Genomic DNA, 57,671 nt, shown 5'->3' on the forward strand with positions numbered 1-57,671 from the left:
TTTCTTAAAGAATGGATAATACCAGCATTAATTGCTATAATTTTAGGAGTTTTAATAAATAAGTTTATTTTTTTCAATGTAAATGTTCCAACTAAATCTATGTATCCCACTATTACACCAGGAGATAGAATATTTTCATTGAGAACTTATAAACCATCATCTATTAAAAGAGGAGATATTTTAGTATTTCATTCTGATGAGCTAAATAAAGACTTGATTAAAAGAGTAGTAGGTCTTCCAGGAGAGAATGTAGAAATTCAATCAGATGGAAGTGTATATATAAATGGTGAGCTTCTAGAGGAGAATTATGTAAGTAGTTTTAGTGATACTACAGGTTCTTTTAATGTACCAGAAGGATGTTATTTATTTTTGGGAGATAATAGAGGAAATTCTATTGATGCACGATTATGGGAAAATCCATATATATCTTTTGAAGACATACAGGGAGAAGGAAAATTTATTATATTTCCTTTTGATAGGTTTGGTAAATTAAAATAGTGTATAAGTAGTAAAATTTTAAAGAAGTATTGAAGTGGTGAAATTTATTTCATCACTTTTATTATTTAAATTTATGCTAAATAAAATAATAATCAAACTATATTTAGGGAAAGATAAATTCATATCCATAAAATATATTTAAAGGTATAAGGTAATTTAACAATAACTAAAATCGGCAATAAAACAAAGCGGTAAGTAGTGGAATAAGAGGAAAAGTAAATATTAAAAATAAGTCTAAAAGTGCGTAATCAATGTGACTGATATATCTTACAAAGGAGGAATTATAAATGAAAGATAATAAAAAATTATCACATACTGCCTATGGTGGTATAAAAGGTGATGATTACATGCCTTTTATATCGACTACAACGGCAATGCCTGAGTCAAGTGTTTATTCTCTTCTAATGGGTGCAGTATTTACAATGATATTTGCGGCTGCAAACACTTATTTAGGATTAAAGGTTGGTCTTACAATTTCAGCAGGTATACCTGGAGCAATACTTGCTACAGGAATTTTAAAAGGGTTGTTTAAAAGAAACAATATATTAGAGGCTAATATGGTTGCTTCAATTGCAGCAGTTGGAGAATCTATAGCAGGTGGAATTATATTTATACTACCAGCAATTATTTTATGGGGAATTACCTTAAGGATTTCTACAATAGTTATTGTTACTCTTCTAGGAGGGCTAGTAGGTATATTTTTTGTTACACCGCTAAGAAAATTTTTAATAGTTGAGGAGCATGGGAATTTAGTATATCCAGAGTCTATGGCTGCAGCTGAAGTTTTAGTTAATGGAAGTGAAGGTGGTAGTGGATTTAAAATGGTTTTAATGGGCCTTGGAATTGGTGGAGGTTATAAATTAGCTTCTGGGGGATTTGCTCTTTGGCGTGAAAGACCAGAATGGGTTATACCTGCATATCAAAATTCCGTATTTGGAATAGATACATTAGCTTCACTTCTAGGTGTTGGGTTTATTGTAGGTACAAAAGCATCGGCATTTATGTTTGGAGGATCTCTTGTAGCTTGGCTTGGATTAATACCACTTATTAAGTATATAGGTAGTACAGTTCCAGAACCTTTATTTCCTTCAACTATGTTAATCTCTGAGATGGGAGCTTCAGATATATGGAGTAAGTATATTAGATATATAGGAGCGGGAGCGGTTGCTGCAGGAGTATTTATTTCTTTAGGAAAATCTGCACCAACCATTATTAGATCTTTTAAAGAAGCCATGTCAGGTATAGGTAAAAAGGAAAGTGGTGTAACTACTAGAATAAATGAAGATCCGCCAATTGTTTGGGTGATAGCTTCAGCAATACTGGTATTTGTTCTTGCATGGTTATTGCCACAAATTAGAGTAGGGATAATAGGTTCGCTAATGGCAGTAGTATTTTCATTTTTCTTTGCAGTAGTTTCTGCAAGAATGGTTGGTATAATTGGTGCATCAAATAATCCTGTATCGGGTATGACTATTGCTACTTTACTATTTGTTACGGCCATATTAAAGATAACTGGTAATATAGGGGAAGGTGGAATGATTACAGCCGTTATGGTAGGTGGTATAGTATGTGTAGCCATAGCCGTTGCTGGTGGTACAGCTCAAAGTTTAAAGACTACATTTATAATTGGTGGTTCTCCAAAGAAAGTACAAATTGGAATGTATTTAGGATTAATATTTGGTGCTGTAGTTTCTGGATATGTATTATTAATGCTTCATAATACATATGGAATTGGCTCAGAAGCAGTGCCAGCACCACAAGCTACTCTTATGTCAATGGTTATAGAAGGTGTTATGACTGGTGAATTACCTTGGGTACTAGTGTTTGTGGGAGTATCTATAGCTATATTTGCAGAAATATCTGGTCTTCCAGTACTACCGGTTGCTCTTGGTTTATACTTACCAATACATTTAAATGCAGGTATATTATCAGGTGGTATAATTAGAATATTTGTTGAGAAGAAATTTAAGAAAAATGAATCCCTTATGAAAGAAAAAGTAGAGAGAGGTATTCTTATATCTTCTGGATTAGTTGCTGGAGACGCATTAATGGGTATAGTAGTCGCAGGGTTTGCTACTTTAGGACTTAATGTGGCCTTTGGACTTAATTTTGAAGGAATAACCCAAAACTCTATATTGTCAACAGGTATATTTATAATTCTTGGAGTAATTATTTATCTTATTTCTTGTAGTGGAGATAATGAAAGAACTTAAAGGTAAGTGATGATTATTGATAATATTTCTTATAATATTAAAAAATATGGATATAATTATTAATATTATTAAAGTTAAGAGCCGTTTAGGCTCTTAACTAATTTGTAGGTGATTTGTATGAAAGGTAAAAAAACACAAAATAAAGAAGAAAAGAATTTTCTTTTATATATTCCTCAAATCGAACATGATAACTATAAAATTAATGAAAATAATATAGTTACTTTATACTTTGAACATAACAAACCTATAGAAAAGTTTGCAAGATGGTTAGTGAAAAAAAATAACCTTAGTGATATAGTTTTTGATGATAAATCTTCATTAGCATGGACTTTAATAGATGGTAAAAGAAGTATATATGATATTGCACTTGAAATGGCAAGGAGATTAGGTGATACGGAAGAAGTAGCTATAGAGAGGCTTGTAATGTACATAAGATATATTGCTAGAAAAAGATGGATAAAGTTCATAGGAATAAAAAATAACCAGGGTTGATATTAGGAAATATGTAGACGTTGAGAGTAATATCTACTATTTAAATAAATAAATTGAACAAAAACAATCTACTATATAGCTTGACTACTTTAGGCTTTGGTGTATAATTATGACTTGACTAGATAGAAATTTTTACGAAAATGTAAAAAATCTATCATATTTTAAGCATATTTTATATGAATATAATCCGAATAGATTAATAATATTAAAAATATAAATTTATAAGTAGTAGGGGTATAAAAATGATTATTGCAGATGTTAAAGTTGGTAGAATTACAATGCCATTAAAAAAACCATTCGTAACTAAAAACGGAGTTTATAATTATTCTAACGAAGTAGTTGTAAAGATTTTTACAGAAAATGGAGATGTGGGAATAGGGAGTGCAGCTCCAGCACCAAGAGTGACGGGGGAGACAGAAAGTTCAATTGTAGGTGCTATTAAACATATTACTACTTTTATTAAGGGAATGGATCTTACTTGTCTTCAATGTATTTTTAAAGTTATGGATGAATGTATTAAAGGAAATAATAGTGCAAAAGCAGCTGTAGAAATTGCTATATATGATCTTTGGAGTAAAGGAGTAAATACTCCATTATATAAGTTATTAGGAGGCTTTAATTCAACGGTACTTACAGATATAACTATACAAGATGATGATAAGATGGAAAATATGATAAATGCAGCCTATGAAGCTACTAGAGATGGCTATACTAATATAAAGATAAAGCTTGGAAATAATGTAGAATCAGACTTTGAAAAAGTGAAATTTATTAGACGTGCTATTAGAAAAGGAATAAAAGTAAGAGTTGATGGTAATCAAGGCTGGTCACCTAAAGATGCAATAAAGATAATTAAGAAGATAGAGCAATTAGACTTAGATATAGAGTTTGTAGAACAACCAGTTAAAGGTTGGGATATCGAAGGATTGAAGTTTATTAAAGATAATGTGGACACTATGATTTTAGCTGACGAATCAGTGTTTGGATCCCCAGAGGCTTTTAAGGTAATTCAGAATAGAGCTTGTGACTTAATCAATATAAAACTGATGAAATGTGGAGGAATACAAAATGCCATAAGAATTTATAATATGGCAGATACTATGGGTATAAGGTGTATGGTCGGTTGTATGTTAGAGAGCAAAATTGGGATCACAGCAGCAGCAAGCTTTGCAGCTTCAAGAGGAAATATGATAACGGCAGATTTAGATACAATGTTATACTTTGCAGAGGATCCTATAGTTGGAGGAGCAATCTTTGAAGGAAATAGAATCACTTTATCCGATGAACCTGGTCTTGGCATTACTGATATAATAGGTTGGGAAGAAATAGTATAAGTAAACTTTATCTATATATATATTATATTAATTTTGCATAGATGAAAGGGTTTAAGATTAAAATATAGAAATTATAATAAGTTACTATGAAAATTCATTATAAGAATCTAATATCTAATAAAGGAAGTGGTTTTATGTCAAATGATCTTAAAGATCAATTAAAGAAACAGTTAGAGGTTGCAATAGAAGAAGAAAGATTAGAACATGTTATAAAAATAATAAATGATGAAATTCTTAAGTGTATAGAGAAAAGAAAGCATATAACCAATGCCATATTAGAATACAGAAAAAATGCTTTAGAGGAATTTAAAGATGATGATGATAAGATAATAGAGTATTTTGACCATGAAAACTACGTAAAAGAAGAAAATTTTAAAAGCACTGATAGNNTCTCCTTATTTTGGTAAGGTTACTTTTAGAGAAGAAGATTATGGAATAGAAGATATATACATTGGAAGGTTTGGAGTAACTTTAGAGGAAACCTTTGAACCACTAATTATAGATTGGAGAGCTCCAATTTCAGCACTTTTTTATAATAATACAGGAAATATTGGACAGTATAATTCACCTGAAGGAGAAGTTACGGCTTCTATTTTAGGAAGGGTTCAATATATCATAAAGAGAGGTAAATTAGAAGGATTATTTAATTCTAATATCGATATAAAAGACGATATTCTTCAAATGGTATTAAGCAAAAATTCTTCAGATAAGCTTAAAGACATAGTTATGACTATACAACAAGAACAAAATGAGATTATAAGACAAGATAAGAATATGATACTAGTTGTAGATGGTGTAGCTGGAAGTGGTAAAACTACTATTGCACTTCATAGAGTTGCTTATTTAATTTATAATTACAGAAATCTTTTAGAAAATAAGGTTCTAATATTAGGACCTAATAGAATATTTATAGATTATATTTCAAATGTTCTTCCAACTTTAGGAGAGACAGGAGTGTTCCAAACTACATTTTTAGATTTAGCTTTAGATTTAGTAGATGTAGATGATGTTATAGATATTAAAGATGTTATGGAAAGAATTCTTAATAAAGATAAAGGTTTTGAGAAAAAAATTATTTATAAGAGATCCTTAAAGTTTATGGAGGATCTAGATAAACTTGTTATTAAACTAGAAGAAGATAGTTATTTTAGCGATGGAGTTTTCTTTAGAGATAAAGTTATAGCAACTAAAGAAGAGATAAAAGCCATGTTTACAAAAGACTTTACTTCACTACCATTATTTAGAAGAAGTAAAAAAATTAAAAGAATTTTATTCTCTAGAATTAAGGATGTGAGAGATGAAGAATTTAGATTTATTGAAATGAAGTATAAAGAGAAAAAGAAAGAGTTTACCCCTGAAGAATTAATACTTCATATAAATGATTTAGAATTCAAAAGAAAGTTAGAAATAAGAGAATTAGTAAGAGATGTAATAGAAATAAAAGCTACATTAAGTTATTTAGATGGAAAAAATATAGAAAAGATATATGAAGAATTTAATGGGGATAAAGAATATACAGAAGAAGACTTGGTTGCTATATTATACTTAAAAGCTAAACTTATGGGCTTAAGGCTTAATAGAGAAATTAAACATTTAGTAATCGACGAGGCTCAAGATTATTCACCACTACAATTTATAGTGTTAAAAGAACTTGTAAATACTAAATCTATTACTATAGTTGGAGATAGTAATCAGCAATTAATACCTATTGGAAATAATTCTTCTTTAAGTAGTATTAAAGATATATTTAGTGAGGATTCAGTTGAAATGTTTAAGTTAAATAAAAGTTATCGTTCAACTAAAGAAATCATGGAATATAGTAATAGGTATATAGATGATATTTCCATAGTACCTATGGTTAGAACTGGAGATTCTGTTAATGAGATACTAGTAAAGGATGAGAAAGAGATAAAAGAAAATATTATAGAGCTAGTATCTAGCTTAAAGAAAAAAAATATTGAAAATATAGCTATTATAACTAAAAATTTATCTCAATCTAAGTATGTATATGATTTGTTAAAAGAAGATATTTCATTAAAGCTTATAGATAAAGAAAATCTTCATATTGCTGAGGGAACTATGATTATGCCTAGCTATTATGCAAAAGGCTTAGAGTTTGATGGAGCTATTATAATTGAAGAGGACATACAAGAAAGATACAAGGACAATATAATGTATATAATGTGTACAAGAGCACTTCATAATTTAATGGTTATTAAGAAATAAAAAATAAAAATAAAAATAAAAAGTAATAGCACCCTGTGATGCTATTACTTTTTATTTATAATATATTATAAGCTTTCTTCATATCCTTGAATTTTATTTAATACTTCGTCATATATTTGGTCGGCCTTATTAAAATCCATATTAGGAACATAGAATTCCTCTAATTCATCATGTAAATCTTTAGCTGTTTTTATACAATCAAGACCTTTTTGAAGTAAGATGTAAAAAATGGAAGAAATATCGTCTATATCATCTTGTTTTTTTTCAATATAATTTGCATCTAATAGACTATCCATATCATACTCCTCGCCATGAAATTCTATTTTGGTAATTTCATTTGATGTTACTAGAGCAACCTTTAATTCAGGAATTAATAAATGTTCAATTTTTTCAGGATTTAGTGGAGTGTGTAGAATCTCTACATCTAGACCTCTTCGAATAGCTTCATCTGCAATATATTCAAGAACACGAGTTTTGCCAGTTCCAGGAGAGCCTTTAAGTATATAAACACTGGACATGTCTTTTATTATATTATGAATATAAGTTATAACTCCCTCTGGAGTAAATCCTGTTGCAAATAAGTGGCGTTTTTTACCCAGTGATGAGAAAGTATTAGGAAGAATTCTATTCTTCAAATTTTCTTTTAAAATATTAAGTTCATAAAGATTTAAAGCTTCATTATTAAAGGTATACCAATCATCATAAATAGATTTAGCAGCAGCAAAAAATCTGTAAGCTCTTCTAAAGGAATTTCCAATTTCTTTATTTACAGCTAAAATGTTAAATTTTATGCTCTTAAAATTCTCTTCTTTTAAACATATTCCCATATTTACTATATCATCTACTGCACCAGGAGTAATAGGATCTATCATATGGGGAGATGTACCATCAAGTATAGCTACTTTTAATTCTTTAATTAGAACTCCATCTAAAGAATCACTATCAGAGGAACAATGATGAAATTCTACATCATATCCTCTATCAATGTAGTGTTTTCCAATTTTTTTCATAAGGGAAGATTTTCCTGTACCAGGACCGCCCTTTAAGCAAATAATTCTAGTTGCATCCTTTTGGGAAATAATATAATTAAAGTGAGAGTAAAAGCCTTTTCCGGTATTGCCACCTAAAAAATAGTGAGTGGATATTCCAGTCATAATTAATCCTCCAATGATTTCTACACTATCATAATATTATATAAGTTAAAAATGGTTAATGAAAATTCAAATTAATTAGATAAAAGATGCATCTACGGTAATTATTGCGTTGTGATTTGGAGAAACTTTCTTAATTTCCTCATTTATTTGTTTTTGTAATTTAAGTTCTGATTCTTTAGTTATTATAAAGTCATTCTTAACTACTACATCAAATATTAGGTTTTTATAGTCACCTTCACCTACTACTCTAAAATCATGAAAAGAAGATATATGAGGAATTTTATTTAAAACTTCTTCCAATTCTCTTTTTGCACTAAGAATCTCCTCATCCTTTGTAGTTACTGGATCCATATGAATTAGTAGATATATACCCAGTTCAGAAGAAATTTCTTTTTCAGCTCTATCTATAACCTCATGAGCAGCAACAACAGAAATATCAAGAGGAACTTCAGCGTGAATAGAAGCAATTATTCTTCCAGGGCCATAATTATGAACTAGCAAGTCATGAACACCATCTATATGTTCATAGGATAATAACATTTTTTGAATATCTTCTACTAAATCTTCATCAGGAGCAACTCCAAGTAATGGATTTAAAGTATCTTTAATTAGGTTATATCCTGCATAAAGAATTACAAAGGAAACAACTAAACCAATATATCCGTCTATAGGAAGTGATGTGAATTTTGAGATTAATAGTGATATAACTACAGTAGAAGAAGATATTACATCACTTATTGAGTCTACAGAAGAAGCTTTAAGAGCGGAAGAATTTATTTTATTACCTATACCTCTATAGAACCTACTTAACCATATTTTAAATGATATAGATATGATTAAAAGAATAAATGGAAGCAGTGAAAATTCTACAGAAACAGGGTTTTTAATTCTCTCAAAAGAGTTTTTTATGAATTCAAAGCCAACTAATATTACTAAAAATGCAACTATAAGACCAGAAATGTACTCAATTCTTCCATGTCCAAAGGGATGTTCTTTATCTGCTGGTTTATTTGAAAGTTTAAAGCCAAAGATAGTTACTAATGAAGCTCCAACATCGGAGAGATTATTAAAAGCATCAGCAATTACAGCAATACTATTAACTAAAAGTCCAGCAGTGATTTTAATTAAAAATAAAACTATATTTACTAAAATACCAACAACTCCACCAAGATATCCATATCGTTCTCTGACCTTTTTATTTTTTATATCTTCACTATTTTTAATAAATTTTGTTATAAGTTTTTGAGAAATCAATTATTACACCTCTTTATCAATATATTTTTTCTCATAACTATAGTATAACACGAGAACATGTTATAAATTAGGTAAAATTACGAAATTCATAGGAAATGTAGTAAAAGTTTGGTATACTATTACTAATATTTCGTTTTAAGGAGGGGATTAATTATGTCAAAAGAATTGAAGTTCGCTAAAGAACTTATAGATTTTTTGTATGAAAGCCCTACTGCTTTTCATGCAGTGAAAAATGTTAAAGATTCTCTTGAAGGTTGTGATTTTAAGGAATTAAAGGAAGAGGATAAATGGATATTAGAAAAAGGTAGTAAATATTATACTACTAAAAATGGTTCTGCTTTAATTGCATTTACTGTAGGTAATGGTGAGGTTGAGAACCATGGATTTAAAATTATAGGTGCTCATACAGATTCACCTACATTTAGAATAAAGCCAAATAGTGAAATTATATCAGAAAATAATTATATTAAATTAAATACTGAGGTTTATGGTGGTTTAATAAGAAGTACATGGATGGATAGACCACTATCTGTAGCAGGAAGAGTTGCTTTAAAAGGTGAAAATTTACTTAATCCAGAGTTAAGGTTAGTAAACATAAAGAAACCAATATTAATAATACCTAGCTTAGCAATTCATATGAATAGGGAAGCCAATTCTGGAGGAGAATTAAATCCACAAAAAGATACACTTCCACTACTTGCAATGGTAACTGAAGAATTAGAAAAGGATAATGCATTAATAAACATATTAGCTGAGGAATTGAAGGTAAATAAAGAGGATATTATAGATTTTGATTTATTCCTTTATGAATTTGAAAAGGGATGTATTGTTGGATTAAAAGATGAATTTATATCTTCAGGTAGATTAGATGATCTTCAAATGGTTCATGCTGGAATTGAGGCACTAAAAGAAGCTCCAATAACTGAGGGCATAAATGTAATGGTATGTTTTGATAATGAAGAAGTTGGAAGCTCTACAAAACAAGGAGCCGATTCTGATATGTTAGCAAATATTTTAGAAAGAATTGCTCTTTGTCTTGGAAAAGGGAGAGAAGAGTTCTTTAGAGCACTTAGCAGATCCTTTATTATTTCGGCAGATAATGCTCACGCAGTTCATCCTAATAGTCCAGAAAAGGCAGACCCGACTAATAGACCAATTGTAAATAAAGGTCCTGTTATAAAGATAAATGCAAATTGTGCATATACCAGTGATTCAGATTCTTCTGCTGTATATGAATCTATTTGTAAAAAAGCAGAGGTACCAGTACAAAAGTTTGTAAATCGTTCAGATTTAAGAGGTGGTTCAACCATAGGACCAATTTCTTCAACACATTTAAATATACGTTCTGTAGATATTGGAAATCCAACCCTTGCTATGCATTCTATAAGAGAGTTTGCAGGAGTTAAGGATCATAGTTATGTAACAAAATCCTTTATAGAGTTTTACAAAATATAATATAATTATAGGAGCTCCTTCTAACAAAGGAATAATTATTGAAAATAGTGATGGGAAGAAGTAAAATTTAATGTACAACCAGGTAGTTATAGAGGATTAACTAAAGGTAGTTCACAATAGCATATATAAAGAAGCCATTTAAGATAAGTAAGATATAAAGTTACTTTTCTTAGATGGCTTTTATTTAGATATAAGAGAAAGCTAATCCATAGGATAGAAATATATTTACTATTATAGATTTAAGTTAATTTGGTAATAATAATAGTTGAGCATCATTGAAAGGGGATAGCACCATGGAGCACATATTTATTTTAGTAAATTTAATACTTATACTAAGTATAGTTCTTCTTATGTACGTAATCAAAAATAGAAATAAGAGAAGAGCTTATATTAAGATTAGTGACAATAGTTTTTTAGCAGAAAATAAAGAAAAATTGGAAGATGCTATTGATGATATAGCCAGAGACCATAGAGAAATTGAAAAAATAAGTAGAAATGATTTAATTTCCAATTTAGATAAGCATTTTAATAATATATTGGGGTGCCATAATTTATTTAAAGTCGATGAGAATAGAGAGTATTTCAAGATAAAAGGAACACAATGGATATTAGATAATATCTATGTTATTGAAAAAGAGTATAAATTTATAAAAAAACATTTATCAAAGAAATATTTAAAATCACTACCTATACTAAAAAGTGGAGCATTAAAAGGATATCCTAGAATTTATGCTGTATCAAGAGAAATATTGGGAATTTATAGAGATAAGCTAACTAGGGATAATATTAATAAGTTTTTAAAAAGATATCAAGAAACAACCATATTAACCATGGGAGAATTATGGGCTTTACCTATAATGCTTAAAATAGCCTATTTAGAGATAATAGGAAAAAGCTCAGTATTGATAGTGGGTAAAGCTAATGATAGACATAGAGGTGAAAGATTAGCTGATAGGATTATTAAGTATTATAATGAAGAAAATATGAAGAGAGCTATGGATTTCATATCAGAGAACAATATTAAATTTACAGAATACTTTGCGGATGCATTAATAAGAGTTTTAAGAGATAATGGAGTAAATTACGATGAATTAAATTTATGGATAGAAGATAAATTAAGCGAAAATGAAATTACTTTAGATAAGATTATTATAGATTCTAATAAAAGTGATGGTGTCTATTCTACAGCCATTAGTAGTAGCATTAATGGCTTAAGAAATTTAGATAATATAAATTGGGAAGAAGTATTTAATGTTAGCAATAAAGTAGAAGAAATATTAAGTAAAGATCCTGCTATGGTTTATAGTACTATGGATTTTTATTCCAAGGACTATTATAGACATGTTTTAGAAAAAATAGCTAGACAAAATAAAATTTCTGAGACATTTGTTGCTAGAAAAGTACTACAGTGTGCAGAAGAAAATAATGATAAAGAATTTGAAAATCATGTGGGATATTATCTAATTGATAGTGGTAGAGAAAAGCTAAATCATATTTTGAATATTGATTTTAAAGGATTTGAAAAGTTAAAAAATATAATAAAGGGAAGAGCTGTTGGTATTTATATAGGAACTATTGTTATTCTTACAGCCACACTAGCCGGAGGATTTATAACTTGGAGCTATATAAATGATACAAATATATCAATATCTAAATATATTTTATCTGGAATAGTTACTATTATACCTCTCAGTGAGGTTGTGGTATCCATATTAAATTGGAGTATTACTAATTTAAGTACACCTAATGTATTACCTAAAATTAATATATCTGATAGAATTCCTAAAGAAGGAATCACCTGTGTAGTAGTTCCTACTCTAATAGAAAGTATAGAGAAAGCTAAAAGTTTAATGAGAAATTTAGAAACTTATTATTTAGGAAATAATGATGAAAATTTATATTTTGCTATCTTGGGAGATTTTATAGATAGTAATAGAGAAAAAGAAGCAGAAGATGAAGTGATATCTAAATTTTGTTTAGAAGAAATTAATAAGTTAAATATAAAGTATAAGGAATATAATGGTCATTTTTTCTTTTTATGTAGACATAGAAGGTTTAATGAAAAGGAGAATAAGTGGCTAGGATGGGAGAGAAAAAGAGGAAAACTAGAAGAGTTTAATAAGTTTATAAGAGGAGATAAAAATACCACTTATAGTGTTTTAAGTGAAGGTGTGGAAAAACTTTTTAAAGTAAAGTATGTTATAACTTTAGATGGAGATACCATACTTCCAAGAGAATCAGCAAAGATTTTAATTGGAGCAATGCTTCACCCGTTAAATAGAGCTTATACAAAGGAAGATGGGACTGTTTGGAGAGGTTATGGAGTAATACAACCTAAAATTGGGATAGATTTAGAAAGTGCTAATAAAACTTATTTTTCTAAAGTATTCTCAGGAGAAGCAGGTATTGATATATATACATTTGCAATATCTGATGTATATCAAGACTTATTTGGAGAGGGTATTTTTACTGGTAAGGCCATATATGATGTGGATGTATTTACAAAGGTAATTCAGGGAGCAATTGAAGAAAATCAAGTTCTAAGTCATGATTTATTAGAAGGATGTTTAGCAAGAACGGCTTTGCTTACAGATGTGGAGTTAGTGGATGGATATCCTTCTAACTTTATTGCAAGTTGTAAAAGACTTCATAGATGGGTAAGAGGTGATTGGCAGCTATTACCATACATATTAAAGAAAAATAAATTAAATAGATTATCTAAGTGGAAGATGATAGATAATTTAAGAAGAAGCTTAATGTCTCCTTCTATGTTAATTTTATTGCTTTGCTCTTTAGCAGGGATCCTTCCTGATGGTATAGATAAGTGGTATATGTCAGCTTTCATTGCTTTAATAACACCTATTCTATTTAATATGTCAGAAAATATAGTTTCCCCTATAAATGGAATAAGTCTAAGTGGAAAAGTTAAGAATCTCCAAATGGCTTTAAAGCAAGTATTTTTTATATATGCTTTTCTTCCTTTTAAAGCATATTTAATGGTAGATGCCATTATAAGAACACTATACAGATTAATAATAAGTAAAAAAAACTTATTACAATGGCAAACGGCTGAGGAAGCAGAAAGGTCTTCAGGAAAAGACTTTATAAGTTATTTTAAATACATGTGGCAAGAGATAGTAATAGCTTTAGGTATTATGGTGGTAGCATGGAGAAGTGGATTAGATACCTTTTATGTAATGATACCAAGTTGTATTATATGGGTTATTAGTCCAATAATAGCATATATTATAGGTCAGAATATTAATGATGAAACAGTAAAATTAAGTGAAGACGATAATAAGGTTTTAAAAAGGTTAACTAGAAGGATTTGGGCATATTTTGAAGACTTTGTCACTGAGGATACTAACTATCTTGGTGGAGATAATTATCAGGAAGAACCATATAGAGGATTAGCTATGAGAACTTCTCCTACCAATATAGGTATGACTTTAATTTCTAACATTGTTGCTATAGATATGGGATACATTGGGACAGTTAAAGGTATAGAAAACTTGGGTAAAACCATAGATACATTGAAAAGACTAGAAACTTGTAAAGGGCATTTTTATAATTGGTATGATGTGGAGACACTTAGTCCACTATTACCTAAATATGTATCTACAGTAGATAGTGGAAATCTAGTATCTTATTTATACACCATAGAAGAAGCGCTAAAGGAATTAAGAAACACACCTTATTTTAATAATAGAGTTGAGGGTATAGAGGAAACTGTTTATCTTGCCATGGAAGAGCTAGAAGATGAAAGAAAAAAATATATGTATCTTAATGTTATTGAAAGAATAAAAAGAGAAAGAAAAGATATATTAACTTTTTATAATATATTAAATAACTTTGAAGATATTGTACAGGAAGGTATAGAAAATATAGATAGTACTTATTGGAATAAAAAACTATTAGATAATATAAAAGACTATTTAAGTGAAATTAACTTTTTATTTCCATTCATAGATGATATAAATCTATTACCCAGAAGCAAGTATGAAAATATAATTAGAATTATTAGTAGTGATAGTTTAGGGCATATATATGATATTATAAAAGGGTTTAATTTTATATCTAATAATTTAAATGAATTTCAATTAGAAAGAATAAATAAGAATATAGATTTATGTAAAGAAAGAGTAGGTACACTATTAAAACAATTTACAAAAATTGAAGCTGAACTAAATAGAATTATAGATAATACAGATTTTAAATTTTTGTATAATGATGAAAGAAAGTTATTTCATATAGGCTATGATGTAGACAATGAATCATTAAGTAGTAATTACTATGACTTATTGGCATCAGAAGCTAGAACAACAAGTTTTATTGCAGTGGCTAAGGGAATAGTTCCAACATCTCATTGGTTTGCTTTAAATAGATCCTTAACTTTAATGTATGGTAGAAAAGGATTGGCTAGCTGGAGTGGAACCATGTTTGAATACTTTATGCCAAGAATTTTAATGAAAAATTATAGGGATTCTATGTTAGATGAAACCTATAGGTCTGTAATGGAAGGTCAAATAAGATATGGGGATAAGAGGAAGGTTCCTTTTGGTATTTCAGAAAGTGCCTATTATAAATTTGATGTAGATTTAAACTATCAATACAAAGCCTTCGGTGTACCTAAAATTGGTATAAAAAGAGGATTAGAAGAAGAGTTAGTAGTATCACCATATTCTACTATTATGGGGCTTATGGAAAATATACCTAAGTCTATGGCAAATATAAGAAGTCTCTTAAAACTTGAATGTTATGGAAGATATGGATTTTATGAAGCTATAGATTATACAGATAAAAGGATAAAAAGTAAAAAGTTTGAATTAGTAAAATGCTATATGATACATCATCTAGGAATGAGTTTATTGGCTTTAGATAATGTGATGAATAATAATATTATTCAAAGAAGATTTCATAGAATTCCCATGATCAGAGCTGTGGAAATATTGCTTCAAGAGAAAATAAGTAAGAATGTGGTCTATGATAGAAAAGAAGATAATTCACAAGAAGTGAAAGAAATGCAAAGGCAATATTCCATCCATAGAACATTTAAATTTGGAGAAAGTAAGTATCCCCAAACCATACTTCTTGGGAATAAAAATTATAACATCTTATTAAACACGGCTGGTGGTGGCTATTCTAAGTTTAAAAATGTAATGGTATATAGATGGAAAGAAGATTTGATTCGTAGTAGTTGGGGAAAGTTTTTTTATATTAAAGACACTAATTCTAATGAATATACATCTTCTACTTATGAACCTTGTAAAGAGCAAGGAGATAAATACGAAGTTAATTTCTATTTGTATAAGGCAGAATTCATAAAATACTGGAGAGATCTAGAAATAAATACCATAGTTCAAGTAATTCCTGAAGATAATTGTGAAATTAGAACTATTGATATAAAAAATAATAGTAGTGAAGAAAAAATCATAGAAGTTATTAGCTATAGTGAAGTAGTTTTACAAGGGTACAGTGGAGATATAGCACATCCTACTTTTGGGAATTTATTTATTACTACAGAATATATCGATGAATTAAGTGGAATACTTGCAAAACGCAGACCTCGTAGCGAAAAAGACAGGGACATATATACTCTTGAAAGTACACTAGGTGAAGAAGAATTTAAAACAGAGTATGATACGGCAAGGCTAAGTTTTATAGGAAGAAATCATTCAAAAGAAAATCCTATAGCTTTAGAAGAAAATGAATCTTTAAAAAATAATGTAGGGAATGTATTAGATCCTATAATTGCAATTAAGAGAATAATAAAAATTCCTCAAGGTGTAAGAAAATCTATAAAATATATAACAATTACAGGAAACTCTAAGGAGGATGTATTAAATAAGTCAAGAAGTTATCAAGATATTAATATTCTAGAGGAAAGTGTCCTAAGATCTGCTTTAAGTATGGAAGAAAGTCTTATTAATAAAGGAATAAAACCAACACAAGGGATTATTTATGAGCGGTTTGCAAGTAGTATATTATTTAATAACTTTAGTTATACAAAGAGAATAAATAACCTAATTAATCTAAGTAGAAGTCAAAGAAATCTCTGGGCCTATGGAATTTCAGGAGATTTACCTATTGTATTGTTAACTATTAACAAGGAAAAGGAAAGTGATATCTTAAGACAGCTTATAAATTGCCATGGATATTTAGAAGAAAAGGGATTAAAGTTTGATATTGTAGTCATTAATGAAGAGGAAGTAAGCTATGAAAAGCCTTTAGATAATGCACTAAAAAGAATAATATTGAATAGCTCGCTAAATGGGCGAGAAAATACTTCAGGTGGCATATTTATAATTAATAATGAAAAAATATCTAAGGAAGATTTAAATTTGCTTTATTCCATTGCAGCAATAATCGTAGACGGATCAGAAGGGCCTTTATTAAAACAAATTGAAAAAGCCATGGGAAATGAAGATTACCAATATAACTCAAGAAAGTATATATGGGAAATGGGTAAACTAAAAGAAGCTAATTTAAGTTATAGTGATAGTAATATACCTAAAATAGAAATTCAAGAGTTAAGCTTTTTTAATGGATATGGAGGTTTTAATAATGAGGGAGAATATACAATTATACTAAAGAACGGAAAGTCTACACCAGCGCCTTGGATAAATGTTATAGCCAATAATAATAGATTTGGATTTAATATAAGTGAGTCTGGTAGTAGCTATACTTGGTATAAAAATAGTAGAGAATTTAAAATTACTCCGTGGAATAATGATTTCATTGAAGATACCCCTAGTGAAGTTTTATACCTAGAAGAAGGGGATAAACTTTGGTCAATAACTCCTGAACCAATAAGAGATAAAGGAGAGTATGTAATAACTCATGGATTTGGATATTCTAAATTTACTCATTGTACCAATGGAATACTGGGGGAAATTACTGTATTTCCTTCAAAGGAGAGAAGTGCAAAACTTATTAAGGTTAGGTTAAATAATTTAGTAGATAAGGATAGAAATATAGGAATTACTTATATCGCAAGATTGTGTCTAGGAGATTTAAGAGAAAACAATTATAAGAAGATTTACACTGTAATAGATAAAGAGAACAAATACATCTATGGAATCAATCCTTATAGTAGTGATTTTTCATCTAGTCATGTTTATTTAAAAATAAGTGGAGGGAAAAATGAAAGTTTTAGTGGAGATGAAAGAGATTTTATTGTAAGTAAAGAATATATGGATTTTTTATCTGAACATAAAACTATAAGCTTATCAGGAAGGTGTAGTTCAGGATTAGAACCAGTTCTTAGTGAGAAAGTTTACTTAAGCTTAGGAGCTAATGAAGAAAAATCACTGGTAATTATCTTAGGAGCAGAAGACAGTATTGAAGAAATTCAAAATTCCCTTGAAGAGTTTTCAGATATAACTAGAGTTGAGAAAGAGTTAGAAAAGGTAAAAGGTTATTGGGAAAGGCTTTTAACTAAGATAAAGATAAAAACAGAGGATAAAGCTTTAGATTTCATGATTAATGGTTGGCTTCCTTATGAGACTATCAGTTGTAGATTATTTTCAAGAACAGCATTTTATCAATGTGGAGGAGCTTATGGATTTAGAGATCAATTACAAGACTCCATTCCAATGATTTATATACAGCCTGAAATTGCTAGAAATCAAATTATTTATAGTGCTACTAGGCAATTTGAAGAAGGGGATGTGCAACATTGGTGGCATCCAGTTGTAAATAGTGGAATAAGAACTAGATTTAGTGATGATTTATTATGGTTACCTTATGTTACTTGTATATATGTTAAAACAACTGGAGATTATAAGATTTTAGATGAAGAGATTGGATATTTAAAGGATGAGCCTTTAAGAGAAGGAGAAGATGAAAGATATAATGTATCATCAAAATCAGATTTAAAAGAGTCATTATACAATCACTGTATAAGAGCTATAAACAAAAGCTTAAAGTTTGGTTCACATAATATTCCTCTAATTGGAAGTGGAGATTGGAATGACGGAATGAGCACTGTAGGAAATAAGGGTAAGGGAGAGAGCATCTGGCTTGGATGGTTCCTATATGCTATATTAAAAGATTTCAAGGATCTATGCATATATAGAAGGGATCAGGATAATTATGAAAAATATATTAAGACTATGAATTTTATAAAAGAAAATTTAGAGATTCATGGATGGGATGGTAGCTGGTATAAACGTGCTTACTTTGATGATGGTACACCATTAGGATCTCATGAAAATCAGGAATGTAAAATAGATGCCCTTTCACAATGTTGGGCTGTAATATCAGAAGCAGGAGATAAGGAAAGAGCTAATATAGCTATGAGTTCTTTAGAAAAATATTTAGTAAAGCCTAAAGAAAAGATTATATTACTATTGAGCCCACCTTTTAATAAATCAGATTTAAAACCAGGATATATAAAAGGATATGTACCTGGAGTAAGGGAAAATGGAGGACAATATACCCATGGAGTTGCGTGGGTAGCTTTAGCTCTTGCAAAACTAGGAAGAGGAGAAGAAGCTTACAACATATATTCCATGCTAAATCCTATAAATCACAGTTTAAATATAGAGGAAGCAAATATATTTAAGACAGAGCCTTATGTTATGGCTGCAGATATATATTCGGTGAAACCTCATGAAGGAAGAGGAGGATGGAGTTGGTATACTGGAAGCTCAGGTTGGATGTATACTATAGCATTAGAACACATATTGGGCTTTAGATTAATAGAGGGAAAAGGTTTTAAAATTAAACCATGTGTACCTAAAGACTTTAAAGAATACTATATAGACTATGTATATGGAAATGCTGTATATCATATCAAAGTAATTAGAAGTGGTAATTCTACCATAACTTTAGATGGAAATGTTATAGAAGGAGATATAATACCTGTTACCTCTAATGGAGAACATGAAGTAAAAGTAAATATTTAATAAAAAATATAGGAATTGCTTTCATGGCAATTCCTATATTTTTACTATTTAGTTGGAGTGTTTTTATTTATTGATGCTAAGGGTTGATCTTCAAAACCTAGAAGATCCGATTCCTCGTTATAGGTATAATCAAATTCTGCATTAGAGATGTTGTTTGCCACAATTGGATCTACAACATGATTTGGAAGCAGTACATAGTCTTCAAGAGAATGTGCTTTTACAGGTTTGGTACTAGCATCTAAAAAGTCTCTTTCATTAGGACCATAAGGTTTTGCACCATTAGACTTAATAGAATTGTTTTTTGAATCCATATAAAATACCTCCTTAAAGTAAGTGGTGATATATTTTTAAATTATATTAAAATACTGAAATGTATTTAATATGTTTAGTTTGCTTCAATACAGTAAATAAATACTAGAAATTTATGGACTTTTATATAACTCTAATTTAAATAAAAATAATCATATGGTAAGGTTAAAAATAGATAAACTAAAAAAATAGAATAATAATTTCTAATATTGACATAATATAATATTAGAATTATAATAACTTTAATGTAATATTAAAAAACCTTATTATTAATTGATCGGTGAGGCGAAGTAAGTAGTATTAAAAACAGATTTTCAGAGAGTGGTAGATGGTGAGATTATCGCAATTATGCTTGATATGAATGGGTCGCTGAGATGTTGGGTGAATTTAAAGTAGTCTAGCACGGATGCTCACGTTATAGAGCTAGGATATGTTTGTATCTGAAAGAGGTGAGATTTTATTATCTCAAGATAGGTGGTACCGCGTGATTTATGCCCTATGGATTTATTCCATAGGGTTTTTATTTACAATTAAATAGAATAATTTTATGGATTGAAAGGAGAAAAAACATGGAAGATAAGAAAAAAGTTATGTTAAGTGGAATTAAGCCTTCTGGCGATTTAACACTAGGAAATTATTTAGGAGCTATAAAAAATTGGGTAAAACTACAAAATGAATATGAATGTTATTTTTTTATTGCAGATTTGCATGCAATTACAGTAAGACAGATACCAGCTGAACTTAGAAAGAGAACTTTAGAAGTACTAGCAATTTATATTGCTGCAGGAATAGATACAGAGAAGAATACACTATTCGTACAATCTCATGTCCCAGCTCATTCTGAAGCTGCATGGCTTTTAACTTGCCATAGCTATATGGGAGAACTAAGTAGAATGACTCAGTATAAGGATAAATCTAAAAATAGTGGAGAAAGTATAGGGGCAGGATTATTTAGTTATCCAGTTATAATGGCTGCTGATGTATTGTTATATCAAACAGATGTAGTTCCAGTTGGAATAGATCAAGTACAGCATTTAGAATTAGCCAGAGATATAGCTGACAGATTTAATAAATTATACAGTCCAACTTTTAAAATACCTGAACCATACGTAGGCAAGGCTGGAGCAAAAATAATGGACCTTCAAAATCCAGAAAAGAAGATGTCTAAGTCGGAAGAAAACCCTAATGGATATATCTTAATATTAGATCCACCAGAAGTCATAAGAAAAAAAATATCCAGAGCTGTAACTGATAGTGTAGGAAAAGTTAAATTCTGTGATGAGCAACCAGGAGTTAAAAATTTAATGACAATTTTAAGCACCATTGAAGGCATATCTATGGAAGAAATAGAAGAAAGATATAAGGGGCAAGGTTATGCCCAATTTAAATTAGATGTAGCAGAGGCTGTAGTTAAGGAACTTGAACCAGTTCAAAGGAAAGTTAAAGAGCTTTTAGATAATAAAGGGAAACTAGAAGAAATCTTCAAAGCTGGAGCAGAAAAGGCAAATTATGTAGCTTCTAAGACTTTAAGAAAGATGCAAAAGAAAATAGGATTAGTTCAGTATTAATACTAAAGGTACTTTATATAAACTACTATTTATTAGTTTATATAAAGTACCTTTTAATCTTTTTTAAAAATTAATATCTACTACCACATCAGTATTTATGGTTAAGATAGTAGGAACTTGATTATGTATATCCTTTGCAGAATCTTAAGAAGTATATAGGAACATCCTCTTTTTCAAAGGAAGAAAAGATTCCATTATCACATATGGTTAAAATGAAATAAAGGAAAAATATATAAATTGTAATAATTTCTTAATGAAATTGTAAGGTTTTTAAATTATAATATAATTATAGTATAATTTTTTAATATAGTATACTTATTAAAAAATTTAATTTATAATGAATTAATACATTATTATTATAATAATTGGGGTGATTAAGTGGATAGAAAAATCTATGTTGTATTGACACAGACAGGAACTTTTTTTTCAAGAGCTATAAAGCTATATACTAGATATAATTATAATCATACATCTATAGCGTTAGATAAAGAATTAAAGCAATTATATAGCTTTGGAAGAAGAAAAATATATTTTCCACTTCATGCTGGTTTTGTTAGAGAACAAATTGATGGAGGAATATTTAAGCTATATAAAAGGACATCCTGTAGAGTTTATGAATTAAGTGTTACAGAAGATGAATACAACGAAGTTAAAGAAATTATAGATCGATTTGAAAGTGAACATGATAGATATAAATATAATTTTTTAGGCATTTTAGCTATAATGTTACACATACCTTATCAAAGAAGATATCATTTTTTATGCTCACAATTTGTGGCTTACGTACTAAAAGAAGGTAAAATCATAAACTTTGATAAAGATGTTTCTTTAGTGAAACCAGAGGATTTCGATGGAATAGAAAAGGGACAAGTAGTTTATAGTGGCTTATTAAGCCATTATGCATACTAAAATTATAATTATATATTTGTGGAATTATATTTATTATTTTAATATTTATTACAATGGCAGTAAGATGAAAATATCTTACTGCTTTATTTTAGTAGAATTTAATTGAAAATGTTAAATTTAGTATGATATTTAAACTAAAATTTTAGTATTAATTTTAAATGTGATATACATAAAAACATTAATAATATTTGTGTTTATATTAATTAATATGGTATTATATAAAATGTGCTAAAAAGAGATACTATATAAATTGAAGATAATTTTAAATTTAAATAAAGGAGTTAAGGTAATGAGTGATTATATAAAGGAGATAGAGAAAAGAAGAACCTTTGCTATAATTTCCCACCCAGATGCAGGTAAAACTACGCTTACTGAAAAATTACTTTTATATGGGGGAGCAATAAGACTAGCAGGATCTGTTAAGGCAAGAAAGACATCTAAGCATGCTGTTTCTGACTGGATGGAAATTGAGAAGAAGAGAGGAATTTCCGTTACATCTTCAGTAATGCAGTTTGGATATGAAGGATATTGTATAAATATATTAGATACCCCAGGACACCAGGACTTTAGTGAAGATACATATAGAACACTTATGGCTGCAGATAGTGCAGTAATGGTTATTGATGGAGCAAAAGGGGTAGAGGATCAAACCAGAAAGCTATTTCATGTTTGTAGTATGAGAGATATTCCAATATTTACTTTTGTAAATAAGATGGATAGAGAAACAAGAGACCCTTTTGAACTTATGGAAGAGATAGAAAATGAATTGGGTATAAAATCATATCCAATAAACTGGCCTATAGGTACAGGTATGCACTTTAAAGGTGTTTATGATAGAAATAATAAACAAATTCAAATTTTTAAAGCTGGAGATCATGGGCAGTTAGAAGTAAGTGAGACTGTTATAGATTTAGAAGATGAATCACAAGCTAGAGAGGCTATAACCGATAGTCTATATGAAAAGTTACTTGAGGACATAGAATTATTAGATATAGCTGGAGATGCCTTTGATGAAGAAAAGGTGAGAGTTGGAGAACTTACCCCTGTATTTTTCGGTAGTGCTTTAACTAATTTTGGTGTAGAACCATTTTTAGAGAACTTCTTAAAGTTAACTACAACCCCATTAGGAAGAAATTCTGATATAGGAAAGATAGAGGCAACAGATGATAACTTTTCTGCTTTTGTGTTTAAAATTCAAGCTAATATGAATAAGGCTCATAGAGATAGAATAGCTTTTATGAGAATATGTTCAGGTCAATTTGAAAAAGGTATGGAAGTTTATCATGTTCAAGGTGGAAATAAAATAAAGCTAGCACAACCTCAACAATTTTTAGCTCAAGATAGAGAAATTGTTGATAATGCTTATGCTGGAGATATTATAGGAGTATTTGATCCAGGTATATTTAGTATAGGTGATACCCTTTGTTCACCAAGCAAGAAGTTTAAATTTGAAGGAATTCCAACCTTCGCACCAGAACACTTTGCAAGGGTTAGAACTGTAGATACTATGAAGAGAAAACAGTTTATAAAGGGTGTAACACAGATAGCCCAAGAGGGAGCAATTCAAGTATTTAAAGAACTTCACATTGGAACAGAACAAATTATAGTAGGAGTTGTAGGAGTTCTTCAATTTGAAGTTTTAGAATTTAGATTAAAAAATGAATATAATGTAGATATAAAAATGGATATGCTTCCATATAGAAATATTAGATGGATTGAAGCTTTAGAAGGTAAAGTTGATGATTTAAGTTTAACAAGTGATTCTAAAGTTGTTAAGGATATTAAAGATAGAGACTTACTTATATTCCAAAATGATTGGGGTATTAGTTGGGCACTAGATCACAATAAGGGCTTAGTTTTATCTAATATTAGTAAAGGTGAATAATAGAAAAATTCCTCAAATTTTTTTGAGGAATTTTTTATTTATCTATTAAATTTATTTTTTACAGTTAGGTATTCTTCTATGTAGTCCATGGCAATAGTTAGAAGAGCTACTGCAATTATCAAATTAATTAAATTTCCTCCCATAACAAAAAATAAACCAATTAAAACTACCAATAGTAAAAAGCTACCAAACCAACGAAGATACATCATATATGTCAATCCTTTCTACATCCAAGTAAAGTAATAAGTTAGATCTTTTGACTATTTTCTCAAAAATATATAGGATTATAAGATCTGAAAGTCAAAGGTAAAATTATTTTGTGTAAAATATTTAATATTATTCTTTTATATTAAAAAATAAGGTTGAAATTCTTTAGATTTAATGTATAATTTAATTGTATGGATACTGAATTTGTTGTATGGGTACAATATTGCATAATCATAAAGGGGGACTTTAAATGAAAGAAAAGGCATCAATAAAAGCATCGAGAAATAGTTTTAGAATCATTGAAATAGTTCAAATAGGACTTATGGCAGCGTTAACATATATCGCAACTGCAGTTATAGCTATACCAGTGGGAGACAATGCAGTTTTACATATAGGTGATGCAGTACTATTTTTATGTGCCATCTTACTAGGAAAAAAAAGAGGAGCTGTGGCTGCTGCTATAGGTATGACATTTTTTGATTTGTTTTCTCCATACTATATATGGGCACCATTTACCTTTATTATAAAAGGAGTCATGGCATATATAGCAGGAGCTATAGTCTATAGAGGTGATTATCAAGGAGATAAATTTTGGAATAACTTATTTGCATTCATTGTAGCAGGAATAGTTATGATTTTGGGATATTTTCTTGCTGGAGGGTGCTTAAATTACTTTGTATATGGAATACCAACTATTGGACAAGGATTTATAGTGGCTTTAAAGGATATACCAGCTAATATACTTCAAGTAGCAGGGGGAATTGCTATAGCATTGCCACTTTCCATACCGTTAAAAAAATATTTAGCTAAATATTTATAATAGATAGAGCATCACTAAAGGTGGTGCTTTATTTTTTTTATTTTGGGGTAAACTAAATTAAATTAAAAAAATAATCTATTGACAATATATAAATCAAGTACTATTATGTAGATATACCCCCTAAGGGGGGAGGGGAGGTAAAAAATGAGTGAAGAAAGAAAAAAAGCTTTACAATTATTAAAAACAGCAAGGGGTCAGATAGATGGGATTATCAAAATGATAGAAGATGGGCGGTATTGTATCGATATTTCTAATCAAATCTTAGCATCACAAGCTTTATTAAAGAAATCAAACTTAGAAATTCTAAAAGGACACTTAAATCATTGTGTTAAGGATGCAGCAATAAATAATAATATGGATGAAAAGATTGTGGAAATAAGNNAAATCATTTAAAATAGAAGGTATGACTTGTTCTGCTTGTGCAAATAGAGTAGAGAGAGCAATTAGTAAGTTAGAGGGGGTTGAAAAAGCAAATGTAAATTTTGCTACAGAAACTTTAACTGTAGATTTTAATAAGGAAAATTTAAATTCTCAAAAGATAGAGGAAGCTGTAGTTAAAGCCGGGTATGGCGTAAAGAAAAATGGAAAAACCTACAATTTTAAAGTAGAAGGCATGACTTGTTCTGCCTGTGCAAATAGAGTAGAAAGAGTAACTAAAAAATTAGATGGAGTAGAAAATGCTACGGTAAATTTTGCCACAGAGAAGCTTACTATTAAAGTGAATGAAGATGAGATATCCTATGGTGATATAAAAGCAGCGGTAGATAAAGCAGGTTATAAGTTAATTAAAGAGGAAGTAAAAGATAAGGAAAAACAAGGAGAGAAAAAAAGTGAAGCTAGTAAATTACTTACAAGGTTCATATCTTCTCTAGTTTTTACAGTTCCACTACTAATTATAACAATGGGTCACATGGTAGGGATGCATCTTCCATCTATAATAGACCCTATGACAAATCCTTTAAACTTTGCATTAATTCAGTTGATACTAACATTACCAGTAATGATAGCTGGATATAAGTTTTATAAGGTAGGACTTAAAAATTTAGTTAAACTAAGTCCTAATATGGACTCATTAATATCCATAGGAACTTTGGCTGCTTTTATATATGGTATATTTGCTATATATAAAATAATGCAAGGAGATCATGAGTATGCAATGCATCTATATTTTGAATCTGCTGCGGTAATACTAACCTTAATAACCTTAGGTAAATATTTAGAAGCAGTATCTAAAGGTAAAACCTCTCAAGCTATAAAGGCTTTAATGGAGTTAGCTCCTAAAACAGCAACTATAATTAGAGATAACAAAGAAATTGTAGTACCTGTAGAAGAGGTTATAGTTGGTGATATAGTACTAGTTAAACCAGGTGAAAAGTTGCCAGTAGATGGAGAAGTTATAGAAGGAAATACATCTATAGATGAATCAATGCTTACAGGAGAGAGCATACCCGTTGAAAAATCTATGGGAAGTAGTGTAATAGGGGCTAGTATTAATAAAACAGGATTTATTAAGTATAAGGCCACTAGAGTTGGTAGAGATACTGCTCTTGCGCAAATAGTTAAGCTAGTAGAAGATGCTCAAGGTTCAAAAGCGCCTATTGCTAAACTAGCAGATGTTATATCAGCCTACTTTGTACCTGTAGTTATAGGTCTTGCTATAATTGCTTCAGTGGGTTGGTTGATTGCTGGTGAAACACCTATATTTTCTCTTACTATATTTATTGCAGTACTGGTTATTGCCTGCCCATGTGCTTTAGGTCTTGCTACTCCAACTGCCATTATGGTGGGAACAGGAAAGGGTGCTGAAAATGGTGTTTTAATTAAGGGTGGAGAACCATTAGAGACTACTTATAAATTAAAAACCATAATATTTGATAAAACAGGAACTATAACAGAGGGAAAACCCAAGGTTACAGATATTATAACTAATGGTGAATCAGAGGAAAAAATTCTTATTTTAGCAGCTAGTGCTGAGAAGGGATCAGAGCATCCACTTGGTGAAGCTATTGTTAAAGATGCAGAGGAAAAAGGTTTGAGCCTTAAAGCAATTGATAAATTTAATGCTATTCCAGGACACGGTATAGAAGTAGAAATAGATAAAAAATCTATTCTTCTAGGAAATAAAAAACTTATGATGGAAAAAAACATTAATATTTCAAGTTTAGATGAAACTTCTGATAGATTAGCTTCAGAGGGAAAAACACCAATGTATATAGCTATAGATGGAAATGCTGCTGGAATTATAGCTGTAGCAGATACTGTTAAAGCAAGTAGTAAAAATGCTATAGAAAGTCTGCATAAAATGGGTATAAAAGTAGCAATGATAACTGGAGATAATAAGAGAACGGCAGATGCAATTGCAAAACAAGTTGGTATAGATATAGTATTATCAGAAGTTTTACCAGAGGATAAAGCAAATGAAGTGAAAAAGCTTCAAGTTGATGGAAATAGAGTAGGCATGGTTGGTGATGGTATTAATGATGCTCCAGCCCTTGCACAGGCTGATATAGGAATAGCAATAGGATCGGGAACAGATGTAGCTATTGAATCAGCAGATATAGTTCTTATGAGAAGTGACTTAATGGATGTAATATCAGCAATAAAGCTAAGCAAAGCAACTATTAAAAATATAAAGGAAAATTTATTCTGGGCCTTTGGTTATAACGTATTAGGAATACCAGTAGCCATGGGAGTATTACACATTTTTGGTGGGCCATTATTAAATCCTATGATAGCTGCAGGAGCTATGAGTCTAAGTTCAGTATCAGTATTATTAAATGCATTGAGACTTAGAAGATTTAAAGCTTAATATTCCTATTTATATAGGAAACTATATAAATAGTTAACTATTTGTTCTGTTTATCAGGGTTTAAAGGCATTTGATAATTTTAATGATAATATTAAATTATCATACTAATATATATTTTAGGAGGAGAAAGTAATGAAAAAGAAAATATTAATTGAAGGAATGAGCTGTAAAAACTGTGTAGCTCACGTAAAAAATGCTCTAGAAGAGTTAGCTGGAGTTTCAGAAGTAGAAGTTAATTTAGAGGGAAAATATGCTTTAGTAGAAGCTACTGAAAGTAATGATGTTTTAAAAGCTACTATAGAAGAAGAAGGATATGATGTAGTAGGCATAGAATAAAATTACTATAAAGTATATAACAGAAAAATAATAAACGTCTTAAAGTTTACTGGATTTTTATGAAAGTAAACTTTAAGGCATTTTTATTACTTATGGTTTTAAGAAGGTATATTTAAGAATAATCTATTATGTATATAAAATAATAATAATGTACTAATTATTCACATATAATTAAAATAACAGAAATATATAAGTTGACAGGAACTGTTGATTAAATATTCTGAATATTATATAATATAACTATTAAAGTTAATGTATTTTATTAAAAAGTTTGGGGGCGTTTAAAATGATTCAAGTATTTTGTAAAGAAAAAGGCTCTGGGAAAACAAAAGCATTAATGAATTTAGCTAATTCAAAGGTAAGTAGCTCAAAAGGAAATCTAGTGTATATCGATGATGACACAAGAGGACTCCTATGTATTCATAAGAACATAAGGTTTATATGTTCTAAAGACTTTAATATTCATAATTATAAAGACTTTTACGGTTTTATATGTGGCATAATATCTAAGGACTATGATGTGGAAAGTATATTTATAGACGGTATTTTGAGTGACATATGCAATGATGCGGATGATTTTAGTTCAATACTAAATAAATTAGAATATTTATCAGAAAAATTTAAAGTTGACTTTTATGCCAACGTTAGTTGTGAAGAAAATAATATACCAGATACTATTAAAAAATATGTTGTTTAGAGAAAATTAGTATTTACTCTTGAAAAATGATAATAATAATAGTAATATGTATTTAAAATAGAATATAGTAAGAGACGATGAAGAAAAGAAGTAATTAAATGAATTTTAAAGAGAGCTGATGGGTGGTGTAAATCAGTAAAGGATTTTAATGAAATACATTTTAGAGTCTTAGGTCGAAGTAGTAGTAGGCTGTTACGGTTTCCTAACGTTATTAAGGAAGAGAATGATTTAAATTCTTTTAAAGATTTTAAATTATAAATTTGGGTGGTACCACGGAAATTTTCGTCCCTAGTATTTTTATACTAGGGACTTTTTTAGTTTCTTAATTATATTTGTTAAAATTGAAATTATAGCCGAAGATTAAAGTAAAAAACTATAAGATGTTGGAGGAAATTATGGAAAATTACAATGTATATGACGTTTTAAAGGAACGTGGATTTTTAAAACAATTAACACATGAAGAAGAAATGAAAGAAATATTTGCAAAGGAAAAGGTAGCTTTTTATATAGGATTTGATCCCACAGCAGATAGTCTTCATATAGGACACTTTATTGCTATGATGTTTATGTCTCATATGCAAAAGGCAGGGCATAGACCCATAGCTTTAGTTGGTGGTGGTACTGCAATGATAGGTGATCCATCAGGTAGAACAGATATGAGNNAAAATGCTAACTAAAGAGGAAATTGATCACAATATATCTTGTATAAAGGGTCAACTTTCAAGGCTAATAGACTTTAGTGATGATAAAGCAATCTTAGAAAATAATGCAGACTGGCTTTTAGATTTAAATTATGTGGATTTTATAAGAGATATAGGTTCACACTTCTCAGTTAATAGAATGCTTACTGCTGAGTGCTTTAAACAAAGATTAGAAAAAGGATTGTCATTCCTAGAGTTTAACTACATGTTAATGCAAGGATATGATTTCTACGTATTGAATAAAAAATATGATTGCACAATGGAATTAGGTGGAGATGACCAGTGGTCAAATATATTAGCTGGAATGGAACTTATCAGAAGAAAAGAAGGTAAATCAGCTTATGGTATGACATGTTCACTACTTACAAATAGTGAAGGAAATAAGATGGGTAAAACAGCCAATGGAGCAGTATGGCTTGATCCTAATAAAACATCACCATTTGAATTCTACCAGTACTGGAGAAATATTGATGATGCAGATGTGGAGAAGTGTCTATGCCTACTAACATTTGTTCCAATGGATGAAGTAAGAAGACTTTCAGCTTTAGAAGGAGCAGAAATTAATGAAGCTAAAAAGGTTCTTGCTTATGAGGTTACAAAACTAATCCATGGAGAAGAAGAAGCAGAGGGAGCTAAAAAGGCTGCAGAAGCTCTATTTAGTGGTGGAGTAGACATGAGCAATGTACCTACAGTAGAAATTGCTGAAGATATGAAATCTGCTTTAATTCTTGATATAATAGCACAAACAGGTATTGTTCCATCTAAGAAAGAAGGAAGAAGACTTATAGAGCAAGGTGGACTTACTATAAATGATATAAAAATAGAAGATGTTAATGAAACATTTAATGAAAGCTACCTAGAAAAGGATGGATATGCCTTAATAAAAAGAGGAAAGAAAAAATTTTATAAATTAGTGATAGCTTAGTAAAAAAATTTATGAGTATGCCTAATGGTATACTCATTGTTTTTGTAATATACTTCACTAAAATGAAAATGATACGATTAGTTTAATAGGGGGTGAAGTCTATGTCAAATGTATGGAAAATTAATATGGTACAAAACTATACAACAAGAGATGATTTTAACAAGCTCACCTTTAAAAAAGGAGATTCATTTTCTGCTAGAATTTTAAGGTTAGAGGGAAGTACAACTGATGTTATAATAAAGTTACTTGATGGAAGAGTATTTCCGGCAAGGGTAGATGGAGAAATACTTCAAGAAAATTTAGATGATTATATGTTTAAATTTCAACTAGATGGATTTGAAGGAGGAAAATTCCTTCTTAGTATATTAGAATCAAATGTTATAGATAGCCTTGGGAACAATGGTGACTCAGCTATTAAAGATCCATTAATGGAAGAACTCCTTAAGAATTTAGATTTTCCAGTAGGCAAAGAGGATGTGCCTATATTAAAATCTATGCTTAAGAACAATATTCCAATTACAGAAGAAAATCTTTTAGAAATTAAGGGACTTAAGGAATTTATAGATCAAAGCAATAATTCTCCTAAGGATTTAAATAAATTTATTGATAAATTTATAGAAGCTAAAGGAATACAAAATAATAGTTCTGAAGCTAAACAAATAAAAGAAACTTTAGGTAGAGTTTTAAATGAAATTAAGAATTTAAAGATAGATGATGTATTTGTTATGAAAGCTCTAGATATAAAGCTAAATGAACATAATATCAAAGCTTTTTCAAAGGTTATCTCTAATGAATACAGTATTTTACCAGAGATAAAGGAAACTACCAATGTTATTAAAGAGCAGATTATTGGCAATATTAATAAAGATACACAGGGAGAAGTTATTGTTAATAGAAATTCAACTTTCAATGAAGGCGATAAATTAATGTATTCTAAAAAAGATAGTTCTCAACCTATGGTATCAATAAATGAAAGCTTAGAAAGTAAAGAAGTTATATTATCATCAGAAAAGATGATAAACAAAGAAGGAAAGCATTCTAATGATATTATAAATGAAAGAACAATAGGAATAGTCAATGATGAAGATGATCTACTGGTGAAAGTGGCATCTCACGGCAAGGACGAAGTAGATAGCACTAATAAACTCTTTAAGCAGCTTAAATCAGATGTCATGGTAGATAGAAGTATAACCAGCACTATGGTAAAGGATGAATTAAGAGAAAAGATATCCTTTATAAAAAATGATTTATTGGAATTAATTAAGTTATCCCAGAAAGAAACTAGTACTTTTAATAATGTGATTCAAAACTTAGAAACCAAGTTTCAAGAGTTTAAAATGTTTAATACAATAAATAATAATTATTATTTTCTCAATGTTCCACTGGATATGAAAGATAAGGAATATGATTGTAAGCTAATTATTAAGGATGAAAGAAGTAAAGGAAAAAAGTTAGATACTGAAAATATTAAAATAGCGGCTAGTGTAGCCACTGTAAATATGGAAAAAGTAGATGCTTATTTAACTGTTAATAAAAATTCGGCCACTATTGAAATAGAAAGTGAAGCCACATATGTAAAGACATTAGAAAGATTTAAGGGGAAGTTAATTAACGACTTAATGGATAGTAAGTATATGTTTAATATTTTTATAAAAGAGAAAAAACATGATTTTTCTTTTTCAAATTGCAGAAGTTTCTTTGAAGATGATGATTTCACTACAATTAATACTAGAGTTTAGCTAGGAGTGTGCTTATATGGAAGATAGAAAGAGAAAAAAAGCAGCGGCTTTAAAATATGAATATGGGCAGAATGCTCCAAAGGTTACAGCAGCAGGTATGGGTAATGTAGCTGATAAAATTCTTGAAGAAGCAGAAAAAAGTGATGTACCTATTGTATATAATGATGAATTAGCAGATATGCTTACTAAAGTGGATATAGATAGTGAGATTCCTTATGAGCTTTATGATGTAGTGGCAAAGGTTATAGCCTATGTTATGGAGATAGATAATAAGTACAAATAAATTTAAATAAAAAGATTATGAAATAGATAGTAGGTGGTTAAGTGGCATTATATGCAATTTCAGATCTTCATCTAGCCTCCACAGGAGAAAAGCCTATGGATATATTTGGGGAAAAGTGGAGCAATCATGATGAAAAAATAAAAGAAAATTGGAATAGAATTGTGAAGGATGAAGATACAGTATTAGTAGCAGGGGATATTTCATGGTCTATGAATATGGAAAATGGCAAGGCTGATTTAGAATTTATAAATAATCTTCCGGGGAGAAAAATATTTGTTAGGGGAAACCATGACTATTGGTGGACTGGAATTACTAAGCTTAATTCTATGTTTCAGAGAATGGAGTTTATCCAAAATAATTTTTTCGTATATGAGGATTATGCTATATGTGGAAGTAGGGGATGGATTTTAAAGAATAATCCCAAATTTAATTCTCACGATAAAAAAATCTATGATAGAGAACTTATAAGATTAAGATTTTCCATAGATGCAGCCATAAAAAGTGGTTTTAAAAAAATAATATGTATGATTCATTATCCACCTATATTTCCTAATATGCAGGAAAATGAATTTTTAGAAATGTTTAAGGAATATAAAGTGGATAAGGTAATCTATGGACATCTTCATGGTGGAGGACTTTTAAATGTTTTTGAAGGAGAAAAAGATGGGGTTGAGTATATTTTAACATCCTGTGATTATATAGATTTTGCTCCTATTAAGATTTTAGATTAATAAAAAATTCAATAAAAGTCATATAAAATACCATAAAAAATACCATTATATGATATAATTAAATACGGATTAATAGAATTGGTTAGTAAAGGAATGACATATATGGCAGTTATTGAGTGGAAGAGTTTTTTAATTCCATACGACCAAGCAGTAGAGGAATTAAAAGTAAAGTTTAGAAGTATAAGAAGAGAATTAAGAAAGAAAAATGAATACTCACCTATTGAATTTGTAACGGGTAGGGTTAAAGAGGTTTCCAGTATACTAGAGAAAGCTAATAAATTTGATATACCTTTAGATAGAATCCAGTATGAAATGGAAGACATTGCTGGACTGAGAATCATGTGCCAATTTGTAGATGATATAGATAAAGTAGTAAATATAATACGTGAAAGAAAAGACATGCATATAATTTATGAAAAAGATTATGTTACTAATGTAAAATCTAGTGGTTATAGAAGTTACCATATGATTATAAAGTATCCAGTAAATATGGCATCTGGAATGTGTGAAGTGCTTGCTGAATTTCAAATAAGAACTTTGGCAATGAACTTCTGGGCTACAGTGGAACATTCTTTAAACTATAAATATAAGCATGCTATACCAATAGACATTAAAGGAAAGCTTAAAAATGCAGCAGATGCAGCCTTTAACTTAGATACAGAAATGTTAGCAATAAAAGATGAAATAAAGGATGCTCAAAAGCTATTTGAGGTAAAATCTTCTTTAGTAAGTAATATAGTGGAAAATATATTAACTATATCTTCCCTAGGGAAAACTGGAGAAGCATCAAGGTTTACAGAAGAGCTTAATAAGTTATTAGAAGTAGGAGATGTATTTGAACTTACAAGCCTATTAGAAGAAACTAAAAAGGTTCTTGAAAGGTACAAATAATTCATTGGTACAAAAGTTTTATATTCCTCATATGATGATATAAGCAATATTTCATGAGGTATAAAATGAGTGAGCAATTAATTAAATTTCAATCAACTACTTATGGAGATAAGTATGTAGATGCTAAGGTTGAAACTGGTGATGATAACAGAAGTGTTATCTATGGTAGAGTAATTGATAAGAATAATAAACCAATTAGTGATGCAGTAGTAAAGTTAATCATACTTGAAGATCCAAATGACCCATTAAGTATATTACCTATAACCCATACTTTTACAGATGAATATGGTCAATTTTTATTTGGTCCATTACCACCAAATAAGACCTATCTAATAAAAATATGGCATGATGATATTTATGTTAGGCCTATTACCATAAAAGATAAAGAGGCAAGACATAGTTGCATAACCATAAGAGAAGGTAAAAATTCTGATAATAGTGAAAGAAAATTACCAATAAATCATAGTGAAAAATAAAACAGAGGATATTTTCCTCTGTTTTTTATAATTAGATTAATTAGCTACTATATTTACAAGTCTACCTTTAATAACTATAACTTTTCTTACAGTTTTTCCTTCAAGGTTAGATTTTATTGTTTCATCATTTAAAGATGCTTCTTTTATTTCATCCTCAGAAGAAGAGGTTGCGACATTTATTTTTGCTTTAATTTTACCATTAATTTGAATAGCAATTTCTACTTCATCTTTAACTAAAGCAGCTGGATTAAATTCCGGCCACTTTTCATTAAATACTGAGTAGCCCATCCCAAGGTTTTCCCATTGTTCTTCACTGAAGTGAGGAGCAAAAGGAGCTAAAAGCTTAATATAATCAACTAATACTTCTTTTAAGAAATCAGTATTTTTAACAGCTTCATTTAGGTACTTATTAAGAGCATTGGTAAGCTCCATAAGTCTTGCAATGGCAGTGTTGAATTGAAGCTTTTCAGCATCCTCACTAACACCTCTAATTGCAAAGTGTCTCCAGAAGTTAAGCTCTTTTTCAGGTGCTTCTATTACATTTTTAGAAGACTTATTACAGTTGATTTCTGGAATTGATGTATCAAGGGTTCTTTCTATTCTATCTACAAATCTACCAATAGATTTTAATCCATCATCACTCCAAGCGCCGCCATCAGTGTATCCAAATCCAAACATTAGGTACATTCTAAACACATCAGAGCCATACTCTTTAATGTAGTCATCAGGAGATATTGTATTACCTTTAGATTTACTCATTTTCTGTCCATCTGGTCCTAAGATTAAGCCTTGATGAGTTAATGATAGAAATGGTTCATCAAAGGTTAGAAGTCCCATATCTCTAAGAGCCTTAGTGATAAATCTTGCATATAGAAGGTGCATACAAGCATGTTCAGGGCCACCTACATATTTATCTACTGGAAGCATCTTATTTATTATTTCACTATCAAATACTTTTTCACTATTTTTATTATCTGCATATCTCAAATAATAGAAAGATGAACATACAAAGGTATCTAAAGTATCTTCATCACGGTGTGCAGCACATCCACACTTAGGACAAGTTACATTTATAAAGTCTTCAGATTTTGCAAGTGGAGATTTTCCATCTGGTGCAAACTCTACATTGTATGGAAGTTCTACAGGTAATTGAGCTTCTGGCACTGGAACAGTTCCACACTTATCACAATGAATCATTGGAATTGGAGCACCCCAATATCTTTGTCTAGAAACTAACCAGTCACGTAGTCTGTAGTTAACTTGTTTTTTACCAAGACCTAACTTTTCAAGCTCTGCAACCACTGCATCCTTAGCTTCTTCTCCCTTAAGACCATTAAATTTTCCACTATTCATCATTGGACCATATTCAGTGAATGGAAGAGCATCTACACCTTCTATAACTCTCCCTATAGGAAGATTATATTTTTGTGCAAAAGTATAGTCACGGTCATCATGAGCTGGAACTGCCATTACTGCACCTGTACCATAAGTATTAAGTACATAGTCTCCAACCCATATTGGAATCTCACGGCCATTTATAGGATTTATAGCATAGGAACCAGTGAATACTCCTGTTTTTTCTCTAGAGATAGATTGTCTTTCTATATCACTTTGCTTTGCAGATGTTTCTTTATAAGCTTCAATAGCAGCCTTATTTTCTTCTGTAGTAAGCTTTTCAACTAATTCATTTTCAGGAGCAAGAACAACGTAGCTAACTCCAAATAAAGTATCAACTCTTGTGGTAAATGTGTTGAATTCAATATTAGAATCCTTAACTTTAAAAGTTACTTCTGAACCAGTTGATCTTCCAATCCAGTGCTTTTGCATAGCTTTAGTTTTTTCTGGCCAATCAAGACCATCAAGTTTTTCTAAAAGCTCATCTGCATAGTCTGTGATTTTAAGGAACCATTGAGTTAAGTTTTTCTTTGTTACTTCACTTTCACATCTTTCACAATGACCTTCTACAACTTGCTCATTTGCAAGTACTGTGTTACAGCTAGGGCACCAGTTTACTGGAGCATTTTTTCTGTAAGCAAGACCTTTTTCATACAATTTTAAGAATAACCATTGGGTCCACTTATAATAATCTGGTCTGCAAGTAACAACTTCATTTTCCCAGTTGAACATTGCACCCATTGCTTTAAGTTGTTTTTCCATAGTTTTAATATTTTTATCTGTGGAATCTTTAGGATGTATTCCAGTTTTAATTGCAAAGTTTTCTGCTGGAAGACCAAAAGCATCAAAGCCCATTGGTTGGAATACGTTATATCCTTGCATTCTCTTCATTCTAGCCCATGAATCTACTGGTCCGTAGTTAAACCAGTGTCCTGCATGTAATTGGCTTCCTGAAGGGTATGAGAACATTTCAAGAACGTATAATTTTTTATTCATATTGTTTTCATCAAATTTATATAGGTTTGTTTCTTCCCATTTATCCTGCCATCTTTTATCTGTAGCAGTTCCATATTTAGCCATAGTAATCCTCCTTGTTTGATAAATATCAAATATTATTTTAAATAAAAAAAGCTTTCATCTCTTATGAAAGAGACGAAAACTATAATTCCGCGGTACCACTCTATTTAGACCATAAAGGTCTCCCTTGATAATATAACGGTTAAATCCGTACTTGCTTTTAACAAGTAAGCTCCTAGGCAAGTTCATATAAGCTTATTACTACATTACACCAAGCTGTAGCTCTCTTCAAATAAGTAATTATATTACTACTCCTCATCACTGCAATAAATAATTAAGTTTTTAAAAATTATACATTAAGAGTTAAGTAAATGTCAAGGGATTTGAATATCATATCCCTAAATTTTAAATTTTTTAGTTCTCACACTATTTATGAATACCGTAAGAACGTAGTCAAATATAAAGAAGGCTATATTTCCACCTATAAATATAATTATTAAAGGGTATTGCATTTGAATTGTAGCCATAAATAATTGTTTATATAAAAGAAATGCTATAAAGGTTATTGCGTTAAAATAAACTAATTTTAATGCGATTTCTATTGGTGCATTTCTTTTTTGTTCTATAAGAAATTTTACTATGCCATAGGGACCAAAAATTAGCACATAAAAAATACAAAGAGTTTTGTCTGGGATTATGAAATAAGCTAATACAGAGGAGCCTATATATACTAATAAAGTAGTTTTCATATCAGCAATAAGTATTCCCAGGGGAATAAGTGCTGAAGTTAAGCCTAATAAGAATAAAGTGTTAAAGGTAATAAAATTAGCGGCATACAAGATAATAAGAGTCAAAGCAATAAGCATACCGCCCTTTGCTATATTAGAAGCCTTATTTTCTTTCATAGTAACCTCCTTTTAACAACAACTAATACAATCTCCACCCATACATTCACAACATGTATCTAACATCCAAATATTTAAGCAAGTACTACACATATCATTAGAGCTATTTCTTTGTCCATAATAGTTACTTCTATAGGTATTCTGTGTATGGTTTAATTGATTAAGCATTTGTCTATATTCAAAGTTATTAGGGTCCATTTTGCAAGCTGTATTTATTAAATTATTTGCACTGTCATACCAGCCTTTTCTAAGGTGAACAACCCCCATTAAAAAGTTCCATTCTGCAGTTCTATTAGTTATAGTATTAAGTTTTGCTTCTGCACCACCAATATTTCCTCTATTAATATCAATTCTAACAGATTGAAGATTGGGATCATTATAGCTATTAGAACTTCCACCATAGTTTGAAGAAGTATTTCCATAGTTAGAGGAGCTACTGTTAAAATTATTTTTTTTGCTTAATGTATCATAAGCCTCATTTATTTCTCTAAGTTTTTCCTCTGCTAAATCTTTTAGTGGGTTATCAACATACTTGTCTGGATGATACTGTTTTACTAACTCTCTATAGGCCCTTTTGATTTCATCTTGAGAAGCATTTTCTTTAACTCCAAGTACTTCATAAGGATTTTTCATGTTTCTTGTCACTCCTTGATTTTATAGTTTCGATTTTATTCATAAGTCCTAGTTGTAATATATTAAATAGTAAGTCTTTATTTTTATTTATCGGAAGTTTATCTAAAGCTTCAGAAGTAGAATTTGCACTCATTATTAAGTTAAACTCTATTCTACTGCTTTGTTTAATAATTAAGTCTTCATAGGGTAGGTTTTCAACATTGAAGGCTTTGTTTAAGGCGTTAAATTTATGTTTTTCCATATCTTCCTTTAAGTCATCAAAGGCATCTATTATATAAATCCATCTCCCTAGATTATAACCTAAATCATATAGTTCATTATAAAAGTTCTCATCTTTATAATAGTAAGATACTATAAAAGCTGTTAAAGATGCAAAAGGGTCACTGAGTTCATCAATAGATATGATTTCTTCGGATTTCTCAAGGAAGCTTAACTTCTTTATATTTTCTTCTATATTAACTAAAATTGGAGATAAATCCTCTTTAGATTTATTTATAAATTTTTTTATGTACATAGAAATAAACTTTTTACTTAGAGAATTATCATCATTATAATCATCTAATAATTTGTAGTATACTAGAGACACATTACAAAAGGCAGCATAATCTAAAGCTCTATTATCTATAACCTTAGGCCTTTTTTTCATAGGATGAGCTATACATTTAGTAACTACATACTTATGTTTACTGTATTCTAAGCTATCCAAAAGTATACCTAAAAAAGTCATATCATAATTTAAAGTCATTCTGCATAAATTAGAAAAATTATTTTTTATAGATATACATAAGCCACAATAGTAAGCTTTGAACATTTCATAGTCCTTAATTTTTAATTCCATTTTATAGGGTGTTACATAACCAAACATTATACTCCTTTTACTGATCCTTCTCCATTTAATATTTCAAAGATTGTTTTAGCGGTGGTATCCTCCATAGTATATCCAAGTAAAGCTACAATTTCTTTTATTTCTTCCTCATCCGTTGATTCTATTTCTAAATAAGGAAAGGGACAAAAGCTCTTATCATTTATATCAATTTCAATAAGAGAATTCTTATATTTATAACTTTCTCTATGTTTTTTTATTGATTCTACTAGTTCAAGACCAAGGGAGGTGAAGATTTGACTTCCAATGGTGCTATTGTCTATAACAATTTCATTTTCTTCCATAACCTTATACTTTTCTTGGCTTAGAAGTTTTTTTGTAGTCATATAATTTATTATTACATTATTTAAATTATCTTCCACTATTCTAATTCTAGCATAACCTTTTTTACTTAGTAGTCTTCTATCTGAAAAATCATAGAGGTTATTAACTTGATTTTCATCCTTAACTTTATCACAGCCTAAACTGTTAAGTTTAGATTTTATTTCATCTACATCTATCTTTAAGATTCTTGTTTCCATTTCTTCCAAGGATAGCACCCCTTTTTCTTTAATGATGACATTATACCTTATGTTTAAGATTATAACAAATTTTATTGATATTGTTAAAAAAAAATATATAATTATTCTTATACTGTTAAAAATCTATAGTAGATATACTAGAATAGTAAATATACATAAAGATATGTATACTAAAATTTATGGAGGTAAGATATGGAGTATATAAATGAAATTAATATAAATGAAGCTATTATTCATATTTTAGATAACAATTCCGATGAGCCAGTTTTAAATGAGTATCCCTTAGAATTAACAGAAGAGGTCTATACTTTTATTTTTAAACACATTCAAAGATGTTTAAAGGATGAGGAACTTAAATATGCCATTTTTAATAAGGAGAGAAATATTGTAAAGGAAGTATGTCAAGAATATTTGAATGGAGAAAACAATCTAACCAATGTATCTAAGGAGTTAGCTAGTCAGATGTTTATCTTGATGAGATCAAAGGGGAGCATACCATCCTGTGATTTGCTTACTGTATCCTTTACTACAGAGTATGGAGCATTTATAGGTATATTTAAGATGGACTATATTAAAAATTATATGCACAATGTAGAGTTTGTAGATGGAAAGATTGGAATAGATATAATACCTCAATTTACAGGACTACCTTCAAGTAGTTCAAGGATACAAAAGTGTGCATTTATTAAGGTTATGGCTAGTGATAATCCCTATGATTTATTAGTAATTGATAAGCAAAGTAAAAGCAATAAAGAAAATAAAGAATATGGAGCTAATTATTTTATAGATAATTATTTAGGCTGTACTATAGTAGAAAATGAAAGAGATAAGACAAAGCAGTTTTTGAAAGTAGCAGAAAAATGGACTCAAAATGCCCTTAGTGAAAATGCAGAAGGACAAGAAACAGTACGTAGAGAAGTTAAGAAGAGGCTCAGAGAAGAAGATTCTATAGACTTGAATAATTTTGCAGAAGAAGTTTTTAAAGAAAATCAGTCTCTAAAAGAAAACTTTAGAACCTTTGCAATTGAAAGTGGAGTAAGTGAAACTGTAGATTTAGATAAGCAGTGGATAGAAAAGAAATTGAAGAGAGTTAGGCTAAAAATAGATAAAGATATAGACCTATATATATCAGAAGAAGCTTATAGTGATATTAATAGATTCGAAATTGAAAGAGTCGGGGATGGTAGTATTAATATGAAAATAAAGCATATTATCAATTACACTGAAAAGTAGCCAGAATAAAAAAACATGGAATAAAAATTCCATGTTTTATTTTATCTTATTTCATTGAGTCTATTGAACCTAAAACAGTTGTAACTTTATCTTCTACTAATTGTTGAAGATTAGTTCTTGCAACTCCAAGATATTTTCTTGGGTCAAATTCACTTGGTTTATCTGCAAATACTTTTCTGCAAGAACCAGTAACACAAAGTCTTAAGTCTGTATCCATGTTAATTTTGCAAACAGCCATAGATGAAGCTTTTCTTAACATTTCTACAGGTACACCCTTAGCACCTTTTATGTCTCCACCATTTTCGTTGCACATTTCAACATATTTTGGATCTACAGCAGAAGCACCATGAAGAACTATTGGATATTTTTCAAAGCCAGCTTCTTCTAACTTTCTTGTAATAGTTTCAAGTCTTTCAAAATCAAGTTTAGCTTCGCCTTTAAATTTATATGCACCGTGGCTTGTTCCAATAGCTATTGCTAATGAATCAACACCAGTTCTCTTAACGAAGTCAACTGCTTGGTCTGGATCAGTGTAAGTAGCATCTTTAGCAGATACATTTACATCATCTTCAACTCCAGCAAGTTTACCGAGTTCAGCTTCTACAACAACTCCATGTGCATGAGCATATTCTACAACCTCTTTTGTAAGTCTTACGTTTTCTTCATAATCATAGTGAGAACCATCAAACATAACAGAGGTAAATCCATTGTCTATACACTCTTTACAAAGTTCAAAAGAATCGCCGTGGTCTAGGTGAAGAGCTACATCAACTCCACTTTCCTCAACAGCAGCAAGTACCATATGTCTTAAATAAGCTGGTCTCATATATTTTATAGCTCCACTAGAGCATTGAAGTATTACAGCAGAGTTTTGAGCTTTAGCTCCATCTACAATTCCCTGAATTATCTCCATATTGTTAATATTAAAAGCTCCTATAGCATATTTGCATTCAAAAGCCTTTTTAAACATTTCTTTAGTAGTTACTAATGCCATAACATTATTCCACCCTTCTATTTATAAGATTAAGTCTATAATTTTATTATAGTTCAATCTTTAGTTAAATGCTATATAGAAAACCACATTTTGAAATCGTAACCAAGAACTTATCAAAAAATATTTCCTATTGATATAGATTCTAATTCTTTTACTTGATTAATTAGAATTTTTACCACATGAATAGATGAAAGAGCTTCATCTTTATTTTTACATTTGGAGTATTGACTAAGCTTTATAACTTCACTATAAATGTTATCAAAGTCTGTATGATTTAAAAATAAAGTTAAGTTTGCCACGTGTCCTTCATAGATGTTTAACAATTCAAAAGACAACATATAACTTTCATCCCAATTATCATTTACTATGTTTTCTTCTATTTCTGACGAAACATCTAAAAGCTTATCACAAGTTAATACTATATATTTGCTGGCAAAAAAAAGAATGAATATCATTAGAAAGAATATGATGCATGTTGCTATCATGTTTTTCATTGTATAGAAACTCCTCCTTAACTCTCTTTTTCATTATCACTAACATTAGTTTGATTTTTAAGTTGAAAGTAGAATTTTTGGTTATTTGAATAGACTATTGCAATGAGTACATCTTTATAACTTTTAATATTATTTTTAGCGAGTTTTTCTTCTAACCAATAATTATCTTTTTCAATAGACTTAAGATTGGCCTTGTTTATAACACCATCTAATATTACGGGCATGGGAAGAGGCTCATCTTCTATTTTTATATTAAAATCTTCCCTTGTAGGTGGTTCATAGTCTTTGTAAGGAACAATAGACAGAGAACCATCAGTTTCTAAAATTGCGTAATGTATTTCTTGTAAATTAAAATAACCATTTTGTCTAAGCTCACCTAAAAGGTCATCAAGATTATATCTAACTTGCTTTAATTCCTTCACATTTACTAGTCCGTCTTTTATAAGTATACTAGGTTGACCGTTTAGAATAGAGCGAATGTGTTCACTTTTAAGTTCTAAAAAGGAAGTCATTACTTGAAGAAAAACTAAAGTAGTTATAGGAACTATAGCATATATTAGCGGAATTCGGTTATCGCCCATAGGGAGAGTTGCAAGTTCAGAAATCATTAGTGCAACTACAAAATCTACAGGTTCTAACTGTCCTAGCTGTCTTTTACCCATAACTCGCATAATGAAAATTAAATAAACATATAGTATAACTGTTCTAATTATAAGTATAAACATAAATATCACCTATATTTCTAATATAATGCTAAATATAGTATGCACAGAATATAATAAATTATTTGTGGTTTGTTGGTTTCATATTTACAATTATGTAATATAATAAGTAATACAAATATATAATATCATTTAAGTTTAAATTTTATTAGGATTATGATTTTATTAGTTAATTAAGGGATTAGGAAATAATATATGATAACTAAATAATTATAATAGAGGTGAGAGTATGGATAAAATTAAGATAAGAATAGAAGAAAGAATCATAGAAGTTCATAGAGGAATAACGTGTTATAATTTGATAAAAAGATATGGCCATGACAATAAAGTACCTATAGTTTTGGTTAAAGTGGATGGTAAACTTAGGGAGTTATCAACTGTTCTTGAGAAGGATTGTGATATAGAATTTGTTGATATTACAGATAAACAAGGAATGCTGTGCTATATAAGAAGTTTACAATTTGTTTTAATAAAAGCTACCAAGGATTTATTTCAAGATAGTAAAATAACCATAGAACATTCTTTAAGTAAAGGATTATTTGGTGAAATATATAAAGACATGCATTTAAGCATAGATGATGTATATGCCATAAAAAACAGAATGCTTGAGATAGTAGATGCTAACATGGAAATTGAAAAGAAAAGTTATAGTAAGCAAGATGCTATAGATTTATTTAGAGAAACTGGCATGGATGATAAGGTTAGTGTTTTTAAAAATGTAAATGAGAGTAGCATAATAATTTATAAGTTGGGTGAAGAAATTGGTTATTTTTATGGACCAATGATACCTAATACAGATATACTAAAATATTTTGATTTAATTTACTATGATCCAGGGTTTATTCTTAGATTTCCAACTCAAGAAGAGCCAACCCAAATTCCACGATTTGAAAAACATAGGAAGTTAGCAAAGATATTCTATGAAGCTGAGAAATGGGGAGATATACTAAATATAGCCCATGTAGGTGCTTTAAATGATGAGATAGAACATGGTGATATTGTGACTTTAGTACGAGTTGCAGAAGCTTTGCACGAAAAGAAAATAGCTAATATTGCTGATAAAATAAAGAAAAATCGTGATATAAAGTTAATATTAATAGCTGGACCATCATCTTCAGGAAAAACTACATTTTGTAAGAGGTTGGGAATTCAAATGAGAGTTAATGGATTAATTCCAGTACCAATATCATTAGATGACTATTTTATAGATAGAGACCTTACTCCAAAGGATGAATTTGGAGAATATGATTTTGAAAGTATAACTGCATTGGATTTGCAATTATTTAATGAACAACTAAAAATGCTTTTAAATGGAGAAGAAGTTGAGCTTCCAACCTTTAATTTTATAACAGGTAAAAGAGAATGGTTAGGAAATAAAGTGAAGCTTCCAGATAGGGGAGTAATAGTAATTGAGGGAATACATGGCTTAAATGAAGTCCTAACAGCTTCAATTCCTCATAATCATAAATTTAAAGTATATATTAGTCCATTAACTCAAATAAATATGGATGTTCACAATAGAATAGCAACGACGGATGTAAGAATGATTAGAAGAATAGTTAGAGATTATTTGTCAAGAGGATATGATGTAGAATATACACTGAAAATGTGGGCATCTATAAGACGAGGAGAAGATAAGAATATATTTCCATATCAAGAAGATGCAGATGTAATGTTTAATTCAGCACTTATATATGAGTTAGCAGTTTTAAAGAAATATGCATTAGAAGAGCTGTATAAAGTGAAACCAGAAAGTTCAGTCTACAATGAAGCAAGAAGACTTATAGAATTTTTACATTTTTTTAAAGAAGTAGATAGGGATGTTGTTCCAACAAATTCTTTAATTAGAGAATTTATAGGGGGAAGTTGTTTTTATCAATATTAAATTTAAAATGAATATTAATTAAATAGAGCTAGGTAATAATGGTATACAAAAAACACTATTATCTAGCTCTATTTATATCGAAAAAAAATATATATTGTCAATAAATTTTATGGTATAAATATTATAGATATATTTTTACATAATTCTTATTTAAAAGTTACATATTTTTAATCTTTAACTAATGGTATTATATAAAATGGATATACTAAGTAATAACTATTAATTCAGGAGTCAATGAAATATTAAATTTTAGTATATTCTATAGTGGTATTTTATAGGAGGAAATTATGAAAAGTTATAGCGTGTTTGACATTCTTGGTCCTATAATGATTGGACCTTCAAGCTCACATACAGCAGGAGCTGCAAGACTTGCAAAATTAGCTGCAAAGATTGCAGAAGATGATGTTAGGGAAGTTAAATTTTTACTTCATGGCTCCTTTGGAAAAACTTATAAAGGACATGGTACAGATAGGGCACTAGTAGCAGGAATCCTAGGTATGGATCCATGGGATTATAGATTAAAAGAGTCTTTTACTATAGCAGAAGAAAGAGGAGTAAAATTTACCTTTGAAGAAACGGATCTAGGTGATGTACATCCTAATACAGTTAAATTTGTAATGAAGGATTCTAAAGGCATAGAAACCACTGTTACAGGTTCATCCATAGGAGGCGGAAATATAGTTATATTTGAATTAGATGGACAAAGTATCCATTTTACAGGAGAATATCCAACTATTATAATTACTCATCGCGATGTACCAGGAATGATATATAATGTTAGTAATCTTTTATTTAATGAAAATATAAATATAGCTTCAATGAATGTATATAGAAAAGCTAAGGGATTAGAAGCTTCAACGGTGGTTGAAACTGATGGGATAGTAAATCATCATGTGGTAGATAAAATAAGAAAGATAGAAAATGTGAAAAATGTAGAGGAAATATTACCACCAATGAAAGGAGAGTAGCTTTAATGTTTTTATCAAAGGCGACAGAAATAATTGAATTATGTAATAAAGAGAGCATAACCATTGCAGAATATACTATAAGAGAGGAACTGGAATCTTCAGAAACTTCTAGGGAAGAATTAATAGAAATGATGAGAGAAAATCTAAAAGTTATGAAGTCTGCAACTCAAGAAGCTATGGATAAAGAGATTATATCTATAAGCGGTCTTATAGGTGGTGATGCAACTAAGATTAGAAAGTACTTCCAAGAAAAAGAAACCTTATGTGGTGATTTTATAGTTAAAGCTATGGCAAGAGCATTATCTTGTTCTGAGGTTAATGCGGCTATGGGAAGAATAGTAGCAGCACCTACTGCAGGGAGCTGTGGTATTATACCTGCAGCTATTATTACAGCAGGGGAGAAATTAGATAAAACTGATGATGAAATGATAACTGCTTTATTTACAGCTTCGGGGGTTGGAATTTTAATTGCTAAAAATGCAACGCTAGCAGGTGCTGAAGGTGGATGTCAAGCAGAATGTGGTAGTGCAGCTGCTATGGCTGCAGCTGCCATTGTAGAAATGATGGGAGGAACTCCTAAAATGGCCTTTGACGCAGGGGCTATGGTAATAAAAAATGTGGAGGGCTTGGTTTGTGATCCAATAGCAGGCTTAGTTGAGATACCATGCGCTAAAAGAAATGTAGCAGGAGCAGTAAGTGCCCTTACCATGGCAGACGTGGCAATGGCAGGTGTTGAGAGTAAAATTCCTTTTGATGATACAGTCATATCTATGTACAAAATAGGAAGAGCCTTGCCTAGTGAATTAAGAGAAACTGCATTAGGTGGTCTTGCGATAACTCCATGTGGTCAAAAGTTAAAAGAAAAAGTATTTTCTAATAAATAAAAAACTAAAATAAAGTATTTCACTACAGTTACACCTTTAGCAAAAATATAGGTGTAACTGTTTCTTTATGAAATGAATAGAGTAAATATATATCTATGTTATATTGTGGAGGAAAATATGAAAGACTTTAAGAAAAAAGATTTTATTGGAAAAGAGGAAGTAGTAACATTAACTATAGTATTAATCTCTATTGCACTACTTTTTATAAATATAGATTCTAACATAATTAATGTTATAATGTATTCATTAGTAATGATTCCTTTAGCCATTTTATTAGGAAGGGGAACTTCAAAAATATCAGATTATATAGGTGAAAAAAGAGGCGGCCTGATTTCAGCTACAGCAGGTAATGTGCCAGAACTTATGATGGGACTTTGGTCTATAAAGTATGGTATGATTTCCATGGCAAAGGCAGGGCTCTTAGGGGCTGTTATTACAAATATGCTACTTGGTTTAGGAATTGCAGTATTTTGTGGTGGTATAAAATATAGGGAACAAAAATTTAATAAGATAATTGCACGTACAAATTTAAATATGTTATTTTTAGTTATGTTTACAATAATAATTGTATCCGCTTTAAATAGATACTCTATTGTTGATAATGGTAGTTTTCAAAAAATAAGTTTAATAATAGGTGTTGTATTGATATGCGTATATATATTAGGACTAATATTTTCCTTATATACCCATAGTAATTTATTTATATTAGATGAAAAAAAGATGTTACCTAAAAATGGGTATAAGAATGACGCTAGAAAAGTATTTGGGTTAATTATAATTGTAACTATACTTTTATATTTTATAAGTGAAAGGTTAGTTGGTGGTGTAAATGCCATTGTTGAAGAATATAAAATTTCACAAGAATTTTTAGGAATAATATTGATTCCACTTTTAGGCTCCTTTGGTGAAAATGCATCAAGCATAGTATGTGCTTTAGAAAATAAAATAGATGCTAGTCTAGAAACTGCCATAGGTTCTAGTATACAAATTACTATGTTTGTGATTCCTATATTAATTATTTGCTCTTCCTTTATGGGGTTCCAAGTAAACCTACTGTTTTCAACTTTTCAAATAGTAACCATGTCTATAGCTATGGGAATGTCTTATTTTGTGTTTCAAGATGGTAAGACCTATTGGTTTGAAGGGGCATTACTTATAGCAGTATATTTAGTGGTTACTCTTTCATACTATTATGTGGTTTAGAATATATTCATGAGTAATATTAAAAGCGACTATNNATAGTCGCTTTTAATATTACTATTTTATTTTTTCTTAATTTGAAAATGACTAACCATAAGGTATGAAAGCAATGTCATAAATACCATTGGAATTATTGATGGTATGGGTCTTACCGTAGAAAAAATCTCAAGTACAGCTAGTAAACTACCAGCTATAGTTATAGGTATGCCAGTAAAAACATTATTAAATTCTGTACAATTATATCTAGCTAAACGAAAAGCTCCTGCCACAGGGAATAATACTAATAAAATTTTACCTAAAAGTCCAAAATTACTAAATCCATATAGGGAAAAGGCTAAAATTGATGGAGCTACGCCAAAGGAAACTAAGTCCGCCAGAGAATCAAGTTCTTTTCCCAGTTCACTATGAGTGTTTAAAAAACGTGCTACAGTACCATCGTATCTATCAAGTATTCCTCCTAATAAGATTAAAATTCCAGCTGTAGTAAAATCATTATTTATAGTAAATTGTATTGATAAAACTCCACAAATTAAGTTACCCAAAGTCATAGAATTTGGGATAATAGATTTATTCACACTATCACCTCTATTTTATTATATACATTTTGGTTACCATTGTAAAATATATATGCAGTGAAAGTAAAAATTAATTGTTAAATATAAAAAAGTATGAATAAATTTTAAAATTTGAAAAAAGGTTTTTAAAATGGTAATATGATATAGGTTAAGGTAAATAAAGTATTATATATAATTATAAATAATATTCATGGGCATAATTAATTTATATTGTTTATAAATGATATAGGAGGAAATTATGAAAAGAGTTAAATTTATTTATAATCCTTACTCGGGAGAAAATTCAATAATAAACAACATAGATAAGGTAATCAAAATTCATCAACAGTATGGATATACTATAGAGCCTTTTAGAATTAGTCATGATGCTGATATTAGAGATGCGCTCATTGAAATAGATGAAAGCTATAAGTATATACTAATAGCAGGTGGAGATGGGACTATTGATTCAGTAATAAATAAAATGAAGCAAAATAACGTGGATATTCCTGTAGGTTTTTTACCAGTAGGTACAGCTAATGATTTTGCTAAATACTTAGGAGTGCCTAATGATATATCTGCTGCTTGTAAGCAAATTTTAGATGGGAAAGTCAAGCGTTTTGATCTTGGCAGAATAAATGATAAATACTTTGTAAATGTGGCTAGTGCAGGACTGTTTACAGATATATCTCAAAAAACTGATAATAGTCTTAAAAATACAATGGGAAAGTTAGCTTATTATGTAAAAGCTGCAGAAGAAGTTAAAAATCTAAAAAAAATAGATGTTAAGATTACTTCTCCAGTAGTAAATTTTGAAGGTAAAATATATACTATACTAGTATTTAATGGTCAAACAGCAGGAAATATTAAATTTGCAGATTACTCAGAAGCAGATGATGGATTATTAGATGTGGTTGTTATAAAAAAGGAAATTTTGAAAAATGCTTTTAATAATTTAATTATTATGATGAAAAAAGGTCAAGTTGCTGATATGGATGGAATACTTTATTTCAAATGTAAAGAGCTAATCATAGAGTGTAATGAGAATATAGCTACAGATATTGATGGAGAAAAGGGCCCTGATTTTCCACTTGAAATCACCTGTGAACGTAGGTCTATTAAAATAATAGGATATAAAGAGGAGTAATGTTTTCATAAAACATATAAAAATGTAATATATATAAATATAATTATTAGTTTGGAGTGTAGATTTTGAATATTTATATATATTTGTTTTTAATTTTAGCCATGATATTTTTAAGTTATGAGTCTGTAACCTCAAGCATAAGGTATTGCCCTGTTAAAATAAAAGAAGTACTTACCATATCTTTTATACTGATTATATTAAGAATAGTTAGCTTACTAGTGCTTCTTCTAGCAGATAATATGAAAAGTGTATACTTAATGAAGAATTTAGCATTTTTAAACATTATATATATTCCTATAATTATATATATCTGTTTATATGTTTTTTATAGAAATACAAGGATGGATATAAAATGGTTTTATGGAATTTTTATTATAGGCATAGTTATTTATTTGATATGTATGTTTAAAGTGCCTATGGAGTATTATATATCATTATCCTATGGATATAATGTTATTCTAAGTAATCTGTTACCATATAAAATATTATTGTGTATTAATGGATTATCGTTTTTTATGGGGATAAAAAGCTTTAGGTATAAGCATAGTGTAAAGTGGGGGACAGTATTAATTGGTATAGCTTCTCTTATATTTATAGGAACCACTGCAATAACATTACAAAGTAGTGATAATATAGGTTATTTGTTGGTGGGTGATTTATCATGGATGGTAGTACTTTATGGAAGCATTAGAACCTTTAAACAGAAAATGGTGAAAGGCATAAGATAGATATAAAATAAAAGGCTATTTGAGATTTATGTTCAATTAAAATCTTAAATAGCCTTTATCAGTTATAAGAATGTTAATAAATTATTTTCTATAAGAAGTTTTCTTAGACCTTTTATTTGGGGTAGTATTTTTAGATGATTTTTTTAAATTAGTGTTTTTTACATTACTTTTTTCCTTATTATTAGGAGTTTGAGAAGACTTTCTTTTTATAATAGGATTAGTTGGAATTAGACAATTCTTACCGTTACCTATTAAATCTTCTCTATGACAACTAGTTAAAGCTGATTTAACTAGATTATGATTTTCAGGGTTGCCAAATTGTAAAAGAGCTCTTTGCATATTTTTTTCCTTTTGACTTTTGGTTACATAAACCTTTTTATTAGTAAAAGGATTTACACCAGTATAATATATGGTAGTTGATAAACTACCTGGTGTAGGATAGAAGTCTTGAACTTGTTCCTGCATATGTCCCATGGATTTTATATATTGTCCTAGCTCTATGGCAGCATTTAAATCACTACCAGGATGACTAGACATAAGATAGGGTACCACAAACTGTTTCTTTCCTAATTTTTTATTAATGGCATGATATTTTGTTATAAACCTTTCGTAAACCTCTTTAGATGGTTTACCCATTTCACAAAGTACTTTATCACTTATATGTTCAGGAGCTACTTTTAGTTGACCACTTATATGGTGTTCACATAGTTCATTAAAAAATTTTGGATTTTTATCGTATATTAGGTAATCATATCTGATACCAGAACGAATAAAAACTTTTTTTACATTAGGTAAGGTTCTAACTTTTTTTAGAAGACTTAAATATTCAGTATGATCTACTATTAAGTTTTTACAAGGGGTAGGAAACATACATTGCCTATCCTTACAAACTCCATGTTCTATTTGTTTTTTACAAGCCCTCTGTCTAAAATTAGCTGTTGGACCACCAATATCATGTATATATCCTTTAAAGTCTTTATCCTCCGTTAAAAGTTTAGCTTCCGATACTATAGAATCTTGACTCCTATTTTGAATAACTCTACCTTGATGGTAAGTTAGAGCACAAAAGGAACAACTTCCATAACAACCTCTATGACTAGTTATAGAAAACTTAACTTCTTTAAGAGCAGGTATACCACCAGCTTCTTCATAAATAGGATGATAAGTTCTAGTATATGGTAAATTATAAATCCTATCCATTTCCCTAGTACTTAAAGGTTTTTGAGGTGGATTCTGAACTATAAATCTATCACCATAAGGCTCTACTAAGGGCTTACCCCATACGGAGTCTTGTTCTCTAGAAGAAAGAAAATAGCTATTAGCATAAGCTTTTTTATCAGAAGTAATTTCGCCAAATGAAGGCAACAATATATAGTCTTTAATTTTATCTAATTTATTGGTCACGTAGGAAGTTCCCCTAACTGAAGTAATATGATTAATTGGTTTTCCATATCTTAATAAATTGGCAATTTCAACTATAGGTTTTTCACCCATACCATATATTAAAAGGTCAGCCTTGGAATCAAGAATTATACTTTTTCTAATTTTATCATCCCAATAGTCATAGTGGGCAAATCTTCTAAGACTAGCTTCTATACCACCAATAATTATAGGTGTATTTTTATATGCTTCTCTAGCTCTGTTTGAATATACTATAACAGCTCTATTTGGTCTAAAACCACCATTACCACCAGGAGAATAAAGATCATCATGTCTTTTCTTTTTAGCAACAGTATAGTGGTTTACCATAGAATCTATATTTCCGGAGTTTATAAGAAATCCATATTTAGGTTCACCAAGTTTTTTAAAGTCGTCACAAGAGTCCCAACTAGGTTGAGCTATAATTCCCACAGAAAAACCTTCGCTTTCCAAAAGTCTTCCAATTATAGCAGTTCCGAAGGATGGATGATCTATATATGCATCTCCAGTTATTATTATAAAATCAAGTTGAGAAATATGATTTTTTTTCATATCTTCTCTAGAAATAGGTAAAAATTGTGTATTACTTTTCATAGGTTTTCTTATATAAACTTACATGGAGTAATTAAATTCTTAAGGAGAATACTAATGATAATATTAATTTCAATAATATCAGCAAGTTTATAATAAGATACCTCCTTTCTTGCACTAATTTGTACATTAAACTATATTATCATAATAAGAGACAAATATGAATAGGACTATTATAGGAAAATTTTATATAAAAGTTAGATTGACTTAGAATAAGATAGTAAATTGAATAAAAATAGAGAAAAGTCATGATATTAAATAAATATGAAGAAATTCAACCAAATTTGAATAATATAGTTACAAAATTAAATATGTAGACTATAATAAATAATATAAATATATTTAATCAGGTGGTGAGAAATTAATGGACGGTGGGCCTTTGTTGTGTAAGGACTGTGATGACATTTATAAATTTAATAGAAATAGAGGAGTACTGTTTATTAAGTTATAGACACTTATATACATATTCCTCTATTGAAGGAGGAATAACATGGATAGACTATCAGAATTTTATCTAAGTAGTATTTTAAACAGATGGGTTTATGATGAATTAAATTATTGTATAGGAAAGTTAGAAGATATTTATGTAACTACAGATTATGGATATCCAAGGGCTATTGGATACAAGATTAAAAATGGAAGAGAAATTGAAAACTTTGAATTTAGAAATATTGATGTGTATAAAGAAAATGGTAAATTCATTATAAAGGTTGTACAAGTTAAAGATATAATTCCAAGGAAATATTCATATCTTTTATCTCAACATTTATTAGATAAAGATATAGTAGATGTAAATGGTAAAAAAATAGTTAGAGTTGTTGATTTGAAAATGGTTAAAAGAAATGGATATTTAACTGTGATTGGAGTAGAGTCGGGTACTTTAGCAATTGCTAGAAAAATGAAAATTGAGAATCCGATAAAGCATGTATATGCTTTATTTAATAAAGAGCCAAAAGAAAATCTAATAAGTTGGGAGAGTGTTCAATCTTTAGAGATGGTAGATTCTTCTTTAAAACTAACAACTCCATACAATAAGTTAAGTAAGTTACATCCAGCTGATATTGCTAAAATTCTTGAAGATTTATCATTAGAAGACAGAGTTAAAGTCATAGATGGACTAGATATAGATTTAGCTTCAGATACATTAGAAGAAGTTGACCATGATATGGTAAAGGATATTTTAAAAAATTTGAGTGAAGATAAGGCTAGGGAAATATTGGATATTATGCCCAATGATGAAATTGCTAATATGCTAGATGATATGGACGAAGAAACTACCAATCGTGTATTAGTGAATTTAGATGATGATGATGAAAATGAAATTAGAGATCTTATGAAATATGAGGATGAAGTAGTTGGTAATATAATGAATACTGATTTTATATCCTTTAACATAGATGTAACTGTAAAAGAAACCATTAATATACTAAAAGAACTTAGACCAGATGAAGAAATAGCCCATTATATATATATTGTTGACAAAGAAGAAAGGCTACAAGGAACTGTTCCTCTAATTGATTTAGTCATATCTGATTCAGATGCTAAACTAAAGTCAATGATGAATACACAACCATTTAAAGTAGTGGACACAGATGAAATCGATATTGCTATAGCTATAGCTGTAAAGTATGACCTATACTCTGTACCCGTTGTAGATGAAGAAGATAGGCTATGTGGGATTGCAGTGATGGGAGATATTATAGATGAAATCTTGTCTCCAAGCTGGAAGCGAAGAATAAAAAGAATGTCATAGTACAATATAATATATCTTAAATAATTTAAATAGGCACTTAGATTAAGGATTTAATCTAAGTGCCTATTTTTGAAAATTTATAACTACATATTATAATGACTTACTTAGATTCATATATTTTATATATGGAGGTGAATGGTTTGGGAAAAAAATTTAAGGGAATAATCTTCGTAATACTAACAATGTTGCTTATTATTGGTTCTTTCATATTAATAAAGGTACAAATTATTATTAGAAATCATGAAAATCTTATATATAAAGGAATTAGTATTAATAAAATAGATGTTTCACTTTTAAGTAAAGAAGAAGCTATTTTTAAAGTAGATAAAGATATAACAGATATAAATGTAAATAGAAATGTAAAAGTTCAAATTGATGAAAAGAGTTATGAAATATCTTTTAGTGAACTAGGTGTTAGTGAGAATGTAGAAGAGGTTGTTGATATGGCATTACTTTGGGGAAAGGAAGGTGGTTTTATAGGTAAATATAAAAATATTAAGAAAGGTATAGACAGGGAGTTTTATACGGAAACAAGTCTAAAGGCTGATAGTTTTTACAAGTTTCTAAAGGTTATAGAAAAAGAACAAAATAAGTCACCAGTAAATGCAACAGTAGATCATGATTGGAGTGGATTTCTTATAACGCCTCATGAAATAGGTAGAAAGATAAATGGAGATGCATTAAATAAAAGTATTATAGAAGCTATAGATAATAGTGTGAATGATGATGATATTATTGTAAATGCGGATTTTAATAAGGTGTTTCCTAAGATTATGGAAGATGACTTAAAAAGTATAAATACTAAGATAGCATCCTATACAACTAGTTTTATAAATTCTAGTTTTGGAAGGTGTAGGAATATTGAAATGGCAGCTAAGTATATAGATAATACGATAATTATGCCAGGAGATGAATTTAGTTTCAATAAGGTTGTAGGAGCAACCACCCCAGGAAAAGGTTTTGAATATGCAAAGGTAATTAAAAACGGAACTTTTATAGATGAAATTGGAGGAGGGGTATGTCAAGTTTCTTCAACTTTGTATAATGCCGTACTAAAAAGTAATTTATATATAACGGAAAGGAAAAATCATAGTAAGATAATATCATATGTCCCAATGGGACAGGATGCCATGATAGCTTATGGAGCTTCAGATTTTAAGTTTAAAAATAATTATAGCTATCCTATTTTACTTGAAGTTATTGTTAAAAACAAAGAAATAACTTTTAATATATTTTCTAATGAAGAAGAACGGGATCCCCACTATGAAATAAGAAGTGAAATTGCAAAGGAAATAAAGCCTAAAAAAGAAATTATTTATGATTATAGCTTAGAAGAGGGCAAAATAGTGATAGAAAAAAATGGTGTAAATGGGTATATAGTAAATACCTATAGAATTAGATATGAAAATGGTGAAATAGTAGAAAAGATTTTAGTTGGTGAAAGTATATATGCCAGTAAAAATACTGTTGTTAGAATAGGAAAAGATTAAAATTATTACCCAGATATAGACATAGAATGTCTATATCTGGGTAAATTTTTTAAGAAATTCAAAAAAATAAAAGGTTTTTTTGACGATGTTACCGAAATAGTAAGAATAAAATAATGGACAAAATTGGGAGGATTAAAATGAGAAACAATGTAGAACTTATTGAAAATATTGTTACTAATATAGAAAAAGTTATAGTTGGAAAACAAAAGGAGATTTATGATATCATGAAAGGTATGATTTCAGGAGGTCATATTTTAATAGAAGACGTACCAGGAGTTGGAAAGACAACTTTGATAAAAGCCATAAAAGAAAGTTTGAGCTTAACATATAGTAGAATTCAATTTACACCTGACTTACTTCCGTCAGATATTACTGGTATCTCAATTTACAATGCTGGTACAGGGAAATTCACTTTTAATAAGGGACCTATCTTTTCAAATATAGTATTAGCAGATGAGATTAATAGAACATCACCAAAAACGCAGTCTGCACTATTAGAAGTCATGGAAGAAATGCAAGTTTCAGAAGGAGGCATAACCTATGAGGTAGAGAAGCCATTTTTTATAATGGCTACAGAAAATCCTATCGAATATGAGGGAACTTTTTCTTTACCAGAGGCTCAACTGGATAGATTTATGATAAAAGTACATCTTGGTTATCCAAGCAAAATGGATGAAGCTTATATTTTAAATTTGTATAGACAAGAAAATCCATTAGATGAATTAATGCCAGTGGCTTCAAAAGAAGATATAATAAATATTCAAAAACAGGTTAAGGAGATAAAGGTTAATGATGAGATTAATAAGTATATAGTAAATATTATTGATGCCACAAGAAACCATAAAGAGATAGTATTAGGTGGAAGTACGAGAGCTTCATTAGCATTACTTAGGGTTGCACAGGCTACAGCCTTAATAAAGAATAGAAATTATGTAATACCAGAAGATGTTAAAGAAAATGTCAAGTTAGTTCTTTCGCATAGGATAATATTAACCAATGGCTCCATTGCCAGGGGAATAAAGGCTGAGAATGTTTTAGAAGAAATTTTAAATGTGGTAATAGCTCCAAAGGTGAGAGTATATGTTGAAGATTAAAAAGTCCTATTTTATATTAACTATTTTGTCTTGTATATTTGCTCTGTTTTCAGGAGGGAATTTACCCTATTCTATTTTTTATTGTCTTCTCTTAGTGTTAATCATTACAAGTATATATATTTATTTTGTAAGTAAAAATTTAAATATTGATGTAGTTAGTGATAAAAAGGAAATAATTGCTGGTGAAAATAATAATATTATTATAAAGGTATACAATGATTCAATATTTCCAATTTCATATATGGAAATTGAAAATTCCCTTTTAAAAAGAATTATGAATAAATATAGAGGAGATATTATTTCTATAAAAATAAATGGTAATAAATTCATAAAGAAAGAT

At 29.5% G+C, this 57,671-nt stretch carries 45 protein-coding genes, 1 pseudogene and 3 other annotated features (1 of these 49 running past the window's edge); of the genes and pseudogenes, 32 read left to right on the top strand and 14 right to left on the bottom strand.

The window, feature by feature from the left end:
• From lepB to B2671_RS02450, 5 genes are all read left to right on the top strand, one after another.
• A partial coding sequence (gene lepB / locus B2671_RS02430) for a signal peptidase I (protein WP_346868987.1) occupies positions 1 to 498 on the top strand: 498 nt, incomplete at its 5' end.
• 287 nt (positions 499 to 785) lie between these two features.
• Positions 786 to 2,711 (top strand): OPT family oligopeptide transporter, encoded by a 1,926-nt coding sequence (locus B2671_RS02435; RefSeq protein ID WP_346868988.1) that lies wholly within the window; start codon positions 786 to 788, stop codon positions 2,709 to 2,711.
• A 117-nt stretch (positions 2,712 to 2,828) separates the two neighbouring features.
• Positions 2,829 to 3,203 (top strand): PqqD family protein, encoded by a 375-nt coding sequence (locus B2671_RS02440; protein ID WP_346868989.1) that lies wholly within the window; start codon positions 2,829 to 2,831, stop codon positions 3,201 to 3,203.
• Between the two features lie 242 nt (positions 3,204 to 3,445).
• The gene (locus B2671_RS02445; protein WP_346868990.1) at positions 3,446 to 4,537 is read left to right on the top strand and encodes a dipeptide epimerase; all 1,092 of its coding nucleotides are present in this window, start codon (positions 3,446 to 3,448) and stop codon (positions 4,535 to 4,537) included.
• Positions 4,538 to 5,218: 681 nt separating this feature from the next.
• Positions 5,219 to 6,763 (top strand): HelD family protein, encoded by a 1,545-nt coding sequence (locus B2671_RS02450; RefSeq protein ID WP_346868991.1) that lies wholly within the window; start codon positions 5,219 to 5,221, stop codon positions 6,761 to 6,763.
• 65 nt (positions 6,764 to 6,828) lie between these two features.
• On the opposite strand, the gene B2671_RS02455 is transcribed toward B2671_RS02450, so the two are convergent.
• Together B2671_RS02455 and B2671_RS02460 are read right to left on the bottom strand one after the other, a co-directional pair.
• Positions 6,829 to 7,917, bottom strand: a complete 1,089-nt coding sequence (locus tag B2671_RS02455) for a PRK06851 family protein (RefSeq protein WP_346868992.1) — start codon at positions 7,915 to 7,917, stop codon at positions 6,829 to 6,831.
• 75 nt (positions 7,918 to 7,992) lie between these two features.
• On the bottom strand, positions 7,993 to 9,171 hold the full coding sequence (locus B2671_RS02460) for a cation diffusion facilitator family transporter (protein ID WP_346868993.1): 1,179 nt from the start codon (positions 9,169 to 9,171) through the stop codon (positions 7,993 to 7,995).
• Positions 9,172 to 9,324: 153 nt separating this feature from the next.
• On the opposite strand from B2671_RS02460, the gene B2671_RS02465 reads away from it, so the two are divergent.
• On the top strand, positions 9,325 to 10,626 hold the full coding sequence (locus B2671_RS02465) for a M18 family aminopeptidase (protein ID WP_346868994.1): 1,302 nt from the start codon (positions 9,325 to 9,327) through the stop codon (positions 10,624 to 10,626).
• Between the two features lie 293 nt (positions 10,627 to 10,919).
• Positions 10,920 to 19,535: a GH36-type glycosyl hydrolase domain-containing protein gene (locus tag B2671_RS02470; RefSeq protein ID WP_346868995.1), complete on the top strand. Its 8,616-nt coding sequence runs from the start codon at positions 10,920 to 10,922 to the stop codon at positions 19,533 to 19,535.
• A 44-nt stretch (positions 19,536 to 19,579) separates the two neighbouring features.
• Here the strand turns inward: B2671_RS02470 and B2671_RS02475 are convergent, their stop codons facing one another.
• Positions 19,580 to 19,846, bottom strand: coding sequence for a hypothetical protein (locus tag B2671_RS02475; protein ID WP_346868996.1), 267 nt, complete (start codon positions 19,844 to 19,846; stop codon positions 19,580 to 19,582).
• Between the two features lie 269 nt (positions 19,847 to 20,115).
• Positions 20,116 to 20,346, top strand: a binding site (T-box leader).
• 67 nt (positions 20,347 to 20,413) lie between these two features.
• On the opposite strand from B2671_RS02475, the gene trpS reads away from it, so the two are divergent.
• The 3 genes from trpS (at position 20,414) to B2671_RS02490 (ending at position 24,206) form a co-directional block, all read left to right on the top strand.
• Complete coding sequence (trpS, locus tag B2671_RS02480) at positions 20,414 to 21,412, top strand: tryptophan--tRNA ligase (protein WP_346868997.1); 999 nt, start codon at positions 20,414 to 20,416, stop codon at positions 21,410 to 21,412.
• A 378-nt stretch (positions 21,413 to 21,790) separates the two neighbouring features.
• Entirely contained in the window at positions 21,791 to 22,321 is a 531-nt protein-coding gene (locus B2671_RS02485; protein ID WP_346868998.1) for a hypothetical protein, read from the top strand.
• A gap of 289 nt (positions 22,322 to 22,610) precedes the next feature.
• The gene (locus tag B2671_RS02490) at positions 22,611 to 24,206 is read left to right on the top strand and encodes a peptide chain release factor 3 (RefSeq protein ID WP_346868999.1); all 1,596 of its coding nucleotides are present in this window, start codon (positions 22,611 to 22,613) and stop codon (positions 24,204 to 24,206) included.
• Between the two features lie 38 nt (positions 24,207 to 24,244).
• Here the strand turns inward: B2671_RS02490 and B2671_RS02495 are convergent, their stop codons facing one another.
• Positions 24,245 to 24,415 carry a hypothetical protein gene (locus tag B2671_RS02495; RefSeq protein ID WP_346869000.1) on the bottom strand — a complete coding sequence of 57 codons (171 nt, stop codon included), beginning with the start codon at positions 24,413 to 24,415 and terminating at the stop codon, positions 24,245 to 24,247.
• 248 nt (positions 24,416 to 24,663) lie between these two features.
• Between B2671_RS02495 and B2671_RS02500 the strand changes: the two genes are divergently transcribed.
• The 11 genes and pseudogenes from B2671_RS02500 to B2671_RS02550 all read left to right on the top strand — a co-directional run bounded on the left by B2671_RS02500 (position 24,664) and on the right by B2671_RS02550 (position 34,821).
• Positions 24,664 to 25,233 (top strand): ECF transporter S component, encoded by a 570-nt coding sequence (locus B2671_RS02500; RefSeq protein ID WP_346869001.1) that lies wholly within the window; start codon positions 24,664 to 24,666, stop codon positions 25,231 to 25,233.
• Positions 25,234 to 25,377: 144 nt separating this feature from the next.
• Positions 25,378 to 25,626 (top strand): metal-sensing transcriptional repressor, encoded by a 249-nt coding sequence (locus B2671_RS02505; RefSeq protein ID WP_346869002.1) that lies wholly within the window; start codon positions 25,378 to 25,380, stop codon positions 25,624 to 25,626.
• A gap of 10 nt (positions 25,627 to 25,636) precedes the next feature.
• Positions 25,637 to 28,042 (top strand): heavy metal translocating P-type ATPase, encoded by a 2,406-nt coding sequence (locus B2671_RS02510; RefSeq protein ID WP_346869003.1) that lies wholly within the window; start codon positions 25,637 to 25,639, stop codon positions 28,040 to 28,042.
• A 132-nt stretch (positions 28,043 to 28,174) separates the two neighbouring features.
• Complete coding sequence (locus B2671_RS02515) at positions 28,175 to 28,378, top strand: heavy-metal-associated domain-containing protein (protein WP_035132469.1); 204 nt, start codon at positions 28,175 to 28,177, stop codon at positions 28,376 to 28,378.
• Positions 28,379 to 28,664: 286 nt separating this feature from the next.
• Positions 28,665 to 29,075, top strand: coding sequence for a hypothetical protein (locus B2671_RS02520; protein WP_346869004.1), 411 nt, complete (start codon positions 28,665 to 28,667; stop codon positions 29,073 to 29,075).
• A 68-nt stretch (positions 29,076 to 29,143) separates the two neighbouring features.
• Positions 29,144 to 29,368, top strand: a binding site (T-box leader).
• 102 nt (positions 29,369 to 29,470) lie between these two features.
• Positions 29,471 to 30,701, top strand: a pseudogene (gene tyrS, locus B2671_RS02525) (tyrosine--tRNA ligase).
• 101 nt (positions 30,702 to 30,802) lie between these two features.
• Positions 30,803 to 32,440, top strand: a complete 1,638-nt coding sequence (locus B2671_RS02530; protein WP_346869005.1) for a hypothetical protein — start codon at positions 30,803 to 30,805, stop codon at positions 32,438 to 32,440.
• Positions 32,441 to 32,456: 16 nt separating this feature from the next.
• The gene (locus tag B2671_RS02535) at positions 32,457 to 32,723 is read left to right on the top strand and encodes an EscU/YscU/HrcU family type III secretion system export apparatus switch protein (RefSeq protein WP_346848949.1); all 267 of its coding nucleotides are present in this window, start codon (positions 32,457 to 32,459) and stop codon (positions 32,721 to 32,723) included.
• Positions 32,724 to 32,764: 41 nt separating this feature from the next.
• Positions 32,765 to 33,454, top strand: a complete 690-nt coding sequence (locus tag B2671_RS02540) for a metallophosphoesterase (RefSeq protein WP_346869006.1) — start codon at positions 32,765 to 32,767, stop codon at positions 33,452 to 33,454.
• 102 nt (positions 33,455 to 33,556) lie between these two features.
• Positions 33,557 to 34,345 carry a GTP pyrophosphokinase family protein gene (locus B2671_RS02545; protein ID WP_346869007.1) on the top strand — a complete coding sequence of 263 codons (789 nt, stop codon included), beginning with the start codon at positions 33,557 to 33,559 and terminating at the stop codon, positions 34,343 to 34,345.
• Between the two features lie 65 nt (positions 34,346 to 34,410).
• A complete protein-coding gene (locus B2671_RS02550; RefSeq protein ID WP_346869008.1) occupies positions 34,411 to 34,821 on the top strand; it encodes a carboxypeptidase-like regulatory domain-containing protein in 411 nt (136 codons plus the stop codon).
• A 36-nt stretch (positions 34,822 to 34,857) separates the two neighbouring features.
• Here B2671_RS02550 and leuS read toward each other — a convergent pair whose 3' ends face one another.
• The 5 genes from leuS to B2671_RS02575 form a co-directional block, all read right to left on the bottom strand.
• Entirely contained in the window at positions 34,858 to 37,296 is a 2,439-nt protein-coding gene (gene leuS, locus B2671_RS02555; RefSeq protein WP_346869009.1) for a leucine--tRNA ligase, read from the bottom strand.
• A 65-nt stretch (positions 37,297 to 37,361) separates the two neighbouring features.
• Positions 37,362 to 37,564: a binding site (T-box leader), on the bottom strand.
• Between the two features lie 67 nt (positions 37,565 to 37,631).
• Entirely contained in the window at positions 37,632 to 38,138 is a 507-nt protein-coding gene (locus B2671_RS02560; RefSeq protein ID WP_346869010.1) for a hypothetical protein, read from the bottom strand.
• A 12-nt stretch (positions 38,139 to 38,150) separates the two neighbouring features.
• Entirely contained in the window at positions 38,151 to 38,771 is a 621-nt protein-coding gene (locus B2671_RS02565; protein WP_346869011.1) for a J domain-containing protein, read from the bottom strand.
• A complete protein-coding gene (locus B2671_RS02570) occupies positions 38,755 to 39,636 on the bottom strand; it encodes a DUF5685 family protein (protein ID WP_346869012.1) in 882 nt (293 codons plus the stop codon). Before B2671_RS02570 ends, B2671_RS02565 begins: the two co-directional genes overlap by 17 nt.
• The gene (locus B2671_RS02575) at positions 39,636 to 40,184 is read right to left on the bottom strand and encodes a class IV adenylate cyclase (RefSeq protein WP_346869013.1); all 549 of its coding nucleotides are present in this window, start codon (positions 40,182 to 40,184) and stop codon (positions 39,636 to 39,638) included. Before B2671_RS02575 ends, B2671_RS02570 begins: the two co-directional genes overlap by 1 nt.
• Positions 40,185 to 40,367: 183 nt before the next feature.
• On the opposite strand from B2671_RS02575, the gene B2671_RS02580 reads away from it, so the two are divergent.
• Positions 40,368 to 41,408 carry a nucleoid-associated protein gene (locus B2671_RS02580; protein WP_346869014.1) on the top strand — a complete coding sequence of 347 codons (1,041 nt, stop codon included), beginning with the start codon at positions 40,368 to 40,370 and terminating at the stop codon, positions 41,406 to 41,408.
• A 46-nt stretch (positions 41,409 to 41,454) separates the two neighbouring features.
• On the opposite strand, the gene fba is transcribed toward B2671_RS02580, so the two are convergent.
• From fba to B2671_RS02595, 3 genes are all read right to left on the bottom strand, one after another.
• A complete protein-coding gene (gene fba / locus B2671_RS02585) occupies positions 41,455 to 42,402 on the bottom strand; it encodes a class II fructose-1,6-bisphosphate aldolase (protein ID WP_346869015.1) in 948 nt (315 codons plus the stop codon).
• A gap of 113 nt (positions 42,403 to 42,515) precedes the next feature.
• Entirely contained in the window at positions 42,516 to 42,896 is a 381-nt protein-coding gene (locus tag B2671_RS02590) for a DUF4363 family protein (protein WP_346869016.1), read from the bottom strand.
• 17 nt (positions 42,897 to 42,913) lie between these two features.
• Positions 42,914 to 43,621, bottom strand: a complete 708-nt coding sequence (locus B2671_RS02595) for a DUF421 domain-containing protein (protein WP_346869017.1) — start codon at positions 43,619 to 43,621, stop codon at positions 42,914 to 42,916.
• A 226-nt stretch (positions 43,622 to 43,847) separates the two neighbouring features.
• Between B2671_RS02595 and B2671_RS02600 the strand changes: the two genes are divergently transcribed.
• The 4 genes from B2671_RS02600 to cax all read left to right on the top strand — a co-directional run bounded on the left by B2671_RS02600 (position 43,848) and on the right by cax (position 48,558).
• Complete coding sequence (locus tag B2671_RS02600; RefSeq protein ID WP_346869018.1) at positions 43,848 to 45,503, top strand: nucleoside kinase; 1,656 nt, start codon at positions 43,848 to 43,850, stop codon at positions 45,501 to 45,503.
• A 287-nt stretch (positions 45,504 to 45,790) separates the two neighbouring features.
• Positions 45,791 to 46,471 carry an L-serine ammonia-lyase, iron-sulfur-dependent subunit beta gene (sdaAB, locus tag B2671_RS02605; RefSeq protein ID WP_346869019.1) on the top strand — a complete coding sequence of 227 codons (681 nt, stop codon included), beginning with the start codon at positions 45,791 to 45,793 and terminating at the stop codon, positions 46,469 to 46,471.
• Positions 46,472 to 46,476: 5 nt separating this feature from the next.
• Positions 46,477 to 47,355 (top strand): L-serine ammonia-lyase, iron-sulfur-dependent, subunit alpha, encoded by an 879-nt coding sequence (gene sdaAA / locus B2671_RS02610; protein ID WP_346869020.1) that lies wholly within the window; start codon positions 46,477 to 46,479, stop codon positions 47,353 to 47,355.
• 117 nt (positions 47,356 to 47,472) lie between these two features.
• Positions 47,473 to 48,558, top strand: a complete 1,086-nt coding sequence (cax, locus tag B2671_RS02615; RefSeq protein ID WP_346869021.1) for a calcium/proton exchanger — start codon at positions 47,473 to 47,475, stop codon at positions 48,556 to 48,558.
• 59 nt (positions 48,559 to 48,617) lie between these two features.
• Here cax and pssA read toward each other — a convergent pair whose 3' ends face one another.
• Positions 48,618 to 49,130 carry a CDP-diacylglycerol--serine O-phosphatidyltransferase gene (gene pssA / locus B2671_RS02620; protein ID WP_150844057.1) on the bottom strand — a complete coding sequence of 171 codons (513 nt, stop codon included), beginning with the start codon at positions 49,128 to 49,130 and terminating at the stop codon, positions 48,618 to 48,620.
• A 238-nt stretch (positions 49,131 to 49,368) separates the two neighbouring features.
• Here pssA and B2671_RS02625 point away from each other — a divergent pair, with 238 nt between their 5' ends.
• Entirely contained in the window at positions 49,369 to 50,256 is an 888-nt protein-coding gene (locus tag B2671_RS02625; RefSeq protein ID WP_346869022.1) for a YegS/Rv2252/BmrU family lipid kinase, read from the top strand.
• A gap of 65 nt (positions 50,257 to 50,321) precedes the next feature.
• A complete protein-coding gene (locus tag B2671_RS02630; RefSeq protein WP_346869023.1) occupies positions 50,322 to 50,984 on the top strand; it encodes a hypothetical protein in 663 nt (220 codons plus the stop codon).
• 81 nt (positions 50,985 to 51,065) lie between these two features.
• Here the strand turns inward: B2671_RS02630 and B2671_RS02635 are convergent, their stop codons facing one another.
• On the bottom strand, positions 51,066 to 52,997 hold the full coding sequence (locus B2671_RS02635) for a YgiQ family radical SAM protein (RefSeq protein WP_346869024.1): 1,932 nt from the start codon (positions 52,995 to 52,997) through the stop codon (positions 51,066 to 51,068).
• A 487-nt stretch (positions 52,998 to 53,484) separates the two neighbouring features.
• Between B2671_RS02635 and B2671_RS02640 the strand changes: the two genes are divergently transcribed.
• The 4 genes from B2671_RS02640 to B2671_RS02655 form a co-directional block, all read left to right on the top strand.
• Positions 53,485 to 54,747: a magnesium transporter MgtE N-terminal domain-containing protein gene (locus B2671_RS02640; RefSeq protein WP_346869025.1), complete on the top strand. Its 1,263-nt coding sequence runs from the start codon at positions 53,485 to 53,487 to the stop codon at positions 54,745 to 54,747.
• Positions 54,748 to 54,887: 140 nt separating this feature from the next.
• Entirely contained in the window at positions 54,888 to 56,237 is a 1,350-nt protein-coding gene (locus tag B2671_RS02645) for a VanW family protein (RefSeq protein WP_346869026.1), read from the top strand.
• A 137-nt stretch (positions 56,238 to 56,374) separates the two neighbouring features.
• Entirely contained in the window at positions 56,375 to 57,331 is a 957-nt protein-coding gene (locus tag B2671_RS02650; protein WP_346869027.1) for a MoxR family ATPase, read from the top strand.
• A protein-coding gene (locus B2671_RS02655; RefSeq protein WP_346869028.1) for a DUF58 domain-containing protein crosses the window boundary here: on the top strand, positions 57,318 to 57,671 show its start. 816 nt of this gene lie beyond the right edge of the window; only the first 354 of its 1,170 coding nucleotides appear in the window; it begins with the start codon at positions 57,318 to 57,320; the stop codon falls past the right edge of the window. Before B2671_RS02650 ends, B2671_RS02655 begins: the two co-directional genes overlap by 14 nt.

The organism is Clostridium sp. UBA5119 (genome assembly GCF_002414285.1).
In the GTDB taxonomy this organism is placed as follows: domain Bacteria; phylum Bacillota; class Clostridia; order Clostridiales; family Clostridiaceae; genus Clostridium_J; species Clostridium_J sulfidigenes.

Excerpts from the sequence above, each read along its gene's own strand:
- B2671_RS02600 (WP_346869018.1), top strand. The coding sequence starts at position 43,848 with ATGGATAAAATTAAGATAAGAATAGAAGAAAGAATCATAGAAGTTCAT.
- leuS (WP_346869009.1), bottom strand. The coding sequence starts at position 37,296 with ATGGCTAAATATGGAACTGCTACAGATAAAAGATGGCAGGATAAATGG.
- B2671_RS02500 (WP_346869001.1), top strand. The coding sequence starts at position 24,664 with ATGAAAGAAAAGGCATCAATAAAAGCATCGAGAAATAGTTTTAGAATC.
- B2671_RS02545 (WP_346869007.1), top strand. The coding sequence starts at position 33,557 with ATGGCAGTTATTGAGTGGAAGAGTTTTTTAATTCCATACGACCAAGCA.
- B2671_RS02595 (WP_346869017.1), bottom strand. The coding sequence starts at position 43,621 with ATGTTTATACTTATAATTAGAACAGTTATACTATATGTTTATTTAATT.
- B2671_RS02455 (WP_346868992.1), bottom strand. The coding sequence starts at position 7,917 with ATGACTGGAATATCCACTCACTATTTTTTAGGTGGCAATACCGGAAAA.
- B2671_RS02590 (WP_346869016.1), bottom strand. The coding sequence starts at position 42,896 with ATGAAAAACATGATAGCAACATGCATCATATTCTTTCTAATGATATTC.
- B2671_RS02475 (WP_346868996.1), bottom strand. The coding sequence starts at position 19,846 with ATGGATTCAAAAAACAATTCTATTAAGTCTAATGGTGCAAAACCTTAT.
- B2671_RS02550 (WP_346869008.1), top strand. The coding sequence starts at position 34,411 with ATGAGTGAGCAATTAATTAAATTTCAATCAACTACTTATGGAGATAAG.
- B2671_RS02470 (WP_346868995.1), top strand. The coding sequence starts at position 10,920 with ATGGAGCACATATTTATTTTAGTAAATTTAATACTTATACTAAGTATA.
- sdaAB (WP_346869019.1), top strand. The coding sequence starts at position 45,791 with ATGAAAAGTTATAGCGTGTTTGACATTCTTGGTCCTATAATGATTGGA.
- B2671_RS02565 (WP_346869011.1), bottom strand. The coding sequence starts at position 38,771 with ATGAAAAATCCTTATGAAGTACTTGGAGTTAAAGAAAATGCTTCTCAA.
- B2671_RS02530 (WP_346869005.1), top strand. The coding sequence starts at position 30,803 with ATGTCAAATGTATGGAAAATTAATATGGTACAAAACTATACAACAAGA.
- B2671_RS02445 (WP_346868990.1), top strand. The coding sequence starts at position 3,446 with ATGATTATTGCAGATGTTAAAGTTGGTAGAATTACAATGCCATTAAAA.
- B2671_RS02560 (WP_346869010.1), bottom strand. The coding sequence starts at position 38,138 with ATGAAAGAAAATAAGGCTTCTAATATAGCAAAGGGCGGTATGCTTATT.
- B2671_RS02520 (WP_346869004.1), top strand. The coding sequence starts at position 28,665 with ATGATTCAAGTATTTTGTAAAGAAAAAGGCTCTGGGAAAACAAAAGCA.
- B2671_RS02640 (WP_346869025.1), top strand. The coding sequence starts at position 53,485 with ATGGATAGACTATCAGAATTTTATCTAAGTAGTATTTTAAACAGATGG.
- sdaAA (WP_346869020.1), top strand. The coding sequence starts at position 46,477 with ATGTTTTTATCAAAGGCGACAGAAATAATTGAATTATGTAATAAAGAG.
- B2671_RS02440 (WP_346868989.1), top strand. The coding sequence starts at position 2,829 with ATGAAAGGTAAAAAAACACAAAATAAAGAAGAAAAGAATTTTCTTTTA.
- B2671_RS02465 (WP_346868994.1), top strand. The coding sequence starts at position 9,325 with ATGTCAAAAGAATTGAAGTTCGCTAAAGAACTTATAGATTTTTTGTAT.
- B2671_RS02435 (WP_346868988.1), top strand. The coding sequence starts at position 786 with ATGAAAGATAATAAAAAATTATCACATACTGCCTATGGTGGTATAAAA.
- B2671_RS02535 (WP_346848949.1), top strand. The coding sequence starts at position 32,457 with ATGGAAGATAGAAAGAGAAAAAAAGCAGCGGCTTTAAAATATGAATAT.
- cax (WP_346869021.1), top strand. The coding sequence starts at position 47,473 with ATGAAAGACTTTAAGAAAAAAGATTTTATTGGAAAAGAGGAAGTAGTA.
- B2671_RS02635 (WP_346869024.1), bottom strand. The coding sequence starts at position 52,997 with ATGAAAAGTAATACACAATTTTTACCTATTTCTAGAGAAGATATGAAA.
- B2671_RS02495 (WP_346869000.1), bottom strand. The coding sequence starts at position 24,415 with ATGATGTATCTTCGTTGGTTTGGTAGCTTTTTACTATTGGTAGTTTTA.
- B2671_RS02650 (WP_346869027.1), top strand. The coding sequence starts at position 56,375 with ATGAGAAACAATGTAGAACTTATTGAAAATATTGTTACTAATATAGAA.
- B2671_RS02570 (WP_346869012.1), bottom strand. The coding sequence starts at position 39,636 with ATGTTTGGTTATGTAACACCCTATAAAATGGAATTAAAAATTAAGGAC.
- B2671_RS02515 (WP_035132469.1), top strand. The coding sequence starts at position 28,175 with ATGAAAAAGAAAATATTAATTGAAGGAATGAGCTGTAAAAACTGTGTA.
- trpS (WP_346868997.1), top strand. The coding sequence starts at position 20,414 with ATGGAAGATAAGAAAAAAGTTATGTTAAGTGGAATTAAGCCTTCTGGC.
- B2671_RS02450 (WP_346868991.1), top strand. The coding sequence starts at position 5,219 with ATGGTATTAAGCAAAAATTCTTCAGATAAGCTTAAAGACATAGTTATG.
- B2671_RS02580 (WP_346869014.1), top strand. The coding sequence starts at position 40,368 with ATGGAGTATATAAATGAAATTAATATAAATGAAGCTATTATTCATATT.
- B2671_RS02490 (WP_346868999.1), top strand. The coding sequence starts at position 22,611 with ATGAGTGATTATATAAAGGAGATAGAGAAAAGAAGAACCTTTGCTATA.
- B2671_RS02510 (WP_346869003.1), top strand. The coding sequence starts at position 25,637 with ATGACTTGTTCTGCTTGTGCAAATAGAGTAGAGAGAGCAATTAGTAAG.
- fba (WP_346869015.1), bottom strand. The coding sequence starts at position 42,402 with ATGGCATTAGTAACTACTAAAGAAATGTTTAAAAAGGCTTTTGAATGC.
- B2671_RS02625 (WP_346869022.1), top strand. The coding sequence starts at position 49,369 with ATGAAAAGAGTTAAATTTATTTATAATCCTTACTCGGGAGAAAATTCA.